General features: G+C 42.5%; 28 protein-coding genes. 5 read left to right on the plus strand and 23 right to left on the minus strand.

Features of this window, described 5'->3' with window-relative positions; all coding sequences use genetic code 11:
- Positions 1-186: 186 nt before the first annotated feature.
- Genes B2400_RS00930 through B2400_RS00950 form a run of 5 tightly spaced genes read right to left on the minus strand, consistent with a single transcriptional unit; the run spans position 187 to position 9,033 of the window.
- The gene (locus B2400_RS00930) at positions 187-1,806 is read right to left on the minus strand and encodes an NADP-dependent glyceraldehyde-3-phosphate dehydrogenase (RefSeq protein ID WP_293930220.1); all 1,620 of its coding nucleotides are present in this window, start codon (positions 1,804-1,806) and stop codon (positions 187-189) included.
- Positions 1,807-1,845: 39 nt separating this feature from the next.
- A complete protein-coding gene (gene uxaC / locus B2400_RS00935) occupies positions 1,846-3,246 on the minus strand; it encodes a glucuronate isomerase (protein ID WP_286651502.1) in 1,401 nt (466 codons plus the stop codon).
- Between the two features lie 11 nt (positions 3,247-3,257).
- Positions 3,258-4,904, minus strand: a complete 1,647-nt coding sequence (locus B2400_RS00940) for a UxaA family hydrolase (RefSeq protein ID WP_286651501.1) — start codon at positions 4,902-4,904, stop codon at positions 3,258-3,260.
- A gap of 4 nt (positions 4,905-4,908) precedes the next feature.
- A complete protein-coding gene (locus B2400_RS00945; RefSeq protein ID WP_286651500.1) occupies positions 4,909-6,399 on the minus strand; it encodes a tagaturonate reductase in 1,491 nt (496 codons plus the stop codon).
- A gap of 21 nt (positions 6,400-6,420) precedes the next feature.
- Entirely contained in the window at positions 6,421-9,033 is a 2,613-nt protein-coding gene (locus B2400_RS00950; RefSeq protein ID WP_286651499.1) for a glycoside hydrolase family 88 protein, read from the minus strand.
- Between the two features lie 538 nt (positions 9,034-9,571).
- On the opposite strand from B2400_RS00950, the gene B2400_RS00955 reads away from it, so the two are divergent.
- Positions 9,572-9,745 (plus strand): hypothetical protein, encoded by a 174-nt coding sequence (locus B2400_RS00955; protein WP_187773999.1) that lies wholly within the window; start codon positions 9,572-9,574, stop codon positions 9,743-9,745.
- 50 nt (positions 9,746-9,795) lie between these two features.
- Complete coding sequence (locus tag B2400_RS00960; protein WP_286651498.1) at positions 9,796-11,574, plus strand: hypothetical protein; 1,779 nt, start codon at positions 9,796-9,798, stop codon at positions 11,572-11,574.
- Positions 11,575-11,638: 64 nt separating this feature from the next.
- Here the strand turns inward: B2400_RS00960 and B2400_RS00965 are convergent, their stop codons facing one another.
- The 18 genes from B2400_RS00965 to B2400_RS01050 all read right to left on the minus strand — a co-directional run bounded on the left by B2400_RS00965 (position 11,639) and on the right by B2400_RS01050 (position 46,250).
- Positions 11,639-12,838 (minus strand): glycoside hydrolase family 88/105 protein, encoded by a 1,200-nt coding sequence (locus B2400_RS00965; protein WP_246172513.1) that lies wholly within the window; start codon positions 12,836-12,838, stop codon positions 11,639-11,641.
- A 6-nt stretch (positions 12,839-12,844) separates the two neighbouring features.
- Complete coding sequence (locus B2400_RS00970) at positions 12,845-14,653, minus strand: RagB/SusD family nutrient uptake outer membrane protein (RefSeq protein WP_149525495.1); 1,809 nt, start codon at positions 14,651-14,653, stop codon at positions 12,845-12,847.
- An 11-nt stretch (positions 14,654-14,664) separates the two neighbouring features.
- Positions 14,665-17,907, minus strand: a complete 3,243-nt coding sequence (locus B2400_RS00975; RefSeq protein ID WP_286651497.1) for a SusC/RagA family TonB-linked outer membrane protein — start codon at positions 17,905-17,907, stop codon at positions 14,665-14,667.
- A gap of 46 nt (positions 17,908-17,953) precedes the next feature.
- On the minus strand, positions 17,954-19,090 hold the full coding sequence (locus B2400_RS00980) for a glycoside hydrolase family 88 protein (protein ID WP_149525494.1): 1,137 nt from the start codon (positions 19,088-19,090) through the stop codon (positions 17,954-17,956).
- Between the two features lie 3 nt (positions 19,091-19,093).
- On the minus strand, positions 19,094-21,241 hold the full coding sequence (locus B2400_RS00985) for a hypothetical protein (protein ID WP_286651496.1): 2,148 nt from the start codon (positions 21,239-21,241) through the stop codon (positions 19,094-19,096).
- A 54-nt stretch (positions 21,242-21,295) separates the two neighbouring features.
- Positions 21,296-24,877, minus strand: coding sequence for a DUF4450 domain-containing protein (locus B2400_RS00990; protein ID WP_286651495.1), 3,582 nt, complete (start codon positions 24,875-24,877; stop codon positions 21,296-21,298).
- 2 nt (positions 24,878-24,879) lie between these two features.
- A complete protein-coding gene (locus B2400_RS00995) occupies positions 24,880-26,283 on the minus strand; it encodes a glycoside hydrolase family 28 protein (protein ID WP_149525491.1) in 1,404 nt (467 codons plus the stop codon).
- 363 nt (positions 26,284-26,646) lie between these two features.
- Entirely contained in the window at positions 26,647-28,155 is a 1,509-nt protein-coding gene (locus B2400_RS01000) for a RagB/SusD family nutrient uptake outer membrane protein (RefSeq protein ID WP_149525490.1), read from the minus strand.
- Positions 28,156-28,158: 3 nt separating this feature from the next.
- Positions 28,159-31,338 (minus strand): SusC/RagA family TonB-linked outer membrane protein, encoded by a 3,180-nt coding sequence (locus tag B2400_RS01005; RefSeq protein WP_286651494.1) that lies wholly within the window; start codon positions 31,336-31,338, stop codon positions 28,159-28,161.
- A gap of 61 nt (positions 31,339-31,399) precedes the next feature.
- The gene (locus B2400_RS01010; protein ID WP_286651493.1) at positions 31,400-34,141 is read right to left on the minus strand and encodes a glycosyl hydrolase; all 2,742 of its coding nucleotides are present in this window, start codon (positions 34,139-34,141) and stop codon (positions 31,400-31,402) included.
- Between the two features lie 12 nt (positions 34,142-34,153).
- Positions 34,154-37,117, minus strand: coding sequence for a sugar-binding domain-containing protein (locus tag B2400_RS01015; RefSeq protein WP_293930225.1), 2,964 nt, complete (start codon positions 37,115-37,117; stop codon positions 34,154-34,156).
- The gene (locus B2400_RS01020; RefSeq protein ID WP_293930227.1) at positions 37,117-38,181 is read right to left on the minus strand and encodes a glycoside hydrolase family 88 protein; all 1,065 of its coding nucleotides are present in this window, start codon (positions 38,179-38,181) and stop codon (positions 37,117-37,119) included. The genes B2400_RS01015 and B2400_RS01020 overlap by 1 nt, the downstream gene beginning before the upstream one ends.
- Positions 38,182-38,610: 429 nt before the next feature.
- Complete coding sequence (locus B2400_RS01025) at positions 38,611-40,197, minus strand: arylsulfatase (protein ID WP_293930229.1); 1,587 nt, start codon at positions 40,195-40,197, stop codon at positions 38,611-38,613.
- Between the two features lie 4 nt (positions 40,198-40,201).
- Entirely contained in the window at positions 40,202-40,993 is a 792-nt protein-coding gene (locus B2400_RS01030; protein WP_293930231.1) for an SGNH/GDSL hydrolase family protein, read from the minus strand.
- Entirely contained in the window at positions 40,980-41,750 is a 771-nt protein-coding gene (locus B2400_RS01035; RefSeq protein WP_293930233.1) for a rhamnogalacturonan acetylesterase, read from the minus strand. The genes B2400_RS01030 and B2400_RS01035 overlap by 14 nt, the downstream gene beginning before the upstream one ends.
- 48 nt (positions 41,751-41,798) lie before the next feature.
- The gene (locus tag B2400_RS01040) at positions 41,799-43,589 is read right to left on the minus strand and encodes a rhamnogalacturonan lyase (protein WP_286651488.1); all 1,791 of its coding nucleotides are present in this window, start codon (positions 43,587-43,589) and stop codon (positions 41,799-41,801) included.
- Between the two features lie 83 nt (positions 43,590-43,672).
- Positions 43,673-44,995 (minus strand): rhamnogalacturonidase, encoded by a 1,323-nt coding sequence (locus B2400_RS01045; RefSeq protein ID WP_149525482.1) that lies wholly within the window; start codon positions 44,993-44,995, stop codon positions 43,673-43,675.
- 190 nt (positions 44,996-45,185) lie between these two features.
- Positions 45,186-46,250 (minus strand): GntR family transcriptional regulator, encoded by a 1,065-nt coding sequence (locus B2400_RS01050; RefSeq protein ID WP_149525481.1) that lies wholly within the window; start codon positions 46,248-46,250, stop codon positions 45,186-45,188.
- A gap of 281 nt (positions 46,251-46,531) precedes the next feature.
- Between B2400_RS01050 and B2400_RS01055 the strand changes: the two genes are divergently transcribed.
- From B2400_RS01055 to B2400_RS01065, 3 genes are all read left to right on the plus strand, one after another.
- Entirely contained in the window at positions 46,532-50,236 is a 3,705-nt protein-coding gene (locus B2400_RS01055) for a hybrid sensor histidine kinase/response regulator transcription factor (protein WP_293930236.1), read from the plus strand.
- Positions 50,237-50,829: 593 nt separating this feature from the next.
- Complete coding sequence (locus tag B2400_RS01060; RefSeq protein WP_286651486.1) at positions 50,830-52,647, plus strand: hypothetical protein; 1,818 nt, start codon at positions 50,830-50,832, stop codon at positions 52,645-52,647.
- A gap of 163 nt (positions 52,648-52,810) precedes the next feature.
- A complete protein-coding gene (locus tag B2400_RS01065; protein ID WP_293930238.1) occupies positions 52,811-53,068 on the plus strand; it encodes a hypothetical protein in 258 nt (85 codons plus the stop codon).
- Positions 53,069-53,137 lie beyond the last annotated feature (69 nt).

Here is a 53,137-nt window from a genome sequence, read left to right on the forward strand (position 1 = left end):
GAGTCAGGAGCGTTAAAACCATAAAATATCGACTTACTGCTTAAAACTCAAAAATGAAAACAGTAATGAAATCGCAAAAGCTATAAAACAGAAGAAGGTGCCTTTTTAGACACCTTCATCGATTGGTTCTTCCCATCTATAAAAGGACCAATCTTGCTAATATAAACCTATGTGTAAATCGAGGTACTAAAAAATAAATTTGGTACTCAAGAAGTTCGAAGTGCCGTCTTCAACGATTTTATTGATCAGCGCTTTATTCTCGGGTGTATCCTTGGTGGTTACTAAAGATCGAATGGAGAAAGAACGCAACGCATCGAAAACAGACAATGTCCCCTCCGCACTATCCTTCCTTCCGGTAAATGGAAATATATCCGGACCGCGCTGACATTGCGCATTGATATTCACCCTGCTCACCTGATTGACGAGTGGATCAATTAATGAACTAATCACTTCGGTTTTATTGCTAAATATGCTGACCTGCTGCCCGTGCGGCGATCCGATCAAATACTCGATCGGCTCTTCCAAATCATCAAAAGGAACGACAGGGATCACCGGACCGAATTGTTCTTCTCGATACAATTTCATCTTTTCGTTTACCGGATAAACGATTGCTGGATAAAAGAAAGACTCTAAGGTTTCCCCAGCATGAGGATTGATGAGTTTCGCCCCGTTGGCAAGCGCGTCATCCAAACATTCCTTTAAATAAGCAGGCTTTTGCGGTTCCGGTAATGGCGTTAAAACGACACCCTTCTCCCAAGGCATACCATATTTCAGTTTTTCGACTTCTTCCGATAGCTTATTTAAGAAAGCTGTTGCAATACTGCGATGCACATAGATAATCTTCAATGCTGTACAGCGTTGTCCATTAAACGAAAGCGACCCTAAAACCGTCTCTTTTACTGCCAAATCCAAATCAGCATCTTTACTGATGATGGCCGCATTCTTTGCATCCAGCCCCAAAATCGCTCGAAGACGATTGACTTTCGGATGCAATTTTTTGAGTTCATTCGCCACCCGACTTGAACCGATCAAGGTCAATACATTTATTTGCCCTGACTGCATCAACTGCGGCACAATGGTGTTTCCTCGGCCATAAATGGTATTGACTACGCCCTTAGGGAAACAACTTTGAAATGCCTCCAACAAAGGATAGTGCAACAAAGTTCCATGCTTAGGTGGCTTGAACAACAGGGTATTTCCCATAATCAATGCCGGGATAAGCGTTGTGAAGGTTTCATTCAAAGGATAGTTGAATGGCCCCATACAAAGAACCACACCTAAGGGCGATCGACGTATCTGTGCAATAATACCTTGCTCAATCTGAAAACGTGAATTATCTCTATCCAAGTCCTTAAGCGCATCGATCGTCGCATAGATATAATCGACTGTGCGGTCGAATTCTTTTTGCGAATCTGCGAAAGACTTTCCGATTTCCCACATGATCAGCTTCACGACGATATCGCGTTTCGCAATCATTTTTTTTGTGAATTGCTCCACACATGCAATTCGATCAGCAACACTCATCGTCGGCCATATTCCACGGCCGTTATCATAAGCCTTCACGGCTGCGTCGAGTGCTTCCATCGACTCCTTTTCGGTACAAACGGGATAACTACCGATACGCTTTCGTACCAATCCATCCTTGGTCTTGATACAGATAGGCGAGAATACCTCGCTGCTTTTGCCCGACCAAGCATGCATAGTACCATTGCTTAAAAACTCCCGCTGATGAATCTCTTCATCCAGGGCAAACTCGGCAGGAATGTCTTCCTCCCGATAAAATAAGTTCTCTAAATCGAGTTCCATTGAATTTGGTTTAGGTTGATTAAAATTTTGTAGTAGGTTTTAAAAATTAAAGTATTGCTTTGCGTTATGATAACAGATGTCTGAAACCAACTTTCCTACCCATTCTAAATCATTTGGCAGTTCGCCGTTTTCTATATCTTCAGCGAAAATATTACATAATAGACGACGGAAATACTCATGCCTAGGGAAAGACAGAAAGCTGCGAGAATCGGTCAACATACCTACCATACAGCTCAACAAGCCCATATTTGATAAGGCGTTGATTTGTTTGGTCATCCCATCTTTTTGATCCAAGAACCACCATGCAGAGCCAAACTGCATCTTTCCGCGCACCGACCCATCATTAAAGTTCCCGATCATCGTTGCAAACAACTCATTATCTGCCGGATTCAGATTATAGATAATTGTCTTGGCTAATTGATCTTTTGAGTCTAATTTATTGAAAAACTTTGACAGGGCTTTTCCCTGCACGAAATCACCGATGGAATCCCAACCGGTATCCGGTCCGTTCTGCTCTAACATACGAGCATTATTATTTCTTAATGCGCCTAAATGATATTGCTGCACCCAGCCCTTTTCATGATCCCACTGCGCAAAATACAGCAGCATAGCGGACTTAAACTTTATTATTTCATCCTCGCTCAACGATGAGTTTTGGCGAATTTTCGAAAAGATTTGATTAATCTCAGATTCCGTAAAATCTGCTGCATAAACTTGTTCCAAACCGTGGTCAGATATACTACCCCCGTTTTCAGCAAAATAATCATGACGCGCCTTTAGAGCATCTAAATAGCCTTGCAGATCGTCGATGGATACGTTTGCAACAGTTTCCAACTGATTGATGTAGGCATTCAACGCTTCCACATTTTCTGCCTGCATCGCTTTGTCAGGCCTAAATGCCGGAAGCATTCGGAAACTCTCCTGCTCTTTCGCAAATGCTTGATGATGTTCCAAATTATCCAACGGATCATCCGTCGTACACAACACTTCAACGTTCATCATCTTCAACAAGCCGCGGACTGAATGACTGGAATCCTTCAACTGCTCCGCTGTTTGATCGAAAATGCGATCTGCAGAATCAGCATTTAATTGTTCGGTAATACCGAAATATCGCTGCAATTCCAAATGCGTCCAATGATATAAGGGGTTTCGCATCGTATAGGGTACGGTTTCCGCCCATTTACGGAATTTCTCCCGATCCGAAGCATCCCCTGTTATATATTGCTCGTTGATACCGTGCGTTCGCATGGCGCGCCACTTATAGTGGTCGCCGTTTAACCATACCTGACTTAGATTTTCAAATTGCGTATTATTTGCAATCTGCTCTGGAATAAGATGATTGTGATAATCTATAATTCCTAGAGGCTTGGCGTATTCATGATAAAGCTTCTTCGCGGTTTCACTTTGAAGCAGAAAATCTTGATCTAAAAATGCTTTCATTGTTGTTGTTTTTATAAACTAACTCCACGTTTCCATGGAATAAAATCGTCTTGGTTTAACAGCACAGCTTTCGGAACAATCACTCCACTAGCTGCTTGTATACAATATTCTAATATCTCCTCACCCATTTGCTCAATGCTCTTCTCACCTTCGATTACCGGTCCGGTATTGATATCGATGATATCCGGCATCCGCTTTGCCAAAGCAGTATTCGATGAAACCTTGATCACTGGACACACTGCGTTGCCTGTAGGTGTTCCCAAGCCCGTTGTGAACAAGATCAATGTTGCCCCGGAAGCTGCTTTTCCAGTCGTTGCTTCCACATCGTTGCCCGGGGTACAGACCAAACTCAACCCTGCTTTTTGCGCTGGTTCCGTGTAATCCAGTACATCCACAATCGGCGCCGTCCCGCCTTTTTTCACCGCGCCCATACTCTTGATCGCATCAGTGATCAATCCGTCGCGGATATTACCCGGAGAGGGGTTCATATGAAAACCCGAGCCCACACGTTCGGCTGATTGGCTATAAGCCTGCATCAAACTGATAAATTTCTTCGCTGCATCAGGTTCTATCGTCCGGTCGATCAGATTCTGTTCAGCACCGCAGAGCTCAGGAAATTCTGCGAGCAATACCTTTCCGCCCAAAGCAACCAACAAGTCTGCAGCATAGCCCACAGCGGGATTTGCCGAGATGCCACTAAAACCGTCCGACCCTCCACATTTCACCCCTAAAACCAGCTTATCTAAGCTCACCTCTTCCCGTTCGACCTGATTGGCAGCGACTAGGCCTTGAAAAGTCTTTGCAATCGCCAAGCGTACCATTTCCTCTTCCGTATATCCTTCCTGATGCTCAAAACTGAACAACGGCTTATCGAAGTGTGGATTACGAACCTTGATCTCCTCTATAAGTTCCTTGAGTTGCAGATTTTGACAACCTAAACTTAGAATGGTGATACCAGCTACATTCGGATGATCGGCATAAGCCGCTAAGAGTTTCCCGAGTACAACAGCATCCTGTCGTGTACCACCGCAACCACCTTGATGGGTAAGGAATTTAATACCGTCGATATTCGGGAATAAACGATGCGTATCTGGTTTTGCTTGTGCTAACTCGTCGAAGGAAGCATTCATCAAAGCATCACCCTTCAGATAGGCCTCTTTCAACGCTTGCGTATAATTCCGAAATGGTGCACTAACGGAGTAGCCTAGCTCCGCATGCATAACCTCCTTAATAAGGTCGAGGTTTCGGTTTTCGCAAAAAACAGTAGGTATAAATAGCCAATAGTTTGCTGTCCCCACTCGCCCATCCGACCGCACATAACCTCTGAAGGTTCTATCTTTGAACCGGCCTACGTTAGGCGGCTGCCATTGATAGTCAAAGGCTCTGTAAGCGTATCCATCCGTTGCATGCTTTGTATTTTCGGTACTCATGCGTTCACCCGAAGAAACCGCGTATTGCGTTTTCCCAACCAACACTCCGTACATTAGGATTGACTCCCCAGCCGCCATATCACGCATAAAAAACTTATGCTTGGCGGGAATATCTTCTTTTAGTTTATAAGTCTCCCCTTGGAAAATGATAGATTCACCCTGTGATAAATCCTGTAATGCGACCAACACATTATCAAGTGGGTCCAATTGAATAATTCTTTGCTGCATGATCTTACTTTTCTTCAAATGCTTTTAAAAACCCGTTCTGTACGATAGCATGTTTGTCTCGCTGCACTTGTTCTGCAAAACCGGAGATATCCATCAAACTTGCTCCCCACAAATCCTGATCTTCCAATAATTTCACTAATCCCTCATGTCCCTGCTGACTATAGGCGTATAATTTCCCGGCTTGATCATCTTGAAGTGTGATACTTGAACCATAGGCGTCTTGTATATATTGTCCAGCGGATTCCTTGCTGCGCATAAAAAGTACATAGGCAGCAAAGCCTAAACTCATGCTCGACAAAGGGCATTCATCTCGTTCTTTGCTCTTCAAAAGTAATGGGACATTTCGCATCCGCATCTTTGTCGTATAGTTCAATGAAATGCTCTCCCAGCGATGTTCTAAGAAAGGGTTCGCGAAACGATCCAATACCTGACGGGCAAAACGTTCTAACTCTTCCTTATTTAAATCCGGGTCGTCCATACAGGAAATAATCTCTTCCGTCAGGCTCGACACAAATCGCCGAAAAGTATTATCCTCCATAGCTTCCTTCACCGTTTTAAATCCGGCGATTATTGCCGCAGCACAGCTGAAGGTATGCGTGCCATTCAGCAGGCGTAGCTTAATCTCTTTAAAGTTCTTGATAGAAGGTACCAAATGGACTGATGCATGCTGCTCAGCAAAGCTCAATTTATGAGCTGTTCGTTCATTATTACAACTGATAGCCCACAAATAATAGGGCTCGGCCATAATCATTAAGTCATCCTCGTAGCCTAATGTCTGCTGTGCCTTTGTCTGCTGTTCGGCATTTAGTTTCCCCGGTACAATGCGATCTACTAAGGTGTCGCAGAAGTCATTCGCCGTTTCCAACCAATTCAAAAAGTCCGCTTCTAGTCCCGAACGGTCGGCAGCCTCCAAAACAAACTGCTTTAGCTGCTTACCGTTATTGTCTATTAACTCTGTTGGCAGAATGACCATCCCTTTGGACGAATCTCCATTAAAGTGTTTGTAGCGACGGTAAAGATAGGCACATACCTTACCCGGAAAGGAAGATGGCGGCATCTCTTGAACCGTATCCGCGCTTGCCACAATCCCAACTTCAGTTGTATTGGAAATCAAGATTTGCATGTCCTCGTTCTCGGCGGATTTTAAAATTTCCTCCCATTGAGAGGAAGCTGCACATACTCTGGAAATTGCATTAATCAATACAAATTCTTCCCGAATTTCTCCGCCATCCAAACCGTTTATTGCCAACGTATAGAGATTATCTTGCTTTGCAAAGCTTTCTACGGCACCTGAGCCCGTTGACTGAACAACGAGAATGCGACCTTTGAATTCCCCCGCCTGATTTGCCTGATGGATAATAAAGTCCGGTAGCCCACGCAACAATACGCCAGTACCAAATTGTATTACCTTTTCCGGATAATCAAAGCTTTCAGCAGACGGCAGAATTACGTTTGCCGCATTCAGCTCGCTGATTATATTTTTACTTACTATCATATTGACATCCAATATTATTGTTTAATCTTTCTTTATCTGTTCTTTCAACCAGGAAACCAATTCCTGTGCTGCCTGAAAATTCTGAAATTCTGCAGGAAGCTTACGCCCGTCTACATACTCATTATATAGCCAGGGGTCACCGAGGGCAAAAACGGTTCCTTTACCATATTTTGTGGTCGCCATAACCACATCAGCCTGATGTTTTAGTAAGGCTTTTGCCGGAGCTTCCACAGAAATCGTACTCAGTTCCTTGACATAGATCTTCCTAGTCGTCTTGAAGACTTCATTTCCCGCAGGAATGATGATAGCACCTTCTTCGAAGTTCCTCCCCTTAACCCGATTCTTACTATCCAATTGAAACTGTAAACCGAACTTTTGCGCTAGCAAATTTGTTTTCTCCAATTCGCAATTACCCTGATCGTTCAATAGAAGTACCAACACGCCACCCTGCTTAACCCATTGTGCAATCTCATTCGCCTGCTGCTCATCCATGTAGTTTGGGCGCTCCGTTTCTTTTTCCGTATCCGGGTCTGCGATAATGTAGACTGATGCGTCTTTCAAGTTATGCTTTGTGCCCGCCGCGCGAAGGGTCTTTAGCTCAGCTCCCTGTTCTTCGAAAACCCTTCCTAGAAACGAAAACCCATTATTATCCTGCCCGTCCCATAGGTAATGATATGGGCGCATGGAGCCGTCTACAGCCTTCTTGTATTCGTTATTATAATAATTATCCAATACCACCTGAAAAGACTTTTGTTTACTATTCGCATGGAATGCTACCATTTCCGCTGAAGCCTGTAGAAAAGCTCCGACACCCTTTGGATCATTGGCAACGACTGGTTCGCTCATATAATAGTCGAAACTTCCGTCCCTATATTTTTTTCCACCTAGACCGGAAACTGCCACGACCTTGATTAGATCGACGCGATCATCGCCCGAAGGACGGACGAATTCATTTAATAAACCTTGATATGCTCGCTCCAGACTCTTTTGATAAGCTTTTGATATATAACCTTTACGAATCGACTTGGCCATAGCATAGACGAACATACTAGACGCAGAGGCTTCCACATAATTACCGGCTCGGCTTGGCAGATCAACGATATCATACCATACGCCTGTTTTAGGGTCCTGAACCTTGCGCACAGCCTCCATCGTCCGTTGAAGGATTGCAATAAGTTCCTTTCTTCTGGGATGATCTTGCGGAAAATAATCGAGTACATCGACTAAACCCATCGAAAACCAACCCATCCCTCTTGCCCAAAAGTGTGCGGAGGTACCTGTTTTCTGATTGGACCAGCGTTCTTTTTTAGATTCATCCCAACCATGGTACAACAAGCCGGTACGCGGATCCCTAGCATGATTTTCCATGTAGGTAAACTGGTTGACTGCATCTTCATAGATCTCCGGCAAACCCATAATTCCAGCGTATTGAACATAGAAAGGCTGTGCCATATAGAGACCATCCAACCACATTTGGTAGGGGTAAATTTTCTTATGCCAAAACCCACCTTCCTTGGTGCGTGGATGCGTCTTTAACTGATTAAATAGGGAATGACTAGCGTCTAGGTATTTCTTTTTCCCGGTTACTTCGTATAACATCAATAAGGTACGTCCGTTCTTGACATGATCTATATTATATTCATCGGCCCGATAATTACGAATATGCCCGTCCTCCATAACAAATCGATCCATCCATTGCTGTACGTAGTTAAAGTACTGTGCATCGGCAGTGTTTCTCCAAACCTCCGTGATTCCTTCTAGAACCACGCCCATATCATAAGTCCATTTTGGTCCCTTCACCGTATCCGTAAAACTATTGTCTTGAAATAATTTTTCCATCGCGGACCGCGCCATTTGCTCCGACAACGGCAAGGTTGCTAACGAGCTTGCGCGTTTCAAATCGCTTGCTAAAGCGATATGCTGTTCCCGAAGCGACTCCGCAACAATGTTCGCCAACTGCATAGCACCATTCTTATTAAGATGCGTATTATCTTCAACGCCGTTCGGATAATTTACGTGGCCCTTATCCAGATGTAAAAACAAATGTTTAGATGCCCCATCGCCAAGGCTCCTTAAAAGCTGTGACGTTTTTTTGGTCATATCGATATAGTCGACCCCTAAGCTATCAGCTACACGAATAACTGCATTGGGGTAATCCCCATGCGTTTCCAATAGTTGTCCATCTTTAAAATGGCGTCGAGCAATTGGTGTCATCAGAATAGGAATTCCTTTCTTCTCCCTGACCCCCTTTACGAACATGGCTAAATTAGCCTTATACTGAGGTATAAATAATTCCGGGTTAGGCTTTGTTATCTTTTGGTCGTTATGCCCAAACTGAATAAACACGTAATCGCCAGCTTGAATACCCCGATACACCGAATCCCAGCGTCCCTCCCTAATAAAGGATTGGGTACTCTTACCGTTCTTAGCGTGATTTTCTATGCGGATGTTCTCATTAAATAAATTGGCAAATGCTTCGCCCCAGCCGGTTTCCGGATGCTTATTCTCCGCCTTTATCGCCATCGTACTATCCCCCATCATCCAAATGGTTTTTTTCCGTTCCTGAACCAGAAAGCTACACATGCCGAAAATCAATATCGCAGTCAAAATCGAAAAAACAAATCTGTGTCGCATAGGTGAGATGTAAAAGGTCTATTTCTATTTTCTAAACTCAAGTTCCTAATTTATAATAGGGAATACTAGAAAAATGAACGCAAACGATGCCGACATCGTTTGCGTTCATAGCGTATTGAAAACCGAGTGAAAAAGATCTTCGAAATCTCTCAGAAAGCCAGACATCTCCCTGTCGTTACAAACGATTGCTATTCTATTCTTGTGAAATTTTACATAACTCAAACAATTATTCCTTTATAGGATAATTGCGAGATTCATAAATTTAAAGTATTGACTTTACCAATTAATGATCTACAAGTTGGTTTTTAGACTTTGATATTTAAAATATAGCAAAGAAACGGGATTTATACTTAATAATAATTTTTCATTAACTAATGATACATGAAATTAATCCCTACAAAATTATTACCTGTTATCTACAAATTTTTCAATAACGAATAATCTCTAAGAAATATTACAAGCTTTAAACGAATAGTCTATCTATTATTGCATTTAATCCCGCAATCACACTGATTATATTAAACAGCAATAAAATTTTATGTGCTCGAAGCTAAAATATGTTCAACCCATTATTGTTTGTATTACCGTAGAAATGGAAGAGTCTATCGGGACGAGCTCCGCTACGATCAATACCGGCAACACGGGTAATACGCCCAAGATTGAAGAATGGGAAAGCGCGCCAAATGGCAGTTATAAGAACTACGACATGTAGTTTCGAGCAATAAATAAAACACTAAAAAACAAAATCTATTAATAACGCCAATGAATAACCCTTCATTTCTATATGGACGCATCACTTTTTTGTTGACCTTTAAAGTCGCTTTCTTATTGTTATTAACGAGTTGTAAAAAATCAGGTTCCGATAGTAAAATAGAGGAGCCCTACGTAGCAAAAAATGAGACCGTGATCGTCTTCCCACTTGATGCGATAGAGGATATAGAACCTGTTGATCAAAATAGTGGCTCCGGAGAGCCAAAATCGTCAGGATCAAGTCGTGAACAACTAAAAAAAGTAACTGTACAAAGTGAGATCGTCAGCTTAGGTGACGTAGATGCAATGATGACCATTTCAGAGGAGCTGCCTAGTTCCTATCAGAAAGAAAAAAGGATTATAAGCACATCCTCAAATCGAGCGTCTTCTTCAGGTGGGATTACAGCAGCTGGAACAGCAACCGATCTAGCGCCAGGCACCACTTACCGCGTGGTACTTTATACGGCCGACGCAAGCGGAAATCAGGTCACCTACGTGGGACAGGCCGAAGGCAAGGTCGGAACTGCGGCGATATCCATTCCTGCAAATAGAAATACCAAATACCGTTGGTATGCTTATACGAACAATAATACTAGTCCTATTCCAGCCTTCAATCAAGCTACAGGTACCGTTCCAGTGGATCCGACAGGAAATAATCCAAGCACACGTAAGGATTTCGCCTATGCAACAGGAATCATCACCACTAATAATATAAAGGACGGTCAAAACTTAATTAACGGAATAGTCTTAGCGCGTAAAACATCACGAATTATTGTGGAAGTAAATTCTCGTGGACTGTTTGCACCTATTACGCACGCCAATGTAAAATTCAAAGACAATAGCGGAGTTGTATCCGGAAATTTCAGATTGAGCGATGCCACCTTGCAAAATATTTCTACAGCGATCGCTACTAAAAACGTATATGTTCATCATAACGCGGCTTATCAAGTCCCCTTAGATGTTGACACGGTGTTGGACGAGAATACCAAGCGAAGGTACACTTTCTACACCCCAACTGACGGAGCAACCTCACGCAGTTTGGTTGTATCCATTGACACATTGAAAATAACCAGTCAACGTTTGGCAGACGCTGATGGATCTATCGGATACGTTGAACGACACTTTTATGGTAAAACATTTGAATTCCCAACCTTTGTTGCTATGCCTGGAAAAAGCTATTTTGTTTCGATCAGACTGGTTGAGTCGGCCATAACTATAGGTGCAACAAAATGGGCAAGAAGTAATACCTGGAGGGATGCCAATGGTAAATTGACACCTGCGGAACTTTGGCAATATAAAATGCGTTACGACAATCCTCTATATAGAACGACAGCAGGCGTTCCGACAACGGATTATTTTACGAGTGATGTATATTCAATCGGATCGACAGGGAAGAATCTTTGTGAATTGATGTATCCGGAGGGCACTTGGGATTTACCGACGGTTGCGCAAGTGAATGAGTTAAGAAACTTAACGTCCAAAAATATAGGTGTAGAAGGCTCCAATTGGTATATGTACATTATCCCAACGACTACAGCCGAGGGCTATCCTGGTCATCCTCACGGAAATCTGATTTTTACCCCCGTCGGCTATAAATTATCCAGCAGTGCCAACACCATGGATTTTTATCCGAATAGCGCTTTCTGGTACACAAGTACAAAAGGTTATTGGAGAACAAAAACTCCCGGAACTTTTGCGACTTTGTCTTACAGCACTAATCAAGCCATGATACTGCAAAACCAAACGATGAGCTCAGCTCGCTTAGCTAGCGTTCGCTGCGTGAGAAAATAGACAATTAGATATATTAAAAAAGAGGCCAAACTTATAACATTGGCCCCTTTCTTTTTTCTCAATATTATTTATCCATTTCCATCAACCCCATAATCAAGGGTGCAGTCGCTTTAATATCGTTGGAACGAATTCGCTCATTAACATAGTAATCAAAACTTCCATCGCGATTTCCACTGCCGCCTAAACCAGCGACAGCATTACATTGATGTAAGTTCCAAGAGCCATCCTTGTCTTTTAGCAATAGCTTTTTTTGCAAGCCCGATAAAATTCCATCTGCGACCTTCCTGTATTCCGGCGCTATATATCCCCTGTTTACTGCCTTCGCAAAAGCATACAAAAACATGCTATTGACCGATGCTTCCTGGTAATTCTTGTCAACTTTCGGTTTATCCAACACTTGCCAAAAGAGTCCCTCATCGTCCTGATATCTTGGCAGGACCTCGGCAAGATCACGAATGATCTTTAATACATCTTCTCTTCGCGGATTATCATTGGGTAAGTCGTCTAACACGTCAACCAATGCCATAAACCACCAACCTATGCTTCGTCCCCAAAAACTAGGCGATTGACCTGTTACAGGATTGGCCCATGGTTGCACTTTCGCTGCATCCCAAGCATGATAATATAAGCCAGTTTTCGGATCGTATAAATGTTTTGCAGCCCCTAATATCTGGTTTAGCGCTTCATCATAATATTTTGGTTCATTTTTATACTTGGCGTAGGACGTCAAAAAGGGAGACGCCATGTATAGGCCGTCCAGCCAAACTTGATTCGGATAAATATCCTTATGCCAAAATAGCCCATCGGGAGTACGTGGTTGCTTCTTTAGCTGATCCATAAGTTTTTCTATTGCCAAAGCATATTTCTCCTTCTTTGTTTTCTCGTACAGGGAAAAAAGCAATTTCCCTGGATTGATAAAATCCAGATGGAAGTCCTCCGGCTTGTATAAATAGATTTCGCCCTTATTATCAATGAGACTATCCATCCACATTTCTACATAATTGAAGTAAACTTCGTTCTTCGTTTTCTCATACAGTTTATAAAAGGCAAGTGCACCTAAGCCTTGGGAATACGCAAAATAAAGTCGCTTGCCGTGATCTAATTGCCACAATTCGGGGAAACGTTTCATCTCTGACTGTGCAACTTGCTCATATAGCGGCATATTCGATTTTTGTGCCGATACCTGAAGAAAAGGAATCAGTAATAAGCAGGTTATCAAGCTGCTTATTAATAATTCCCGTTTTATGGTAAGTGTCATTTTCATCAAACTTTAGTACAGCGGATGCTGTTGTCCTTGCAATCCTGGATTTGCATCCATGGTCGCAGTACTCAACGGCAACAGTTCTACTTTATTCTTTTCTAACCCTCTGAATATATTTTGTACCCAAGTAGCATTTGCCGTTAATGCATTAGCGTAAAATGCTGAATTGGCGCTATACATATCAAGCAGCGTATATTTCTTTGCCGCAAGGTCTGCCTTTTTTGCTGCATCGGGCTCCGTCACAAATCCTTCGAAAGCTAAAGCAACCGCCGGATCGTTGAAGACTTTAGCTGCAGTTTTTAAATAAGCGCGGAATCTAGGTACCGACGCGTACTTGCCGCTGTGGTTTGCAAGATCCATTAAGTCCATTTTCGCAGCCGTAAGTTTTTCCGTCAGCACGCCCCAGCGAATCAGATCGGTTCGTCTCCATCCTTCGAATCCCAATTCGAGTTTGCGCTCCTGAATAATAGCATCCAAGAAAGATTGGTAATCGGATGGCGTCTGCCCTATCTTGCTGCGATCCTGATTGAATGCTCGCAAGCGTACTTTTTCATACATCTCTTTCGCAACCGGCGTTGGACCATTTGCTAATTCATTTTCCGCTTCCGCATACATCAGCAGGACATCTGCATAACGTAAGTGTATCCAGTTGATATCGCGTTGTGCTGCCGAAACACCAACATCTCCCTTCCAGTTTACACGAAATTTGCCAATGCTATTGCTTGCATAGGTATTCATTTGGTGCAAGCTATCAGCACTTAAGGAATAATTCGCAATCGTTACATCTCGGCGGGTATCGCCTTCAGCAAACTCAAAATAATAAGTCGGAAATGCCGCCATGGCTGGCTGCGATTTGTTATAGAATGAATTGGTATGTGCGAAGATGCCATTGGTATAACCTAATCGCAGCTCGTTCCTATCGGCAGTCTTTTGCCCGTATTCATACATACTCTCATTATTGTATCTTCCGTTTACTAAATCTCTGAAAATGCTCTCGTAGCTAACCAGCGTATTTTCGCCACGATCGACAATAGCTTTACAAGCATCGCGCGCTATAGTGTAAAGTTCTTGGATGCGATTCGCATCCGTGCGTTTTGCTAATTTCACTGAAGAAGCCGCATAGGAGTTCAAGTCCCAACGCAAGGAATATCCAGCCCCATAAAGAGCAACCCTAGCCAACAACCCATATGCAGCATTCTTAGAAATACGCTCTACAGGCAGACCAGACTCCCCTTTCCAAGGCAAGAGGCTAATCGCCTTCTGCAAATCATCAACACAGCCGTCAATAATGGTATCGCGGCTAACACGCGACGATGAAAAGTTCGGCATATCTACCACAGGGATCGTCGGGTAAGGGGCGTCGCCAAAATATCGAACGACATTGAGCATATTGCTCGCGCGAATGGCGTACGCTTCACCGAGGATGCCGTCTAATTTCTTTTTTGTCGCTTCATCTGATACCGACATCAAAGGGATATTTTTGATCAATACATTCGCTTGCTCAACGCCTGCGTACATCGCACTATAAGTGGAGTTGGGCGCGATAGCCGGACTATATACATAATTCGACACTTGATTCTTTGAGTTTGTCTCGCCCTCTGTTGAAATACATTCGTCAGTACCCATTCCGAATTGATAAAATAATTCGGCATTGAAAGTACTGGTATAGGCTCCTAATATGGCCATTTCGACCTTCCCTGGATCTTCAAAAATCGTTGAGCTATCGAAGTCCTTTTCTGATGGCAATTCCAGGAAATCCTTACAAGAACTACTACTAAGAGCAATCGCAAGTCCTAATATGATGGATATTTTTTTCATGATGATATTCATTAGAATGATAGATTCAATCCCGCAACCACACTCTTTGTTCTCGGATAAGCCGAGTTATCGACGCCACGGGTCAGCAAGGATCCGCTAGCAGCAACTTCGGGGTCATATCCCGAATAATTGGTGAACGTATGGATGTTATTCAGCGTTAGATACACACGAAGGCGTTGAATCTTGGCTTGTTGAGTTAAAGTTTTTGGCAGCGTGTATCCTAGCGTAATGTTATTTATACGCAAAAAGGACGCGTCTTCCAGATAATAATCTATAGGATCGGAAATCGCAATATTGTTCGGCGAGTTTAAGCTCCAAATCTGTCTTTCGTCGGCCTGATTTGGATTCAATTCTGCTAGGCGATTTAAATCTTTCGTTTCCAATCCTGTATTTGGGTCGATCAGTGTGAATCGATTGTTCATGATACCCATAGAATTTTGGTTCGGCAAATATGGCCCCATAAAACGTTGGGTATTCATATTGAACACTTGGTGCCCATAGGCAAAATTCAAGAAAATACTTAAATCGAAACTTTTATAAGCGAACTCATTATTTAATCCGCCAAAGAATTTAGGCTCTGCCCTTCCGATTTCTGTACGATCATCTGCTGACCAAACTGGATTGCCGTTAGCATCGGTTTGACCAGCAGTAGGTAGATACTTAACATCTCCCGGTTTGATGCTCGCTCGGTTCTTTCCTTTTAATGAGGCAACACCGTCTTTCAGTTTATACGAACCATCGGCTTGTTGATCGAAATCGTCGGTGGTATATACGCCGTCATAACGATATCCGTAGAATGTGCTAACAGGTCCTCCAACCTCCGTCAAGAAACTAACTCTAGATTCATAAGAAGTAATCATACGATCCGTTCCGGCGCTTCCGAATAAACTGGTTACTTTGGAACGGTTGAACGTCATGTTGAGGCTGCTTCTCCATTGAAAGTCATCTTTCTTGATATTGACGCTGGATAAACTCAATTCGACACCTCGGTTCTGCAATGCTGCGACGTTTTGAAATTGCTTACTGTAGCCTGTCGAAGTTGGAATATTGGCTTCCAGTAACAGGTTTTTTGATTCGTTCTGATAGACATCAGCCGTGAACATCAAACGGTTGTTGAAGAAAATTGCATCTAAAGCTAGGTTTGTTGTTTGGGTCTTCTCCCATCGTAAATTGGGATTTCCCAAGGTGCCAGATGGTTTAACACCTACCAACACGGAATTATCCATTGCAACGACCGTAGATCCGTAGAGAGTTGCATAGCGCGTACTGCCAATGCGATCATTACCTGTCGTACCGTATCCTACTCTCAGTTTTAACTGATTGATGAATGTTTGATCTTTCATAAAACTTTCGTTGTGTATGTTCCATGCGGCAGATGCCGAGGGAAATGCTCCCCATTTGTTCCCTGTATTGAAAGTTGAAACTCCATCTGAGCGCACTGTACCAGTGACTAGGAATCGATCATCGAAATTATAGATTGCGCGGAAGAAGCCGGACACTAGACCATAGCGACTTGCGTCAGACTCGCCACGCTCGGTGCGTCCCGCTAAACTGACATCTTTTAATCCAAAGTTGCTTTCCGGGAATTCGTAATAGCTATGACCCAATCCTTGGCTTTCCTCATAACGAACTTCATGACCTGCCAATAGGTTCAAATGATGCTTGCCTAAATCTTTTAACCAGGACACCGTATTTGTCCACTGCCATTCATAACCTTCCGCATTGCGGATGGAGCCATACGGTCCGCGATTATTACGAGCATTCATTGTTCGTCCGTCATCCCAGAAATCATTTCTTGTTTGTTCCCATTGATAAGTTCCTGAGCTACGGAAAGTGAAGTCTTGCAAGAATTTAATGCTCACACCAGCATTTACATTCGCTAAGCGCGCCGCTCTCAAGCGATTCAATGCATCATTCATAATAATAGGGTTATAAACGTCATATTGCGAGTTTATAGCCTGCAATTCCTCTGCGATGTCAGAGTAAAGAAGTTCTTCATCGGTAAAACGGACACCACCGGTTGCTGGTTGTAAGATTGACATCTTCAACATCCCTCCTAAAGAACCACCGCCTTCGGTCTGTGCATCTTGTAACATAGAGCTGAAATTCAATTGAATAGCTTTATTCAATTGATGGTCTACCTTCGCTCTTACGCTATTCCGTTTGAAGCCAGATTTTGCAAGAATACCGTCCTGCCCAGTATGATTGTAAGAAACCATAAACTTGGTTTTCTCATTTCCGCCAGACAAATTGAGGTTGTGGTTCTGCAATACGGCTTGACCGCCAAAGACCTCATCCTGCCAGTCGATGCCAGCACGGTTTGCATAGTCACTGTGAATGCGTTGATATGCTGTCGATGCAAAATCCGGGGCTGCAGGGTCGCCACCATACATCTGTGCGTAGGCGCGTTGATTCCCCCCCAAGGTCTGAAATTCATATTGATATTTGACATAGTCTTCCACAGATAGCAGATCCAGCTTTTTGCTCAGACCTTCAAAACTTGCATAACCGTTATAATCCAGCGAAGTACGGCCGGCAGCACCAGACTTTGTGCTGATTAAGACCACTCCATTTGCACCGCGGGCACCATAGATTGCTGTTGCCGACGCATCCTTGAGGATATCGATATTCTCGATATCTTGTATATCGATTTTTGTTAGAGCGTCATCCATAACAAAGCCGTCGACGACATAAAGCGGCGAGGTAGAACCTGTAATCGATGTACCACCACGAACAAGGATATTCACCCCTGCACCAGGTGCACCACTTTGTGTGACCACGTTCACCCCAGCAATCTTTCCGGTAATCGCCTGGGCTGCCGTTGTCACAGGTATTTGCTGTATTTCCGTACCTTTAATCGAACCCACGGCACCTGTTAAGTCTTTTTTACGACTCGTTCCATAACCAATGACCACGACCTCGTCGAGGTTCTGTTCATCAGAGGTAAGTTGAATCCGAATGTTTGCGGTTGAGGCAACGGTATATTCCCTAGATTCAAATCCTACATAAGAAATCTGTAGAACATCTCCGGTTTGGGCCGCTATTTCAAATTTACCTGTAGCATCAGTTTGCGCACTAGCTTGCTTTCCTTTCACCTGAACGCTCGCCCCCTGTATGGGGTTGTTCTGATCATCCAAGATATGTCCCTGCAAGGTACTCTGCTGCGCATACGCAGTCGAGAACAGCAACATGAGGAACATCAAAGACAAGCCCAGGAACTTGGACAGTCTTTGATTGGTCGACTTATATTTCATATTGTTTGTAATTTTTGGTTAGTTATTCTTTTCTTTTCAATAGGTTTTATTTCTCTAGAAGTCGATGTATTTCGGTTCCAGCTAATAGGACGCAGCCTAAACCGTAATCTTCGAAATCTGGCATTTTATGTTTCAAGACGGGTTGTCCATCTTTTGGTTCTTTACCGGTCGATTGTACATAGCTCAAGAAACCATTGGGCTGAATAGACTCCTTGCTAATAGCCATCCAACCTTTTTCAATGGTAGGAAGGAATGTGCTTTTATCTAATATTCCCTCATTTACTCCCCAAGTCATTCCATAAACAAAGAGTGCTGTACCACTAGCCTCTTTGCCCCCATAATGATTTGGATCATGGAGACTCACATTCCAAAAGCCATCTTTTCGCTGCAACGGAGCAACTGCAGTTGCCAAATCAATAAAATCTTGCTTGTATTCGGCATAATGCGGGTCTGATTTTGGTAGCTCTTTCAGAACTAAAGCCAATGCCGCCAACACCCATCCGTTTCCTCGAGACCAATAGCAGTCCTCCCCATTCGGTTCTTTATAAGGGGGCAGAAAGTCCTTATCACGCCACCAGATTTTATCTTCTGGATTATATAAACCCCTACCTCCCTCTACGTACTTAATGTGATGATACATTTTGTACATGGCGTCGAAATATTTGCTGTCTTTATAGGTCACCCCAAGTTTGACGAAAATCGGCATCGCCATTTGAATAGCATCTATCCAGGTCCAATCAGTATATTTATCACTACGTATTATGGAGTCAATATTTTCCTTAATCGCGGCAATCCGCTCAGGCTTTGGATCTAGGCGATAAAGATCGATATAGGTCATGCCGCAATTCTGGTTATCAGCATGTCTTGTATATACTTCGCCTCTCACAGGTTTCCAATCATGTTTTTCGCCCCAAGTCACCGCATAATCGTAATATGCTTTTTGAGGATCCATGCTATACAACGCCATTAATCCTTCGTAATAAACACCACGCGTCCAGATATTTGCTGCACGCTCTTTATTGGTGACAATTCGCTTATGCGGGTCTGGCCATTTCTTCATGAAATAGCTATTCGCGGTACGCATTTGCGCTAATACTTTTTTCTTTGTTGTAAAGGTTTGTGCACTGGCGCTCAGGCTCAATAAGCCTATCATACAAGCGCTAATAATCAAGTTCTTCTTCATTTTTTATGGCATTTTCTTAAATCCTTCGGCCTTAATTTTCCAAGCTCCGTCTTTCGGGAAGCCCGGAAATTCCTGTTCCTCTCCGTCCCAACCGGCAACCATCATGGCTACGGCCGCCAATACCCCTCCATTTCCTGGGAGGTAAATACGAAGTCGCCCATCTTGATAGTTGTGACCATTTTTTAAATATGTATTGGTCTGTATATTCATAAATAGCGCATCGAGAGCTTTATTTGGCAACTTGAGCCTAGCGGCTGACATAGCGACCATTGGGAAATCCCAGCCCCATGTTTCATCCCAAAACCAGGTTTTCCAAACAGTGTCCAGCGTATTTTTTAGAACTTGCTTATCCAGTTTTGGAGATTCAGGCACCATACCCAATGCTGCCAACACCGTAGGATGGTCTGTCCTCCATTTTGGATTGGTATAGGAGTCTGTTGCTGTTTCTGTAGCGAGATAAATGTTGTCTTGTTGTGGCAATTTGGCAAGCTTGTCAATCACGTCTTGCCAATCCTTATCAATTGGCAGGCCTGAGCGTTTCTTCCATTCCTGAGCAATGCGTAGTGCCCAGTCCCAGTATGCTAATTCATAATTCGGATTCCGAGTTTCCGCGGCACGGAACACTTCCTGCGAAGGGATGACGCCAAGACCGAGATTATAGCGATCATTTGCTTTGTCGTATTCTGCAAAGTCGGCCATGAACGTCGCGGTCTCAAAGACCAGGTTGCTGTATTTCTTAATGACTTCCGGGTCCTGGTTATGGCGATAGGCCATTTCGGCAAGATAAATCAAGTGTGGTTGTTGCCAGATTAAGAAAGCGGCTACCGACGATGGGCTTTCATTTCCCTCATGATCCGTCATCTTGATCCAACGCACGCCCTTATAGCCTTGTCTTTTCGCGAGTGCTCTCGCTTTTTCCAGCGTATTGAAATAATAACCTAAGGATTTCTCCAAGTACTCTGGTCTGCCCCATAAGCCGAAGTGCACAGAATGCCACCAATGCATTTCTGTATGCGGTTTGCCGTACCAGCTGTTAAACGTTAATCCGGTTTCCTGTGGTGGGTTATCACCCGTGCATTGCACTTTCGTTAGATACTGCGACAGCACCACGCGGCGTTCTAATTCTTTTGCTCTAGGGTCTGTGCTACCTTCGAAATCAACCGCTGCACCACTTTGCCAAAAAGATCTCCAAGCTTCTCTACTGCGACCTGCCAGCTGCTGATAAGTATCCCCCTGGTTTTCTGTTGTTTTATTCTTGCTGAAGGTGAAGATGAAGTCGAAGTTATCCGATGTTCCAGCAGGTTGATAAACAAATTCATGCTGACCTGCAGAGGTAATTTTTCCATTCGTATAGTTCAATAGCGTAAAATATTCTATGCTTGACAACTTATGCGATAATACCGCCGACTTAGCATGCTGAGCAATAATGTTCGACTGATGTTTCTCGGGATGTTCATAATAAGCTCCTTCATCTAAGAAGGTGCTCGTAGGAAATGGATAGCGGACGAATACTTTAATTTTTCCTTGACTAACCAATTCCGAATTAACATGTACCGCAACTTTATCTAATACGGGATCTCCTGCCGTTAGCACTTTTACCGGTGTCCCTTCTACTGTAAAATGGCTTTCAATGATTCCCGTCCAAGGATTGAGAACTTGCTTGATCTGTTTGATATCCTCCACAGCAGCAGTTTTGCCGTTTTTCAGCGTGATCTGCAATCCCACATTTCCCAACTGAATGCGATGAGGATTAACACGATAATACTCCGTCGCTTCTTTTGCACGACCCTCTTTGTTTTGAATACTGTAAAGCGCATTTCTACCATCATTGTTGAAGTCGTAGGCTTTCAACGTTTCTTCAAACTTATATTGCCCGGTATTTGGGAAGCTATTCCATCCCCATTCACTTTGCGTGCCTAGTGAAACACCTTTTTGGTAATATTTTGGAAAAGATTGCATTCCGGTGGCATCGACTGTATAGGCGAACTGCCCGTTTCCTACAGTTAGCGAGGCAAGCGTATCCATACTTGTATTTTGTACCTGATGGCGTTCTACTACTGCCTTTCTGTCGATCTTTGTCTGCGCTGTTAACGGCTGAACAAAGAAACAAAGCGCCATCCCTATCCATTGGATCTTAAGCTTTTTTATCATGATTTATTCTTTTATTCGAGTCTCGATATTTTAGTTTATAATCTAATCCGATATTTATTGCAGGAAGCTGATTGCCATTAGTCCAACGACTACGTCGTTCGTATGAGCTCTTAGCTGGACGGAACTCACCTCTTTATCGGGGTTTAACGGTAGATCTAATAAAGTGGCTGCGCCTCCTTCTATTGCGCGTGTACTGAAACCCTTAATAGATCCGTATTCTGCCAAAGTCCCGGCCTTAAACACTTTCGCATCTTTTAATTTGATGCGATATGGAATCTCATCATCGGGCAAATCAAAAGCCTTGTCATCGTCGAGATAATCTTGTTCGATTGGCCAATAATTTGTAGGGTTTTTAAGGACTAGGCTATCGGAAGTTCCGTCGGTATATTGAACCGATAATACCGCATTGTCCATCTGCGATTGCATAGGGTTAGTTGACCCTGCTAGCAATACATAGGCCTTTTTAGCTTTAATGCTTACTGGAAAAGATGCTTGAGTTGGATAGTTATCCCACTGACTGGTGAACAGAATATTCTTTTGATCGTTAGCAATTAAGAATGGGATATCGAGAACGGCTAGTTTGCTTTCGGTTCTCGCTGCCATCAAACCGGTGTCGTCGATGTTTGCTGTGGTCAAAGGATAGCACCAATTGCCAATACCCTGCCAGGGCAGCTGCAAGGTAGGACCTTCAGGCCTTGGGCTCAGGTATTTTTGTTGAAATATCTCCTGCGCTCTTGCATTATAATGTCTTCCCATATCCCAAACAATGACATTTCCTTGGGCTGGTAAATCCCAATCCGTTAGATGCGTCTTCCAGCTATAGTCACCCAGCGACAATTCAATCTCATTGGTGCCCCTTGTCAGCTCTTCTAAAGGGAGTTTCAAATCTTTGCTTTGATTGGCTCCCAGGTCTAGTTGTTCATTCCAAGTTCCCAATGTCACCTTAAGCTCTTGCGAGCTAGTACTCCGATTTTTCAACTTCAAGACATAATCATCACCTTGCTTACTCCATTCCTGTTGAATCGGTTGGATCAAATCTACATTCACTGCACGCCACACGTTCGTTTGATCGGCGTTTGTTCGTACGAAAAAAGTACCTTTTCTAACCTTCGGATTGAATGTAATGAGCTTGCCCTGTTGATTCTTTATGAGTTGTTGAGGATCTTTTATCTCCGCAATTTCTTGCTGGGCTTGCAAAGGAATCGTCCATGTGTCCTTTAAGGCAATCTGAAAATTAGTTTCTTGTGGCAATTCCCACAGACCATTTCCTGTAATTGAAACTTGAAAGTCCTTGCCTTTTGGCGTACTGATTAGAAGGATTGGCTGATTAACAGCATCATCTTTGTATTTCCAATCCACCTGTTGGCCATTGACTTTTACCGACTGCACGTGTAGAAAAGACGAAGGTATCTCTAGTTTCAGTTTCGTTTCGATATCATAGTTATGTTTGAAGTGCAGCTTTAATTCATTGCTGCTTTTGCTATATTGATATGTCCATTGTGGGAGTGCTAAACTGGCCTCTTTCCATTCTATTGGAAAACCCGGGCGGATACTAATTTCCGCATCGAGCAAGTGAGGTTGCACGCCGAAGAGCCCTTCCACTAGTGTTCTTGCGGCCATAGCGATAGGATCGGCGAAGTCCCGATAGAGCTCACCCCGGAAAGCGTCATAATGTGATAGCTGGTGATAGTTTCCCGGGCTCTTCCCAAAGTACATGCTTTCCAGTAAATTGCTTCGCCATAACTCATAAGCATCCTCTTGACGTCCGGCTTGCCAGAATGCCAGCGCCGCATGGAGGTTTTCAGCTAGAGCGATGTTATTTATCGACCATGTATAGGGTTGCCAGTTGGTGATCGACAAGGTATGTAAGTTATGATCATCAAATCCGTCGACCTGTATGGGAATTCTGGGGATATGGTTGTGCACATACTGCGTTTGTTGATAATGCTCGAAGGTATTCATAAATCGTGCATCAGCAGCGTGATAGATTGTCCAAAGGCCGGGGCTATCATGAAGCAATTTATTCCCCAAAGCATCCTGAAATTCTGCGAAATGACCTTTATCCTTAAGCCACAATCTGCTATACAGCGCCTTCTCAATAGCCTCTGCTTCTTTTTGATAGGGTTCTGGGTTTTTCCCAATGATGGATGCTAACTTGGCCGCCATACGGTTGGAACGCAAGTTATAAGCGGTGGTATGTGTTACTCCGCCCCCCGAATACTGCAGCCCATCACTCGCCCATATTGCACAGTAGGCATCATACAAAGCATCTCTGTCACGGTCGAAATTACGCTTCTCCCATGCGAGATGACGCTCCAGTGTTGGCCACATCTTCGCTATGTAAGCTTTATCCCCAGTATGGTCAAAATGAGTCAGTAATTGATCGATGAAGACCAGGTTCATATCGTAATGATGTGCAATTTTATTGTTGTTGGGATTTCTGGAGATATAGCCGCTTGAGAACATCGCTGTTCCGATCTCTTCTAAATGTCGTGCGAGGTGCAATGCCGTATCCATTACGACCGGACCTTGTGCTGGCTCAGTTACTTGAGAGTTTGAATAGGCATCAAAATGCGCTCTAGCTCGGTCGTGCCATCCCAAAACATCAGCGATATAAGCGCCACGCCAAGCATTCAGCGGCATTCTCCATGCCACGGCCCCATGTAGATAGGTCGGGAACTCCCAAATTCCGTCTGCCGCTGTCACTAAAGCTCCTGCAAGGTTATTTAAATACGGATCTGGCGTTTGCAACTGCACTCTACTCAGCAACGTTTGTCGCTTTGCTTCTGCTTTATCAAATACATTGGTCAATTCGGCAGTTGACTTCTCTTTCGCTAATTTCCCTTTAGAAATCTCCAGCCAATGTGATGTATTAAGATTAGCAAAATAACCATACAAGATTGGGCTTCCATTTGGATCAGCGTTGGGCAATTGCGCTAAATTAACTAAAGCTGTAGCATTGCTTAGTTTAACGATAGCTCCGTCCGAAAAACTACCCTGAGTATGCTGCTCTTCTTCTTTGCGACCCAAGTATTGCAAGTCGAATGCATTGCCTTGAATATGGATCTTATTCTTACTAGCGTATTCCGGCAATAAATAGAATCCTGATTCAGGATCTGCGCCAATATCGCCATTTCGGCTAAATCGTGTTCCACTTGCACCTCCGTAAATTGCATAAAGACCTGCGTCTTTTGCTACGTTTCTACCACTTATTTTAAGTACTAACCCTTCTTCTTCAGCTTGCGCAAGTAGATATAGCGTTAGTTCGCCACTGCCAATTAACTTGTCTTTAATTGTATAGACCATCGCGCCGGCACGATAGCGCGTTTCGATATGATCCGCATCGTTCAGTTTCTTTCGTTCTTTGCCACGCTGTAATACAAACTGCAGATTACCGCCCATTCCGGGTAGATATAGTGCGAATTCAGGTAAATCGCCAGCCTCGACGCGCGAAGCCCGATTGTCGCCATAGAGTGCTCTATTGAATCTATTCTTCCCCTTTTTGAGCAAAAAATCTCCGGCATCTGCTGTATAATGCAATGAACGTATTTGTTCGTTGGTTTCTTTTTGTTGTGCGAACGCAACTGATGAAAAACTCATCAGCCCAATCCCTAACCAAAACTTCCACTTCTGCATAGCTATTTCAATTCTGTCAACGGTTTTCCATTGACTTTTACATTCTTAAGTTTTACATTTTTCAAATGATCTACCTGATAAGGTTTTTCCACCCCATTGATTGTACAGTTGATCATGGTGAAGTTGGTTACTGGCGATTCGGGATATGCTCTGGATAATACTGCATACTTTCCTCCCTTAGTGACTTCGAGATTTTCAACCCAGATATTGCGAATTGTTGGAATATGATCGCCTGGTTTTTCATAGAACATATTGAAACGAACTGCAGCTTCGCGATACTGTCCTACTTTGGTGTTGTAGAAAAACACGTTTTCAATAGTACCTCCTCGACTCGAGCTTGTCTTTATTCGGAGCGCACGGTCTAGATTGGGGCTATCCATAACATTGTTTAATGAATAGATGTTTCTTGCACCTCCTGCGATTTCACTGCCAATCACAACACCACCATGCCCTTCGTGCATTGTACAGTTCTCGATGATATGATTCTCCGCAGGCCGTCCGATATTTCTACCATCTTCATCGCGACCGGATTTGATAGCGATGCAGTCATCGCCCGTATCGAAGAAGCAACCGATAATCCATACATTGCTACAGGCTTCCGGGTCGCAGCCATCGTTATTAGGTCCATGGCTAACCACTTTTACATTTTCGATCAGCACATTATCGCAAAGCACTGGATTGAGATTCCACATAGGCGAATTAATCATTTTGACGCCTTCGATCCATACATTACTACAGCGATACGGTTGAATGAAATTAGGTCGCAGAAAATGTCCATCTCCAAATATCCGCTTCCTTGGATCTACTTCCTGCGCCATTTGCTGGTGTAAGACAGCACGAGCAGGCTTTTGTTCACCCGGACGACCTTCATGCCATCCATATTTTCTAGCGCCACACCAATACCACCAATGATCGTTATTCGCATTGCCGTCCAACAAGCCTTCGCCTGTTACAGCAATGTTCGTTTCTTCATATGCGTAGATAAATGGAGAATAATTCATGCACTCCATGCCTTCCCAACGGGTAAATACCATAGGATAATCGGAGCTGTCTCGGCTAAACAGCAGGGTCGAGCCTTTCAATAAATGTAAATTGACGTTGCTCTCCAAATAAATGGCTCCAGTGAGGAATGTACCTTCCGGTACTACAACACGGCCTCCACCGGCCTCACTGCAGGCTTCGATAGCTTTCTTTAATGCAGCCGTATTTTTAGTTTGCCCATCGGCAATCGCTCCAAAATCAGTAATAAGGAAATCTCGGTTTGCGAATACCGGTTTCTTAATTTTCTTCTTTAATATTTCCACCTCTCTCAAGGGTTGTTTCGAGGAGGTCCATGCTTTATCTTGTGAGAAAGACATGCTTATGCATGAGAGCAATAATACACCGATTAATAAATACTTCTTCATCAGAATAGGTTTGCGCTTAAGGTTTACAAAACATAGGTCAGAATAGCCTGCTTGGCACATTCTCGACATACAAGATATAAAATTGAACCTACTGGGTGTGTCTTGCCCTATCCTGCATTTTTAATTTAAAAACTTTAATACCAATACTTTACACAAATCAATTCGACAGAAAAATAACCACATCTTGTGGCGTCTATCGGTCGAGAATTAAATAACATTGAAATTTCAAGGATGAACATTGAGAAAAAGAAGTTCCCAACGATGATGAAAAGCTGGAATTAAGAAGAAAGGCTGTCCGATTAAATCGGACAGCCTTACAAATTAAGCTAGTATTTATAAAAAAAGTAATTGGATGCAATTGGATTAATATCCTGGGTTCTGTTGATACAGTCCAGGCTTTGTGTCAAGCTCTGACTGTGGCACTGGATAAAGAATATATTCTTTCTTAAAGTCTTCCATTTGATTCTGAACGTCCTCTTTGGCGATCCAGGCTTTCATGATAGTTTCCACTTGTCCGGAACGAATCAAATCAAACCAGCGCGTACCTTCGCCTACCAGTTCTCTTCGACGCTCTTCTAGTAACTGTGCCTTCGTTACGCCTGATAAGGTTGTTGTAAGCCCTGCTCTAGCGCGCACCTGATTAACTACCGCATCTACTTCGGTCGCTTGATTTCCTGCCGCACCATTCAATATACACTCAGCCTTCAATAATAGCAGGTCGGTATAACGATAAACAATAAAGTTAATTGGCCAGTCTGTCCGACTGGTTTTAGGAACTTTCGTGATGTCTACAAACTTTTTGATAAACGAACGAGGCTCCACCACATTACCGTAAGTATATCCATTTTGGATACTAAAGCTCTTTCTAACATCTTCGTCGACATATTTCGCCAATAAGTCTTCTGCAACCGGGCGGATCATTAAACCACCCTGCGTTCCGAAACCAAGAGATTGAAACCAGGTGTCGGGAACCAAAACCCATGGGAAAGTACTTCCCACGATCGGTGTACTTCCACTCGAATATTCGATATTAAATATAACCTCTTTGTTTCTTTCATTATCATAGTTAAAAATCGACGAGTAGCTATTCAGGAAAGCAAACTCATTGCTTTGGATGATATCATTGAATTGCGCTAATGCTTTGCTCCACTCATTGCTTCCCAACCCTGCGCCTTCTACATCCAACGCAGGCCCCGAACGCGTCATATAAACCAATCCCAAAAGCATTTTTGCAGAGAATTTATTGGCTCTGCCCTTATCTGCCGTGGCATATCCGCTAGGTGCAGGAAGGGTCTCGATTGCTCGCTCTAGGTCACTAATAATAAGGCTATAGACATCTGCAGGTGCGCTTCTAGGTATCTCCATCGCTTCATTGTTTGAAACAACTTTATCGATGATAGGTAGTTTTCCGAAGTAGCGTAATAAATCAAAGTAAAAGAAGGCACGTAGGAATCGCACTTCCCCTTCCATCCTGTTGCGTACCGCTTGATCAGTAATTACCGCCTCACCCTTATTTTGGAGCTGCTCAAGGTAATTGTTGGCTCTGAAAATACCGGTGTAATTGCTTTGCCATGCATCCACTACGTAGGGATTGGAAGCAATAGTTCGGTGAAAACTATTGATTCCTTCCCAGTCACGAACTCCACCGTCAGACACGGCGTAAAGATTATCCGAACGAGTTTCCGAGAGGTTCAACAGCCTATCTGGATAACCTCGGGTTACCGCATAAACAGCATTTAGACCTTGGTTAAAGTCGTGGGCTGTTTGGAAAAAAGTCTCTGATGTTGCGGCGGAGATTGGTTGTTGATCCAATTCCATATCGCAAGAACTCAAAAGGCTGACGCCTAATAGTATATAAAATAATTTCTTCATCGCTTAAAATGTCAAGTTAATACCAAAGGTTATAGTTTTCGGTAATGCTAGGCCACCATAATCACCCGCTTCCATATAAGTGGAGCTTCCACTTAAATTGGTGTTTGCAGCTTCCGGGTTTACCCCGCCATCGTATTTATCTCCACCCCAGTAATTCTCAAGGGATAGATATAGGCGGCCGTTAGGTAGAATTGTTGATCCACCAATACGTAGATCCTTGAAATTGTAGCCTAAGGTTACTTGTCTCAATCTCCAGTAGTCTGAAGAGTACAACCAATCCGTGTTCTTAATACGTCCGAATGTTGAATAAGCCTTCCCTACTCTGCCTTCACCAGGATCTTCCTCCGTTCTCCAACGGTCGCGATAGAATCCAAGCGCATTATCCACTGTACCCTGTCCCGTACGTCCTAATGCTCTACCTAAGAGCGAGTATAAGCTTCCACCCCATTGTCCTTGAAATAAAAAGCTTAAATCAAAGTTTTTATAACGAAGGTCATTCGTAATACCCCATACAAAATCAGGGTTAGGATGTCCTACCAATACGCGGTCGTCTGCATCAATAACGCCATCGCCATTCGCATCCACATAACGAGGATCACCGGCTGACTGCGTTCCATACATGGCAGCACCAGCATCAATATCTGCTTGTGATAGGATTCCGTCCTGCTGAACCACATAAATGCTGTACATCGGTTGACCAACTTGAAGAATACTGTGTTGAATATCGAATGAAGAAGGGATTAACAATTGCTGCTGATCACCGACCAATTTCGTGACTTCATTGCTGTTATGGCTTAAATTGAATGAGGTTGACCAGTTGAAGTCTGATTTCTGAACGTTTTGCGTACGGATTTCTAAATCCCAACCTTTACTTCTCACCTCTCCAGCATTATCCAATAAAGAACTAAATCCGGTTGCTAACATCGTCGGAACGTTCAATAACAAGCTGCTACTAGTTCTGGTGTAGTAGTCGAATGAACCTGTCACTCGCGATTTCCAGAATCCGAAATCCACACCTACGTTGACTGTTCTAGATTTTTCCCAGGTAATATCCGGGTTGATAATATTGCTGGGAGCTTGACCCGCTGCCGACGTACCATTCCAGGAATAGTTATAGTTCCCCAACAAAGCGCGACCAGAATAATCAGAAATATTGTTGTTTCCCGACTCACCATAGCTGGCACGGAATTTTAATTCGGATATGTTTTCGATATCTTTCAAGAAAGACTCTTCTGAAGCTCTCCATCCTACCGATACTGAAGGGAACCAGCCCCATTTCGTATTTAAACCGAAGCGCGATGAACCATCACGACGCACACTTGCCGATAACAGGTATTTCTGATCATAGGCATACTGCACACGTCCAAAATAAGAAAGCATAAGATTCTTGGTAGCACTCGTACTTGAAGTCGTCCCAACGGCTCCGTTCAACGTTTTAATCGCACTGGTGGTATAACCACCTTGAGAGGTGATACTGTTGCTATCGAAACGATCATAGTTGTAAGCATGACCTAGTAGAGCTTGCAAACTGTGTTTTCCCGTTTCGTACGAGTAATTCAATGTATTTTCATTGACTATTGTCTGACGTCTATACGAACTATTTTGTCCATAAGTTGCCAAGTTCGGGTTAGCTAAGCGGTTTGCCAAAGTTCCGGCAATCGTATATGGGTTATAGCTAAATCCCTGACGATCTGCATGGTCAATATTCAAAGTAGTTTTGAAGGTCAGACCATCAATAATTTGATATTGGGCATAGGTGCTGGCGATAATCCTTGCAATTTTACTTTCGCCAATGCTATAATTTAATTTAGCAATCGGATCGTTTGTCGAAGTACTCCACGGATAGCGCTCCGTTTCAAACACGTTTACTGATCCTGCTGGCTGATCCTGAACCGGTGTCATGGAATAAATTTGGTGGATAATGTTATCTTTTCCTTCCACGCCTGGATCGTTCATGATCGAATAAGTTGGCGATATATTCAGTCCTACAGTAAATTTCTTGGAAGCTTTTACATCGACATTCGCACGCATGCTGTAGTTTTTGTAGCTAAGACCCTGAATAATACCCTTCTGGTCCATGTAGTTTCCAGAAACATAATAATTAACGAAATCTGTTCCCCCCGAAGCAGATAACTGATAATTCTGTACTAAACCTTTACGATAGGCCTCATCCTGCCAGTTGATCATATATAATCCTGGATGTCCATCTTGCAACCAGCGATCGTCATACATTAGTGAAGTATTATATGTTCCATCCGGAAGCTTCAAGATAGCACGGCGTTCGTCGTTAGATTGAGATGCTGTTCTTCCCGTACCAGATGCTACCCATGCCGCATCAATCATCTCCTTAGCGCGATCGATCCACTCTTCACCGTTCAACATATCCAATTTCTTGTATGCCGAAGAACTCCCTAAATAAGTGTTGAAGTTCAGTTTGGCTTGTCCGGTCTTTCCTCGTCTGGTAGTGATCAAGACCACACCATTTGCTGCACGGGAACCGTAAATAGCAGCTGCAGAAGCATCCTTTAATACTTCGATAGACTCTATATCATTGGGATTCATATTATCCAACGGGTTACCTGAGCCATAGTTTCCAGATCCATTTTGCGATGCTGTTGCCAATGGGAATCCATCGACCACGTAAAGAGGTTCGGAACCCGCTGTAATCGAGCCTGATCCTCTGACCTGCACGCTAAGTCCTTTCCCTGGTACACCTGTTGTTTGTTTTACTCTTACGCCTGACATTTGTCCGGCTAGCGCTTGATCGACGCGGGCAATTGGACGCTCTGCCAATCCCTCTGCATTAAATTTTGAAACCGGTGCGGTCACATTCGTTCTCCGCTGCGTACCATATCCAATGACAACGACTTCATCTAGTTGTTCATCTTTCGCCTGCATGACCACACGCAAGGGCGTTTGATTCTGAATTGTTACCCTTTGGCTTTCGTAGTCTACGGAAGTAAAGAGCAAAATCTCCCCCACCTTTGCATCGATTTGAAATACACCTTCGCCATTCGTGGGCACAGAGCGCGTATCGTCTCCTTCCACTTTGACGGTTACCCCCGGCAGTGGCTGCTGTTGGCTGTTCACTACCGTACCTTGAATTGTTTGCTGGGCGTATAAGTTGCTTAAGCCTATCAACCAGAAAACGATGCAAGTACTCATCCAATACTTTAAATTCATGGCTTATTTGTTTTAGTTTATTATTTGGTTACTTCGATTGATTATTTTTATGCTTGATTTATTAGTATGCAATTAGGGTTACAGGTCCTTTCAATCCTGAATTTGCGACCGCCCATTTTCCGGCATCGAAAGGCTTATAGTCTATATTCACAAAGTTTATTTCATGGTAGTTTCGCCAAACCATTCCTTTTTTATCCATATCCCGGACGCGGTTTGCCATTAAATTGGCTACTTCAATGCGAATTTGGTTCTTGCCGTTTGTAAGGTATTCCGTCACATCGAGCTCAAATGGATTGGACCACAAAATGCCCGCTTCCTTACCATTTACAAGAATCTTTGCGCTTTCTGATAAGTTGTCAAGCTTAAGTCTGTAGGATTTATCGGCTTCTTTATTCAGCGTAATCTGCGTTTCATAGGCTGCCGATCCCGAGAAGCTTTGATAATCTGCTCCCTGCAGATCTGTCCAATAACTCAGCTTATTCAACTTCTTATTCGTCGGAAGTTTAGGGCCGCCGCTAATAAAACTTAGATTCCATGGCTGAGTGAAGACATTCATTGTTTTTTCTTGGTCCACATAATGAAACTTTGTTGCCTGTGCAGGCTCATCGGAAACCGTCACAACCCATGCGTATCCAGGTGCTAACTGAAAGCGTACTTGACCGTCTTTCATCGGTAAATCTGCTATCTTCCCGGTTTGGGGATCCAATAAAGTAACTGTCTTTCCAGTCGCATTGAGTTTTATTGATTGATCTATTGTTTTAGGACTATGGTTGACGATGTAATAGTAATGTGCATTTTTATCAATGCGTCTATGGAATTTCAGACCTGCTCTGGTCAAGCTCTCGCCAAAGATTTGTTCCGTTTCTAATGCCGAAACGACGTCTTTGGTTAAGTAGATCTTCCCTTTCCCGAACTTCTTATACTGGTTCGGCTCATCTGCTTTAAACCCTATCTTTTTCCATGTCGACAGTAACCTCTCTTTTCTTTCTACTACTTGATGAAATCCCGGAATATCTTTCGGTGCCGATTGGAATATCAATGTCGCACCTTCTTCAGCAAGCTTCAAAAGCTTGTCGAGCGTCTCTTCCGAAAAATATTGCGTCTCTGGAATAAAGATAGCTTGATAAGGCTTCGCCGCTTCATGCGTAATTAATTTATCTCCATCTGCTTGTGTTTGTTTTATTTGCTCATCGGAAATAAAATCAAAGCCATATCCTCTCTTCTGAAGATGAACACTTTCTTTGTAGAATTGTGTTGGCCATAACCAATGATCCACATGATGAACACTTAACTGCTTAAATGCTTTATCAGGTTCTTGCCAGATATCGTAGATTGGCCAATAAATCAAGAGTTCATTATCGGCTTCAGTTGTCTGCAATACAGATTGAACACGGGTGATATATTGGTTTAATCCGATCAAATGTGACCAGAAGGAGTTTTGCGTTACGAAATTGACTGAAGCGTAGAACAGCCAGCCTGGAAATTTCACTTCTTCTGGACTATAAGTTGTGCCATGATAGAACACGTGATTCACACCCGACAAAAACAAAGCTTCAACCTCTGGTTTTGTTTGTGATAAGGCGGTTTTGAAGTGTTCTGTCAGCCAAGTAAAGGTTTCAGAAGATGTAAGTTTTTTCCCTTGTGTATTTGTTGCCGAACTGGCAAACTTGAACATCATAGGATCAGGATCTACGTTTCTGACGTCGGCAGAATCCCTTTTTAAACCGGGGATATCAAAGGCACTAGAACCGAAGGTTTCACATTCTGGGATATCCGTACTAGCGTAAAGATCCAACAGATTTCCGGGCGACCCATGGGCTTGATTCTTGGAAATAGCGCCTTGAGCATTTGAAAATTCTGTGAAAGGCAAAAGAAAGTGATCACGGAGTATCCAATTAACGACTTCGCGGTAGTCGGATTTTAACCTTCCTTCTTTCTCTTTATCGTCGGTTTTTCCAGCAAATTCTAATAAGTAGTCTTCTAAAGCATATCCCTTTCTGCGCTTAAATTCAGATAAAAATTCATCCGTCCAATCGGCGCCATACACCTCATAGCTATCATTGAAGAATGACCGAACGGATTTTGGTTGGTTTTCAAGCTTCTTTTTGAAAAAATCAAAATAAGATGCTACCGATGCCTTACCCAGATGGTCGAGCGTTAATCCCTCGCCTCCAGGCGCTGCACGCTTCACTTTCTGTCCTGTTCTCCCCGAGAACAGAATCAATACTTTCATGTCTTCTGGTGCTTTCCAAGTACCTTGTTTTTGATTCAACAAGCTGCTTAGATCGACTTTGCTACCATTACGATCATACCCACTGATGGCTTGCGCCTTGGTATAAGTTTGCTTCGCATCTTGGCTTCTTAATGGGAGTGTTATTTCTTCACCTTTGCTAAGGTTTAGTTCTTCCATCAATAATTTGGTAGCGGCATATTCAACCTCTACTTGAGGACCACCAAAAGGCCATCCGGTACCCAGGTTCATATCAAGTCCCATTCCCAAGGAATTCGCTTTCTCACTGCCGTAATTCAACATGTCAAGCCATTGCGGACTTAGGAAAGGAATATATTTTTGTTCAAATCCTTTTGCGCCATAGATTGGTGTAACCTCCACCCCACCAAAACCTGCATCGGCAAGCTTTGTTAGCTCTGCTGACAAGTTTTTCTTATCGACTGCAGAACCTGGCCACCACCATCTTGTCCATGGCTTCATCTCCTTCTGAACTTGAGGCCAAGTGGTTTGGGCTTCTGCAGGAGACTGCATTAGCGCAAAGGAAACCATACTCCATATCCAATACTTTTTCATGCTCGCTAAACTTTAATTTCTTTTATATAGGTCTATTTCAATTATGCTCAAGGTACCTGTACTTCCTGCGTCATTTCGTGCGACGCCATCATCAAGTTTCTTACCGCCTATCTCGGCATGCTGATTTTCTGACTTACCCTCTGTATCACCTTTTAATTGGATCTTAACCGTAGAGCCCTCAACTGCAGGAAACTGTGCATTCCAATAACCCAAACTTGTAGTTGTCGTACCATCGAAGACCTTCTGGTCATCAACATAAATCGCTAATGGAAACACTTTTGAACGGAAGTTATTCAGCTTCATATCGATCTCGTCAATCAGGCTTTTCTTCTCCAGTTTATAACTAATCCATGCGTTCTCGATCTTTCCATCATTTACCCAATCTGTCAGTTCGTTATCATCGATGGATGCTTGCGCTTTTTGTTGGTTTGCCCCGGAAGTAACCGATGCAATAGGCAATGAGGTTCTCACAACGTTCAATGGACCGATGCCTAAACCATCTCCACGCCCCATATACGATGGTAAATTTTCAGAAGACGCTTTTTGAAAATAAGCTCCCTGTTGTTCAATATCGCTGATTTGAAAACTAAGAGAATCCGCTTTCAATCCATTTGACATTGCTTTAACGCTAACCGTGCCTGGTTTTCCAAACTGTGTTCTAAGCAAAACTCTGTTTATTCCTGCCTCTGCAGGCAATGCGGTCGAGCCGATGTAATTATTTGGGCCTTGTGCAATACCACCAATCCAGTCTATGGGTCCCGCAAAGGAAAAGTCGATCATTGGGTTGACGGTTGGACATCTTTGTCCGTTTTCATCCAATACTTCTACTTCCGCCATTACCATATCATTGCCATCGGCATATATTCCGTTTGCCCCATGAAGAAGCTTTAATTTGATTTGAGAAGGTAATCCAGCGGTTTTGAGAGTCTGTTCGCTAAGTTTGACGCCTTTAGCGTCGTAGGAAACTGCTTTTAATTCACCAGCCTCGAATTGAACAGCTGGAAAGGTAAATAAGAAACGATTAGATTGCTGTGCAGTGCCCAATTTCTTGTTGTTCAAGAAGAGTTCTACCTTATCGCCGGCACTCACGACCAATACATCTTTTACCGTTCCAGCATCATAGTTCCAATGTCCAACAATGTGCATACCCTTAGGATCTGGATCTACCCAGCCGTCCCACATGACTTGATGGGCAAAAAAAGCATCTTTCGGAATACGCATAGCATCGACCTCGCCACTTCTGCGATAGTTCTCTTCACCACGATAATGCGTATTTGAATCGGAAAATATGATATTTAAACCGCCTGAACTAACGCGCTTCCCTGTGCCCGGCCGAACACGCCAGTATTCATACCAACGACGTACAGCCTCCGCGGCGAATTGATCTTGATTCCGATTGTAGTCGCTCGCATCATTTCCCTTGTACAATGGTCCTTTTCCTTCCGGATGGTAAGGATATGTATGTTCGTCCCAATATTTTCTTAGCGCTTCATCACGCATATATTCCGTAGCGATCAAAGGGTGCTTCGCGCTTTTATTGATATAAAGCATCTCTCCACCATATTCTGCAAGCTTACTGTCTAACATTTCGCGAGAGCCGATAGCTCTGCCCCCGTATGGATCATACTGATCACGAATTGCTTTCATTTCAGCCATATGCTGTTCACTGATCGACTCATTCCCACTTTCATAAAGTATTACGCTAGGATTATTCCGATAGTAAATAATGACATCACGCATCAGTTCAGTACGCTGTTCCCAGCGACGGCCCTCAACATCTTTCTCTGCATCGCCAGCGGGAAGCATCTGCATCAATCCGACGCGGTCACACGATTCTACGTCTTGCTTCCAAGGACTGACATGCATCCATCGAACCATATTTGCATTGCTTTCGACCATTAATTGGTTGCTGAAGTCGCTAAGCCAAGGCGCAACAGATAGTCCCACACCAGGCCACTCATTACTTGTTCGCTGCGCGTATCCTTTAGCCATGATTACTTGATTATTGAGATAAAGCATACCGTCTTTAAAGGCTGTTTTTCGGAAACCGGTTTTTATCTTTCTGCTGTCAATCTGTTTATTATCGATTGAAAGACTAGACTCAACGGTATACAGATATCCATAACCCCAGTTCCAAAAATCTACCTCCTGTAAAAGAGCTTGCGAGGATAGCATGCTCTTCGTTTCTGCCGCTATCGTGAATTTCTTATCGAACGATTTCACAAGCTTGCCTTCGGCATCATATACCCTAATCTGCCAATTACCGTTTTTCACAGCCCCGCTTTCATTCGCAACTTCAGTTTCCACATGAAGATTTAACCTTCTTTTGGCAACATCGATATCTTTAGCATAAACGTATGTACCTGTGGTCTTTAAGTTGGAATAAAGAGGCAATGTTTGATACAGATTATTCTTAAAATGTATCCAGACGTTCTTAGGGATCCCACCATAATTGGCGTTGAAATTTTTGTCGTTCCATTGAAAAACGGAATTGGTTGCTTTTTCTTTGTAATCCCAACGGTTATCGGTTCGAATAGCAAGTACATTTTTGCCCTTTTTTAAGTACTTGCTAATATCTAAACCTACGGCCATGACGCCGTTTTCATGGCGAGCTATCCATTCGCCATTTAAGTAGAACTCCGCTCCAAAGCGTAGCCCTTCGAATTCCAAAAAGACCTTATCAACAGGTGCGTTATCTGGTAATTCAAATGTTTTTCTATACCATGCAATGCCGGTGCTATGTTCGTGGATAGGTTTTGAAAAAGCATCGTCTTCATTCCAAGCGTGTGGGAGAGTTACTGACTTCCATTCACTGTCGTCCAAATCCATCCGCTGAGCATTCTCCTGCTCGCCCAGCATTAATCTCCAATCAGCATTGAAACTCAGTGTCACATTGCTTTGTGCTTGCAATGCACTCCCTGAATTCAAACCAACCAGTGTCAGGACTATCAGCAATATGGTTCTCATCTCAATCATTAGTTTTTGGATAAGTATTTATAATATTCAGCACCAGCAAGTAAAAAGCATCCAAGCCCGTAATCTTCAAAATCTGGAACGGAACTAAAACGCACAGGTTGACCATCCTTTGGTTCTTTTCCGGTTCCCTGCAGAAAGCCTAAAAAACCAGATGGATGCACCGCATCCTGTACCATTCCTTGCCAAGCTCGATGCATAGGTTCAGTAAATTCCGTTTGATCAAGTATCCCTTGATTTATTCCCCAAGCCATTCCATATACAAAGAGCGCAGTCCCTGAAGTTTCCGGTCCAGTAAAATTGGTCGGATCATGAAGACTCACATTCCAAAAGCCGTCGGCACGTTGTACCTTCAACAGCGCATGCATCATATCCTTAAAATCCTGTTCGTAGAATGCTCTGTTGGGATGATCTTGCGGAAGGAGGTTTAAAACACGCACCAGCGCAGCGACCACCCAACCATTTCCCCTCGACCAATAGCAGTCTTCGCCATTCGGTTCCTGATAGGGAGGTACAAAATCTTTATCTCGCCACCATAATTTGTCTTCTGTGTTATAAAGTCCTCCGCCCTCTTCATTCCGTGAGTAGAGATACATGCGATGCATATAATCGTAGTACTTTGGATCATTATACATGCTTCCAAATTTTGCGAAGATTGGCATCGCCATCTGTATAGCGTCAATCCAAGTCCAGTCGTCCACTTTTCCACTTGCTATAATTCCATCAATATTTTCTTTAATTGCCTTTATCTTGATCGGCTGTTTGTCAATCTGATATAAGTCAAGATAAATTTGTCCGCATGCCTGATCATCCGCATTTCGGGTTTCTACGCCATTGCGCATATTCCATTGATGTTGATTGGCCCAGTCATCAGCATATCTGTAATATCCGATTTTAGGATCAATGGCATACAAGGCCATCAAACCTTCATAATACACTGCTCGAGTCCAGATATTGCTGGGACGCCATCTCGTCGTGTAGATAGGTTCTTTGGTATCCGGCCATTTTTTCATAAAATATGCATTTGTTTGACGGAGCACCTGCAATACATCCTCTTTTTGATTCATTGCCTTATTGCTCCCTGCCTTTTGCGCAGTACACGCAACAAACAACAAGGAAACAGCAGCAATACATACTAAATGCAGTCGAATAAGAAGTGAAGAATTGTATTTTCTAGTTGGTGTCATCATTTGAACGCTATTGGAAGCACTTCAAACTCATGAGAAATAACACATGTTAGTACCTTTTTACTAGTTTATGCACAGCATACAATACTGTCGCGAAACTATTTCACATGAAGTTTAAAAGCGCAACGGTTTACGATATTGGCTATATAGCTATATTAAGAGATTTGAGATTTCGTAGCAACCTGCCGTGTCCTGTATCCATCTCGTTACAATAGAATCAATTTATTTACTATCAATCATTTACAAACAAAGTCAGTGTAAATATTCTTGTAAAAAAATGCCGATAATAAGGTATTAGGTATCTATTATTTATTTGCTAAGCTGTTCGTATGGGATTACACCCACACGTTTTTCCCAAGCGAGATACTCTTTCAATAAGGATTGAACTTCCTTAGGATACTTGCTGCTCAAATCTATCCTTTCAGCTCGGTCGGTTTGAAGATCGTATAATTGCCAATTTTTATCAGGATATGCCTGCACCAGTTTCCATCGTCCTTTTCTTATGGCTTTGTTACCTTCATGTTCAAAACAGATAGCTCGCTCTTCAACCCCGCTATTATTCCAAAGCGCTGCTAACGCTGTCCCTTCCATTTCCCCAATTTGCTGATTATGATGTCGTTTGGGATAATTTGCTTTTGCCCATTGTTGTAGACTTGGCATAATATCAACTAAATGCGCCGGTGTCTCTACAATAGCTCCTTTTGGAATATGATTCGGTCCGAAAGCTATGAAACTCGTCGAATTTCCTCCCTCATAAACCCAATGCTTATAAGAACGATATGGTGTGTTTGACACCGCAGCACCCATTTTTCCATAAGCAGTAAAGGATTCGGGATGACTGGCAGGAAAATTATTCGCTAATTGTATCTCTTCCGTAAATCCATCGTGATCAATAGTTTCGTGACTTGCCCCATTATCCGACAGGAAAAGTATAATCGTATGATTCAGTTGCTTCTTAGCTTTCAGAAAATCCACCAATCGTCCTACCTGTTGATCTAATCGATCAAGCATGGCCGCGTAGACCGCCATACGTTCATCCCATTGAACTTTTTCGGCCCAAGTCAACTTATCCCATCCCGGGATGTCTTCGTCGTTCTCAGGCAAGCTAGCGGAGCTTGGGATAACACCAAGTTCCTTCTGTCTGTCAAAGCGGCGCTGGCGGATAGTTTCCCAGCCTTCCATATACTTCCCTTTATACTTTAAAATCTCTTCAGGTCGAGCGTGCAGTGGCCAATGTGGTGTTTGATAAGCCATATAAGCAAAAAAAGGCTGATCCTCTTTTTCGACAAGGTGAGTTTCCAAGAAATCGATCATACGCCACGTATAAGCATCGGTACTGTAATAGTTCGCAGGTACTTCCACTTTCTCTCGATCTAGAACAATACTAAGTTTTTGGTTTTTTCGATAGGGTCTATTTGCAAAATAGCTATTTGCGCCGTCGATCAATCCGTAATATCGATCAAATCCACGTTCTAATGGCCAGTTTATAGAATCTTGACCCACATGCCATTTACCAGTCATATAAGTTCCATAGCCAGCTGTTTTAAGCAATTCAGCTAAAGTAATTGATTCCCTGTTGAGAAAACCCTGATAGGCTGGAAACGGACGCTTGTTCATCATATCGCCTATACCTGCCTGATGCGGATATCGCCCGGTCAACAACGACGCTCGAGAAGGACAGCAGCGCGCTGCATTATAAAAGTTGGTCATTATCGTTCCTTCTTTCGCCAAACTATCCAAATGTGGCGTTTGAATTTCAGATCCAAAACAGCCCAAATCAGAATATCCCATGTCATCGACCAAAATGACAATGATATTGGGTCTTTGTTGCGCTTGCGTAGCAGCGGCGAAGAAAATGGCGATTGCCGCTCCGACGATATGGGTAATCTTTTTCATACCTTTATTTCTTGATCCATTGGGCGAGTCCTAATTTCGGATTGTTAGAAAGATACGTTGCAATAAGTTTGGCGTTTAAGACTGCACCATCCTTTAAAGTGTGTGTTGCGTCTTTCGCATCGAAATAATGCGTGTTGACATATTCTTGTCCCTGTTGTTGATATGCTGTCGCTACTAAATCTTGAAGTGGGATAAAATCTGCCGCTGATTGTGTAGCGGCCTCTTCGGCCCATTTCGCATAATCACTTTTGACAACTTCATTACCCTCCCATTTATTTCTTGGTATCGGTGAACAGATAATTGCTCGTGCTCCTCGATCTTTAATGTTTTTCACAAACCGACGTAGATAAAAACCGTAGCTATACACCATCTCCTTTTGCTTCAATAAAGGATTATTAACCTCTTGGTAATCATTAGAATTACCCCGAATAGTACCTCTTGCTCTCGCAGAGTCAACAATAGGGCTGGAATCATTATGACCAAACTGCATTAATACAATATCGCCCGGTCGCAGACTATCCAATATTTGTTGCCACAGCGACCTGTTCGTAAAATATGACCTGGAGCTGGTTCCACCTAAAGCCTTATTAAATACATCTACCTTTTCGCTATCCATATAATCCGCAAGGAAGCTTCCCCAACCCCATTGTCTGTTACTCCCATTTCCCTGTCCATTCCGTACAGTTGAATCGCCGATAATGTAAACACGTTGCTTTTCCTGTTTTATCAGAAAGCTACTTAAGGTCAACATGCAACATAACGCACATATTAAAGTGATAGTTTTACTTCTGCTCATAAGATATAATACTTTGGGATAAAGAGTTTTGTAATTTTTGAATTCCTTTCATAACACTAAATGCATTATATCGCGCACCGGCATAGTTGGTATGCGTATGATCCCCTGGAAAATAAAGCCTTTTGACGGCATCCGCGCCGATCATATCATAGTAAGCAGCCGTTAATTCATTCAAATCAATGAAATCAACTTGTTGTTCCAGCGCTATCTCTTTCGCCCATTTTCCAAAATCAGCATCTGCACGTTCCGTTTTCCCATCCGGCGTCCATTTATTACGAGGGATCATCGATAGGATAATAGGGATACCTCCTTTTGCTTTCGTTTCCTTTATAAAACGACGAAGATATTCCCCATAAGTATATACGACCTCTTGCTCCATGTTCGGCCAAATTAAAGTTAGAGAGTCCTTTCCTATTCCGCGGAGGACACCACGATACCCTTGCCGGGTCGTATCAGGCTTACTTCCCTCATTATGCCCGAACTGTATCATCACATAGTCTCCAGATTTCATTTCATCCAGTACTTTTTCCCATCTCCCTTCATTTCTAAAGGTTCTAGTACTTCTTCCTGCCATCGCTTGGTTGTCCACTTTCACCTTTGTACTATCTAGAAACTCCTGAAGAATACTACCCCATCCCCAATAGGTTTCATTCGAATTACGTACAGTAGAATCGCCAATAATAAATAATTTAGCGGGTCGATTTTGGAGAAAAAACAACCCAGTCATCATAATAAACAATAATTTTATATTAAGCATATATACTATTGATTTACAAAAAGATATTACTTTGATAGATTAAACAACTTACTCTCTATATTTCACAAGCTTTAAAGCTTGTTTGGGCACTAGTTTCATGCCCGGCCCCAAGTAAAATCCAGTATGCGGAGGTTGATTATACGCAACATTTTGCCAAGCGATGCCCAACCTATAAACAGGATCATGCATAAGGGTCGTAAAGCGAAAGGACGTTGGTATACTGCTCATATAGATTCGGAGAGATTTATTATCTGCAGAACGGAGTATTAGCTCTTCTCTCCAATCACCAAAGATATCGGCGCTCAGATTTGGCGTACGCTTGGTTCCATTGATAGAAGTAGCACCTTCGGCTTGGAAGATGACACCTTCATTATACTTTTCGATTTTATTATCATCCAAAAGCTCTCGACTTAGATCGCCGTCCCACCAGATTAAGAAATTAACAAATTTAGGTCGCGGTGCGACGGGTATCCCCTGCATATTATAGACCGAATCACGGACTAACCACCACATATAAGCTCCGCGATGATTTGGGTCTATCGATGCGGCTACACCTCTGGTGACATCTTCATCAATTGACTCCGAAAACAGCAGATCTCCATTTCGGGCATCTCGAAGTGAAACGCCTGCTCCTTTGCTCGATCCTTTATGTTCATGAATAGCAAATATTTCCAAACCCGCTCTATCGGGGTCCAAATCCGAGACGTGCAATGCATCTCCATGCCCTAAACCTGAACTATAAAGTCCTTTACCATCGTCATCAACGGTCATTGACCCATAAATGATTTCATCGCGACCATCCTGATCAACATCGGCAACCGCAAGGTTATGAAAACCTTGCCCTGAATATGGATGATCAGCATCCTCGGTATCAAAAACCCATCGCTTATTCAATTTTTTACCATCGAAATCCCAAGCGACCAGCGCCGTGCGATCGTAATATCCTCGGCACATAATTAAACTTGGTTTCTTGCCGTCAAGGTATGCTATCGCCGCTAAATACCGATCCGCCCGATTCGCCTTTTGATCTCCCCAGCTATTCGCCGTCCCACGTCCAGGAACATAATCAACCGTAGATATGGCTTCTCCGGTTAGCCCGTTGAAAACTGTCAAATATTCTGGGCCCTGCACGATCTTCCCAAAGGTTATTGATTTGGGGTCCTTATCTCTATAATCAGCATCTTTATTCCCCAAGACGTTTCCAATACCGTCTTTCGTTCCATCCGCTGTTTTGCATACAAATTCCGCCTTCCCATCCCCGTCTAGGTCATAAACCATGAATTGCGTATAGTGCGCCCCCTCCCGGATATTCATTCCTAGGTTGATCTCCCAAAGTAAAGTTCCATCTAGCCGGTAAGCCTGAAATATAGGTTCATCCGTCAAACCAAGATGAGAGTTATCATGCCCTTTCCCGACCTGATGAACGATAAGCTCATACTGTCCGTCGCCATCTAAATCGCCTACGGAAGCATCACCTGCAGTATAACCAGTAGGAAGCTTTAAAGGAATCTCAAAGTAGTTTTTGATCTCCTGACCGCTCTTAATCAGAAAAGTGTCTTCAAGAACTTCTTTTCCGCCTTTAATCGAATATAATTGGTATTCTATATCGCGATTAGCGATCAAAGATGAGTCGATATAATTAGTGCCCTGAACAAGGGTTTGGGTTGTCAGCAGCTCCTTTCCGCTGTCGGGAGTTTTTCTGTAGATTATGAAGCGAAGGTCCGGATCATCGGAAGCCAGCAGACGCCATGATAAGAAAGCAGAGTGACTGCTTGTTTTCAAACCGACAAAACCTCTATCCAACCATTCCATTTGTCGTTGGGCAAGCAACGTGCTCATGGAACAGCAGATAATTAATATCGTAAGAAACCTTATTATTGAAAACTGAAGCATAGCCACTCTGCATTTCAACCTATAATCTATTATTTAATCATTTTCCCGTTGATAGAGACATTCTTCAATGTCAGATTCTTGATGTATTCTTTATGCAATGCGCCTTGCTTGGCCTGTATTTTAAAGTTTTCGAAATGGAAATCTCTTAATTCATATTGGTCCGAGTTTACCACGTCAAAGAATATATCGCATTGCAAGTCAATATTCTTGATGGTAATATCGTGTGCATAAGATTTCTTAATTCCTTTCTCGCCTTTTAAGTCAAAAAACTGATTCCACGGTTTGATGAACAAAACACTATTGGTCGTTCCGGAAATGTTTTCAATTAGTATCTTCTCATATTCTTGAGGGGTATCCGGACGCATCTTCAACTGGAGCATTTTACGTGCGTGGTCCAAAACGTTGTTTCTGAAGATGATGTTGTAGCTATGAATAGATTCACTACCGCAAGTCAAGGCACTGTGACAGAAGCCAAATTTATTATTCTCAATGATGATGTTATAATTTGCGCCATTATCAGGATCCTCCGGTGCCTTCGGGCCTTTCCCTCCTTTCAGCGCGATAGCATCATCGTTGACCGATAGGTAACAGTTCTTGATCCAAACATGATTACAAACATCCAGATCGATCGCATCGGAGCTCGGCGCTTTAACAGGCTTTGCAGGCGCGGTAATTGTTAGGTCGAACATTTTCAAGTAATTACATTTATAAAAATGTGTTGTCCAAAAAGGAGAATTCTTCAACTTAATGCCGGATACCTGTACATGATCGCTATTCGAAACATATAGCAGGCGAGGTCGCATCTCGTCCATATTCGTACAGGATGGGTTAAATCCTCGCCTTAACCAAAACGCTTTCCAATAACGCAGACCATTGCCGTCGATCATTCCTTTGCCAGACACCGTGAACCCATCTACCTTATCAGCATTAACAAGTGCTGCAAAGTATTTAACCGTTTGGCCTTCAATTCTCGTCGTTAGGAGCTTGAAATTACTGATGTCGTCACTTCCTTTTAATACCGCTCCTTCCTCTAGATGGAGGTGAGTTTTAGGCTTAAAAAAGAGCGAACCGCTGAGGTAAATACCCCTAGGAATAACAACAACCCCTCCTTGCTTGGCAGCCTCATCGATTACAGCTTGAATCTTCTCGGTCTGTATCAGCGTACTATCATTGACGATATCATAGTCCGTAATTTTAAACTGCTTTCCCAATTGATCAATATTAGTTTCCTTGTATTCATCGAACCAGGAAGGAATAACAGAACCATCCGGAAATTTATTTTGAGCATTTAAAATATTGCCAACAAGCAATAAAAGAATTAAACAAGCATAATCGGTTAGGTGCTTTCTCATGAATAGTTGTATTAGAAGTGCAGTTTATATTTCGATATCCCTTTCTGCGTTAGCAAAAGGCAAATAGTTTATATGATTATTTAATTCTAAACTAGTGAAGTTTTATTGACCAAGGCAACCCGCCCTATCCTGCCGGGAGAGGCAAAAACAGGCTAGGTTGCCTTATTACCCCCCAAAAAGGGGCATTAAATTAAACGGATGGTCGAAGCACGGTATAGAATGGAACCTCTAGACGTGCCTGACTATTGTTTAAAATACTGGCGGCAGCATACTCTCCCATTAAATTGAAATCCGTAGAGATGGTGGTTATACCATCCAGAATAAATTGCTTTAGTGGCGTTTCATTGTAGGAGATGATGCCGATTTCGGAACCTACTGCCAAACCGCTCACCTGCACCTTTTCTAACAGACCTACCAAGTCATTATCAGCCAATAATATATAGCAGGTACCCTTAGCAATTTCCTCTTCGGCTACCTCGTCCACCAGCAAATGCTCAAAAGCATACTCATGGCAGAAACGATAGAAGCCTTTGATAATAGCCTTCGGATAATCGGAATGATCAGGAAAAACAAGTTTTATGGTATCATACTTGGAAAGTGGTTCGCGTATGCTCTCCAGAGCATCATAGATATCGTTTTCGTAGCTTTCACAAATAATTGGAAAATTACCCGACAAACCTTCGACATCCCTACCTAATAACACTAATTTCTCCGTTGGGATTAGAGAAATCACCTCTGCGGCTTTGTCACGACCTTCTTTGAAATATGGAAAAACTACAAAATGATCGTAATCTTGCGATAAACCCATGATCAAAGATTTCAAATGAGAAATATCACTATTATAAACGAAAAGATCGATTGATGCTTGGTCGCCAATTTCCTTTGCCAAAGCATCATAAACAATCTTCTTATGTACACTTAACTTGTTCAAGAAAACAGCAATACGTCTACGGATAAAGGGACGCATGCACACATTGTATCCTTTGCCGGGCGTTGAAGCGATTACGCCTTCTTTCCGCAGCTTTCGATATCCTTTCTCTACAGTTTCGCGCGCTATTTGTAAAAAATAACTTAAATCATTGATAGAGGGCAATGAGTCGCCAACCTCCACGATCCCGGACCGTATAGCGTCAATAACCGCATCTGCCAACTGCACATATTTAGGCGTCGTAGAAAACGCATTGATCTTAATAAATTTAATTAAATCACTGTGCAATGAAGCACGGGTGTTAGGGGCTAAAAATAGAGTCTCCATAACAATTAAGAATATAGGTTTAACATGGACGAGATTGAGATAGCAATTGGTTATAACCTCAATTCGTATAACTCAAAATTAGTGTGACTTTGGTTTTTCGACACCGTAATATTGAATCAGATTCCCCTGAAAATTGATTCAAATACCGTTTATTTTAACAAAAAACGGCAACTTTGAATAAAATTATCCCTCCGCTAGAGAATTAAGGCAAGCGAAAAATAACCCTTTCCGATATTTTTCATAGTTTAGAGTTCTATAGACTTAATACCTTCAATTTACCCGTGAGAAAGATCCTAAATATGCTGTGTATGGCTTGGCTATTCTGCCAAATAGGATTCATCTTAACAGCAAATGCTCAGTTTCTTTCCTTAAAATTCGACCATATCACTTCTGAAAATGGACTCCCACATAACACGATACATGGAATCGCAAAGGATAAGTATGGCTTTATGTGGTTCGGGACCTGGTCTGGATTATGTCGATATGACGGATATCAGATCAAAATCTACCGATATGACGCCCAAAATCCGAATACGATTGCTAATAACAGGATTCATAATATATTGTTGGACAGTAAAGGTGATTTATGGGTAGCAACATTTGAAGATCAAACACTCAGCAAATACAATTACCAGACCGACGACTTCACCCGCGTTCCATACGACAAAGGTCCAAAAGAAATCCTAGGCAAGATCAACAGGCGAGATCACCGATATAATGTCAAATTCCAATTTCAACAAACACAATGGCATCTCGACAACAATAAAACCGCTTTGGTTGAAACGTACTTACCAACAGGAGCTCAAAAACTTTATACGGAAGATCCTTCAAATCCCTGGGCAATTAATGACGCCTATATCAGCGATGTTTATCTCGACGAGCAGCATGTGCTATGGCTAGGTTCTTACTCCCATGGGATTAATAGAGCATATCTTGAGGCTACTCCATTTCATGCGCTCATGTACCATCCAGGAAGCAAACAATCCTTAGCAGAAAATACCATTCGATCGCTAACAGAAGACAGCCAGGGGAACTTATGGGTAGGAACGAGAAGCAAAGGAATTACAGTGGTAAACAAGAACGGAGATTTCCTGCAATACAAATCCGAAAGCAACAACCCCAATAGCATACAAAACAACTACATAAAGAAAGTATTTTGTGATTCTAAGGGTATCATTTGGATTGGAAACCAAGGCGGACTTGATCGGTATGATCCTAGGACCGACAAGATAGAAAGGCTGTACCATTCCTCCGTGAAAAGTAATCCGGTTTATGGCATTATGGAAGATCGGGATGAAAATATATGGCTTGCCACTTGGAAAGGCGTGGTTAAATGGACTCGCAAGAACCAATCTTTCCTATATTATAAGTTCGATGAGTTTTTAGCAGAACCACATTTTTGGACTATCCTACAAGACCAACAAGGACGCATCTGGCTTGCATCTGAAGGCAACGGAATTTTTATAGTAAAAGAAAATGCGGAAGGAAAGCTTCAAATTTTAAAACATTTACACCACGAGGAAAAGAAAACAAATACGCTGAGCGATAATAGAATATATGCGCTATTTCAAGACAAGCAAAACGATATCTGGATAGGAACCGGAAATGGCCTGGATCTTTATCACGCAAAAAACGAGCGTATTGAAACATTAAGCCGTATTTCAAACCTATGGCCATCCGGAACAATAGCTGGTGTGACGCAGGATAAGCAAGGCTATATATGGGTCAGCCATAAACAGGGAATCTCGAGAGTTGAAAAAGCAAAAATGCAGATACGCACGTTCTCGGACACCGATGGCTTATTAAGCACAGATAATATAGAAGGCGCCATATTCAACAGCAAATCAGCGAATCGCTTGTATTTTGGAAGCAATTTAGGTGTTTGCCACTTCTCTCCAGATAGTGTTAGGACTAACCCAGAGCCTCCAAAAATTGTGTTCACAGAGCTCAATATTCTCAACGAAGCGGTCGAAGTTCAGAAGAAAATAAACGACCGCGTAGTGCTGGAACGCCCAATCCATTTGACAGAACGTATTAAGCTAACACATGCCGATAAGACATTTAGAGTAGCATTCGCTGCTTTGCATTTCACGAACCCTAACGGAAACAAATACGCCTATATGCTTGAAGGGTTCGACGCTGACTGGATCTACACGAGTTCGAACAAACGGGAAGCCAGTTATTCGAATCTGCCGCCTGGAAACTACAAGTTATTAGTAAAAGCATCCAACAGCGATGGGGTGTGGACAGAGAAAGCTTCAACCCTTCAAATCGATGTGTTACCGCCTTGGTGGGAATCACCCCTTGCCTATTTGTTCTATTTCGCAATAGGACTCTTGTTATTATATATATTTTATTATTACAGCACTCGATACACGAAGTTAAAGTCTAAACTAGCCTATGAAGCAATAATCTACGAGAAAGAGCTTGAAATGCAGGGAAATAAATTGCAGTTCTTTACAAATATTTCTCACGAAATCAAGACGCCATTAACCTTAATCCTTTCTCCGATCGAGCAACTTAAGACATGGGCCGAGCATGACAAAAAGCCTACAGAGCAACTGGAGATGATGGAAAACAATGGTCGTCGTTTATTACGCACGGTTAACCAATTGCTCGATTTCCGTAGGTTGGAAACGGGACAGGAAAAAATAACAGTAGAACATACCGACATCAATAAGTTAATAAGCAACGTCATTGATTCCTTTAAGTTGGAAGCACGCAAGAAAGACATCAACTTAATTTACCAACCTTCACGATTCACATTGACTATGCAACTTGATGCCGATAAACTCGAGAAAATAGTCATCAATTTGATCTCCAATGCTTTAAAATTCACACCAGCAAAAGGGATTGTTAAGGTACGCCTAAAAGAGAGCAGCAACCATTTAGAAATAGACGTGCTAAATAATGGGCCAAGCATTGCAGAGAATGAGTTGGAAAGTATTTTTGAGCCATTCAAACAAGGAAAACATAAAATTGCAGGAGGAACTGGTTTAGGTTTAACTTACAGCAAGTATTTAACAAGCCTCCTCGGAGGACAAATCAGTGTAGAAAGCCGCTCGCATTCAGAACGACAACCACTGACTGCATTCAAAATCCGATTACCAAAACCGTTGACCGATGATATGTTTGAGGAGCAGACTAAAGACTTTAAGGAAAGTTCAGAAAGTCAAATTCTGCCGACAACAAAGACTATAGAGCCATCTAGTACCGTATTATCAAGAAAATGTAGCATTCTGATCGTGGAAGACAATATTGAGATGAACGACTACTTAGCGGATTATTTCAGAAATAGTTATACAGTATCTCAAGCTTACGATGGTGAAGAAGGCTTTGCTGTAGCACAGAAAGTGATGCCCGACTTAATTATCTCTGACGTGATGATGCCTAAGGTCGATGGACTAAATTTTACGCAGCAAATTAAATCCAACACCCTATTGCGCCATATACCCGTTCTTTTATTAACTGCTCGTTCCCTCCAGGAGCAGGAAATTGAAGGCCTCGCTATAGGAGCAGACGATTATATCATCAAACCCTTTCAACTACCGATTCTTGCATTAAAGGTTAAAAACCAGCTCATTCTGAGATTGCGACAACAAGAACTGTTTCAACAGTGCATCAGCATTGAACCGAGCCAAGTATCGATGCAGTCGCCTGATGAAATGCTCTTACAAAAGGTATTTGCATTTATAGAAAGCAATATGAGCAATTCCGACCTGAAGATCGACCATATCGGCGAGTCGATAGGCCTGAGCCGTGCTCAACTTTATCGAAAGATAAAATCCCTAACCGGAATGGGCTTGGCAGATGTAATAAAAGAATTACGATTAAAACGAGCGCAACAGCTTTTGAAAGAGCAAAAATGGATGGTGAGCGAAGTTGGTTATCAGGTGGGATTCTCCGATCCTGAATACTTTAGAAAAACCTTTAAAGCAAAATTTGGATACTCTCCAAGTGAATATGCCAAGAGTCACTCTTCGTAACTACTAAGGTAAAATTATTACCTGCTTCATTAACTTGTTAATCGAGTCTAAAAACATTTCGTTATAGTTTAAATTTAAATTTATTAAAAACTCGCCCCTTTTTAATGAAAGTTTGAAAATATCAACCGATTGTTTTCTACAAAAAAAACCAATAAAACACCGATTTCGCCTAATTGATATTACTTGAATTTTTTAGGAAAGTTAATTGCATAACCAATAAATATCTACAAACAATTATCGAATTACTACAAAATAACTAAAAGAACCTTAAATGTGACGCTCGTCACATTCTTAAAAGGGCACATTTCTCTATTTTTGTACAAAATATCACACGAGCACTAATAATTTTAACTACCTGATAAAATATATAGAGATGAAGGTAAAATATGTTCGACCAATAATTGAGTTGACAATTATCGAAATGGAGGAATCCATTGCAACGAGTTCAGCCACTGTTAATACAGGCGGTACCACAAATGAACCCAAAATCGAAGAGTGGGACAGCACACCCACCGGAAGTTTTAAAACTTACGACATGTAATTTTTAAACGCACACTACTTAACACACAAAAAGAACTATTAAAAACGCCCCCATGAAAAGGAATTCACGATTAGGTATGAATAAACCGATGCGACTAATTATCGGTCTATTATTCCTTCTATCATTAACGAATTGTAAAAAGGCGATCAATGAAGGCGAGCCTGAGGTGCCTTATGTCGCTAAAAATGAAACATCCATCGTATTTTCATTAGCTTCTATTGAAGATGCACAAGATACCGCCCCCTCTAATAGCAATGGTGAAGCCAGCGCATCTGCTGAGGGCTTACCACGTCTGAAAAAAGTGTCTGCACAAAGTGAAATCGTAAGTCTAGGTGATGTAGATGCAATTATGACAATCTCTGAAGATATTCCAGACGAATATCATCAAAAGGAAATCATCGGATCATCAGCAAGGATTTCCTCAAACGCTGAAAACAAGGCTGCTAGAGTCCTTGTTAATTTAGCCTCAGGGACGACTTACCGTGTCGTCTTATATACAGACAATGGAAGCGGAGCGCCAGGGACCTATGTCGGGCAGGCCCAAGGCAAAGTTGGAACCGCTAATGTATCGATCCCTGCAAATCGGAATACCAAATATGTTTGGTATGCTTATACCTTCAACAATACAAACAATATAAATGCCTATCCGACGACAGCTACGCCAACGTCCAGCATTGCGATTTCCCCGACATCGAATAGTAACACGGGACGTCACGATTTTGCATACTCCAAAGGTCTTATTACAACAAACAATGTCCTTAATGGAACCAACCCGATCAGAAATCTAGTATTGACTCGTAAAATATCAAGAATTATTGTCGAATTAAATTCCCGAGGGATGTTTGCTCCGATTACTTATGCTAGTCTTCGTTTTGGTAGCAACAGCGGAATGGCATCTGCCAACTTCTCGCTAAGAGATAGTTCCCTATCTAATATATCGCAGACATTAGGTGCCCTGAACGCTTATAACCATAATAGTTCAGCATTCGTGGTTCCTGTTGGCACAGACTCTGTTTTAAACCTGAATACGAAGAAACGATATACCTTTTACACGCCAACGAATGGAGTTGGTACTCGAGCTTTTACCGTTGCGATCGATACCATCAGATTGACCAGTCAACGTGTTAGAGAAGACAATACAAATTCCGTAACTCCTCAAACGACTGCGGTAGAGCGAATGTTCACCAATAAAACATTCAGCTTCCCTGCATTTATTGCGCGCCCTGGAAAAAGCTATTTCCTATCTATTAAGCTTGTAGAATCGCCGATTACTGTCGGAACAACGAAATGGGCTAGAGCGGATGTATGGCGAGACGCTACTGCTAACACAAGCACCACTATTGGATTAAGACAAGCTTATAAATTCCGCTATGATAATCCATTATACAAAACAACGACCGCGGTACCTGCTAGTGATTATTTCACGAACGATATTTACAACATTAGCGGAACAGGAAAAAATATTTGCGAACTAGTTTACCCGGAGGGAACATGGGACCTACCAACAACTACGCAAATCGATGAACTGCAGAACCTTCTAAATAAGGAACAACCAGAAACCAGTCACTACCGTTGGTATTTAAAGATCAACGCGACCGCCGCAACTGCAACACAAGGTTATCCTAATGGCTTTTTATCATTTTCACCGATAGGTTATAAAACCAGCCAAAACGGATCCACGTTTGATTTCCATCCCGGCGACCCTACATATTTCGAGGAAACCCACGGTTATTGGCGAACAAAAACTAGAGGCACTTATGCTCAGTCTTTAAATGCAGAGGGTACCGGACCTTTATTTCAAGGTATCATGATGTCTAAACACGATATGGATGAAACACGACTTGCCCCTGTTCGCTGTGTGAGAAAATAGTATTTAGTAGTTAGTATTTAGTAATTAGACCTAGGACGGGAATAGATTTTAGATTTTAGATATTAGACGTTAGATATTAGAGCAAGGCGCCGATTAGGCGCCTTTGTTTTTGCTCGTTTGTCTTGAACCAGGAAACGAAGGATGAAAGGATCGGCAGGAGCTTGTGGAAAGGTTTTTTTTGAACCTTTCGCTTAAACAAGAAAGGCAAATTTGTCTTATCCTTTGGTTTAAACAAGAAAGGGAAATTTGTTCTGAACCAGGAAAGGAAGGATTAAAAGATTATCAGGATCCTGCCAATCCTAAAATCCTTCCTTTCCTGGTTCAAAGACAAATGCATCCTGCAAATCCTAAAATCCTTACTTTTCCTGGTTCAAAAAAATTCCACAACCTCTTAAAACCAAAAGTTCAAAACAAACCGTAAAAAAATGGCAATCAATCTGGCCAGCATAGGTCTTTATACTAACTACTAAATACTAACTACTAATGCGAA

The organism is Sphingobacterium sp. UBA6645 (assembly GCF_002455685.1).
In the GTDB taxonomy this organism is placed as follows: Bacteria; Bacteroidota; Bacteroidia; order Sphingobacteriales; family Sphingobacteriaceae; genus Sphingobacterium; species Sphingobacterium hotanense.

What these genes read in the sequence shown, in the direction of transcription:
- B2400_RS00930 (WP_293930220.1), bottom strand. Translation starts at nt 1,806, where the DNA reads ATGGAACTCGATTTAGAGAACTTATTTTATCGGGAGGAAGACATTCCT.
- uxaC (WP_286651502.1), bottom strand. Translation starts at nt 3,246, where the DNA reads ATGAAAGCATTTTTAGATCAAGATTTTCTGCTTCAAAGTGAAACCGCG.
- B2400_RS00940 (WP_286651501.1), bottom strand. Translation starts at nt 4,904, where the DNA reads ATGCAGCAAAGAATTATTCAATTGGACCCACTTGATAATGTGTTGGTC.
- B2400_RS00945 (WP_286651500.1), bottom strand. Translation starts at nt 6,399, where the DNA reads ATGATAGTAAGTAAAAATATAATCAGCGAGCTGAATGCGGCAAACGTA.
- B2400_RS00950 (WP_286651499.1), bottom strand. Translation starts at nt 9,033, where the DNA reads ATGCGACACAGATTTGTTTTTTCGATTTTGACTGCGATATTGATTTTC.
- B2400_RS00955 (WP_187773999.1), top strand. Translation starts at nt 9,572, where the DNA reads ATGTGCTCGAAGCTAAAATATGTTCAACCCATTATTGTTTGTATTACC.
- B2400_RS00960 (WP_286651498.1), top strand. Translation starts at nt 9,796, where the DNA reads ATGAATAACCCTTCATTTCTATATGGACGCATCACTTTTTTGTTGACC.
- B2400_RS00965 (WP_246172513.1), bottom strand. Translation starts at nt 12,838, where the DNA reads ATGAAAATGACACTTACCATAAAACGGGAATTATTAATAAGCAGCTTG.
- B2400_RS00970 (WP_149525495.1), bottom strand. Translation starts at nt 14,653, where the DNA reads ATGAAAAAAATATCCATCATATTAGGACTTGCGATTGCTCTTAGTAGT.
- B2400_RS00975 (WP_286651497.1), bottom strand. Translation starts at nt 17,907, where the DNA reads ATGAAATATAAGTCGACCAATCAAAGACTGTCCAAGTTCCTGGGCTTG.
- B2400_RS00980 (WP_149525494.1), bottom strand. Translation starts at nt 19,090, where the DNA reads ATGAAGAAGAACTTGATTATTAGCGCTTGTATGATAGGCTTATTGAGC.
- B2400_RS00985 (WP_286651496.1), bottom strand. Translation starts at nt 21,241, where the DNA reads ATGATAAAAAAGCTTAAGATCCAATGGATAGGGATGGCGCTTTGTTTC.
- B2400_RS00990 (WP_286651495.1), bottom strand. Translation starts at nt 24,877, where the DNA reads ATGCAGAAGTGGAAGTTTTGGTTAGGGATTGGGCTGATGAGTTTTTCA.
- B2400_RS00995 (WP_149525491.1), bottom strand. Translation starts at nt 26,283, where the DNA reads ATGAAGAAGTATTTATTAATCGGTGTATTATTGCTCTCATGCATAAGC.
- B2400_RS01000 (WP_149525490.1), bottom strand. Translation starts at nt 28,155, where the DNA reads ATGAAGAAATTATTTTATATACTATTAGGCGTCAGCCTTTTGAGTTCT.
- B2400_RS01005 (WP_286651494.1), bottom strand. Translation starts at nt 31,338, where the DNA reads ATGAATTTAAAGTATTGGATGAGTACTTGCATCGTTTTCTGGTTGATA.
- B2400_RS01010 (WP_286651493.1), bottom strand. Translation starts at nt 34,141, where the DNA reads ATGAAAAAGTATTGGATATGGAGTATGGTTTCCTTTGCGCTAATGCAG.
- B2400_RS01015 (WP_293930225.1), bottom strand. Translation starts at nt 37,117, where the DNA reads ATGATTGAGATGAGAACCATATTGCTGATAGTCCTGACACTGGTTGGT.
- B2400_RS01020 (WP_293930227.1), bottom strand. Translation starts at nt 38,181, where the DNA reads ATGAATCAAAAAGAGGATGTATTGCAGGTGCTCCGTCAAACAAATGCA.
- B2400_RS01025 (WP_293930229.1), bottom strand. Translation starts at nt 40,197, where the DNA reads ATGAAAAAGATTACCCATATCGTCGGAGCGGCAATCGCCATTTTCTTC.
- B2400_RS01030 (WP_293930231.1), bottom strand. Translation starts at nt 40,993, where the DNA reads ATGAGCAGAAGTAAAACTATCACTTTAATATGTGCGTTATGTTGCATG.
- B2400_RS01035 (WP_293930233.1), bottom strand. Translation starts at nt 41,750, where the DNA reads ATGCTTAATATAAAATTATTGTTTATTATGATGACTGGGTTGTTTTTT.
- B2400_RS01040 (WP_286651488.1), bottom strand. Translation starts at nt 43,589, where the DNA reads ATGAGCACGTTGCTTGCCCAACGACAAATGGAATGGTTGGATAGAGGT.
- B2400_RS01045 (WP_149525482.1), bottom strand. Translation starts at nt 44,995, where the DNA reads ATGAGAAAGCACCTAACCGATTATGCTTGTTTAATTCTTTTATTGCTT.
- B2400_RS01050 (WP_149525481.1), bottom strand. Translation starts at nt 46,250, where the DNA reads ATGGAGACTCTATTTTTAGCCCCTAACACCCGTGCTTCATTGCACAGT.
- B2400_RS01060 (WP_286651486.1), top strand. Translation starts at nt 50,830, where the DNA reads ATGAAAAGGAATTCACGATTAGGTATGAATAAACCGATGCGACTAATT.